Annotated in this window: 53 protein-coding genes and 2 rRNA genes (1 of these 55 cut by a window edge); 26 read left to right on the forward strand and 29 right to left on the reverse strand. The window is 55.4% G+C overall.

All coding sequences use genetic code 11. The annotated features are described in order from the left end of the window. Together BJP35_RS06765 and rrf are read left to right on the forward strand one after the other, a co-directional pair. Nucleotides 1-75, forward strand: a 23S ribosomal RNA gene (locus tag BJP35_RS06765); the annotation flags it as partial. Between the two features lie 64 nt (nucleotides 76-139). Next, nucleotides 140-255: ribosomal RNA gene (gene rrf / locus BJP35_RS06770) — 5S ribosomal RNA — on the forward strand. A 74-nt stretch (nucleotides 256-329) separates the two neighbouring features. On the opposite strand, the gene mobB is transcribed toward rrf, so the two are convergent. Beyond that, nucleotides 330-833, reverse strand: coding sequence for a molybdopterin-guanine dinucleotide biosynthesis protein MobB (gene mobB, locus BJP35_RS06775; RefSeq protein WP_032679273.1), 504 nt, complete (start codon nucleotides 831-833; stop codon nucleotides 330-332). Next, complete coding sequence (mobA, locus tag BJP35_RS06780; RefSeq protein ID WP_047742347.1) at nucleotides 830-1,414, reverse strand: molybdenum cofactor guanylyltransferase MobA; 585 nt, start codon at nucleotides 1,412-1,414, stop codon at nucleotides 830-832. Before mobA ends, mobB begins: the two co-directional genes overlap by 4 nt. A gap of 68 nt (nucleotides 1,415-1,482) precedes the next feature. Here mobA and BJP35_RS06785 point away from each other — a divergent pair, with 68 nt between their 5' ends. The 3 genes from BJP35_RS06785 to dsbA all read left to right on the forward strand — a co-directional run bounded on the left by BJP35_RS06785 (nucleotide 1,483) and on the right by dsbA (nucleotide 3,465). Beyond that, nucleotides 1,483-1,752 (forward strand): YihD family protein, encoded by a 270-nt coding sequence (locus BJP35_RS06785; RefSeq protein WP_010436801.1) that lies wholly within the window; start codon nucleotides 1,483-1,485, stop codon nucleotides 1,750-1,752. Nucleotides 1,753-1,827: 75 nt separating this feature from the next. Beyond that, a complete protein-coding gene (locus BJP35_RS06790) occupies nucleotides 1,828-2,814 on the forward strand; it encodes a serine/threonine protein kinase (RefSeq protein ID WP_020883991.1) in 987 nt (328 codons plus the stop codon). Between the two features lie 27 nt (nucleotides 2,815-2,841). After that, on the forward strand, nucleotides 2,842-3,465 hold the full coding sequence (gene dsbA / locus BJP35_RS06795; RefSeq protein WP_020883990.1) for a thiol:disulfide interchange protein DsbA: 624 nt from the start codon (nucleotides 2,842-2,844) through the stop codon (nucleotides 3,463-3,465). Nucleotides 3,466-3,489: 24 nt separating this feature from the next. On the opposite strand, the gene BJP35_RS06800 is transcribed toward dsbA, so the two are convergent. Next, a complete protein-coding gene (locus tag BJP35_RS06800; RefSeq protein ID WP_229216791.1) occupies nucleotides 3,490-4,341 on the reverse strand; it encodes an acyltransferase in 852 nt (283 codons plus the stop codon). Between BJP35_RS06800 and BJP35_RS24580 the strand changes: the two genes are divergently transcribed. After that, nucleotides 4,238-4,516, forward strand: coding sequence for a hypothetical protein (locus BJP35_RS24580; RefSeq protein WP_226864116.1), 279 nt, complete (start codon nucleotides 4,238-4,240; stop codon nucleotides 4,514-4,516). The genes BJP35_RS06800 and BJP35_RS24580 overlap by 104 nt on opposite strands. Before the next feature lie 322 nt (nucleotides 4,517-4,838). Beyond that, on the forward strand, nucleotides 4,839-7,631 hold the full coding sequence (polA, locus tag BJP35_RS06805) for a DNA polymerase I (RefSeq protein ID WP_047742346.1): 2,793 nt from the start codon (nucleotides 4,839-4,841) through the stop codon (nucleotides 7,629-7,631). Between the two features lie 312 nt (nucleotides 7,632-7,943). Here polA and yihA read toward each other — a convergent pair whose 3' ends face one another. Next, entirely contained in the window at nucleotides 7,944-8,573 is a 630-nt protein-coding gene (gene yihA, locus BJP35_RS06810) for a ribosome biogenesis GTP-binding protein YihA/YsxC (RefSeq protein WP_014172255.1), read from the reverse strand. 578 nt (nucleotides 8,574-9,151) lie between these two features. Between yihA and yihI the strand changes: the two genes are divergently transcribed. Then, nucleotides 9,152-9,667 (forward strand): Der GTPase-activating protein YihI, encoded by a 516-nt coding sequence (gene yihI / locus BJP35_RS06820; RefSeq protein WP_014172254.1) that lies wholly within the window; start codon nucleotides 9,152-9,154, stop codon nucleotides 9,665-9,667. A gap of 188 nt (nucleotides 9,668-9,855) precedes the next feature. Beyond that, on the forward strand, nucleotides 9,856-11,229 hold the full coding sequence (gene hemN / locus BJP35_RS06830; RefSeq protein WP_047742345.1) for an oxygen-independent coproporphyrinogen III oxidase: 1,374 nt from the start codon (nucleotides 9,856-9,858) through the stop codon (nucleotides 11,227-11,229). A 64-nt stretch (nucleotides 11,230-11,293) separates the two neighbouring features. Here the strand turns inward: hemN and BJP35_RS06835 are convergent, their stop codons facing one another. From BJP35_RS06835 to glnA, 4 genes are all read right to left on the reverse strand, one after another. After that, nucleotides 11,294-11,404, reverse strand: a complete 111-nt coding sequence (locus BJP35_RS06835; protein WP_032670298.1) for a YshB family small membrane protein — start codon at nucleotides 11,402-11,404, stop codon at nucleotides 11,294-11,296. Nucleotides 11,405-11,514: 110 nt separating this feature from the next. After that, nucleotides 11,515-12,927 carry a nitrogen regulation protein NR(I) gene (gene glnG / locus BJP35_RS06840; RefSeq protein ID WP_020883985.1) on the reverse strand — a complete coding sequence of 471 codons (1,413 nt, stop codon included), beginning with the start codon at nucleotides 12,925-12,927 and terminating at the stop codon, nucleotides 11,515-11,517. An 11-nt stretch (nucleotides 12,928-12,938) separates the two neighbouring features. Then, nucleotides 12,939-13,988, reverse strand: coding sequence for a nitrogen regulation protein NR(II) (glnL, locus tag BJP35_RS06845; protein ID WP_047742342.1), 1,050 nt, complete (start codon nucleotides 13,986-13,988; stop codon nucleotides 12,939-12,941). A gap of 185 nt (nucleotides 13,989-14,173) precedes the next feature. Continuing rightward, nucleotides 14,174-15,583 carry a glutamate--ammonia ligase gene (gene glnA, locus BJP35_RS06855; RefSeq protein ID WP_014172249.1) on the reverse strand — a complete coding sequence of 470 codons (1,410 nt, stop codon included), beginning with the start codon at nucleotides 15,581-15,583 and terminating at the stop codon, nucleotides 14,174-14,176. A 387-nt stretch (nucleotides 15,584-15,970) separates the two neighbouring features. Between glnA and typA the strand changes: the two genes are divergently transcribed. Beyond that, on the forward strand, nucleotides 15,971-17,794 hold the full coding sequence (gene typA, locus BJP35_RS06860; RefSeq protein WP_014172248.1) for a ribosome-dependent GTPase TypA: 1,824 nt from the start codon (nucleotides 15,971-15,973) through the stop codon (nucleotides 17,792-17,794). An 83-nt stretch (nucleotides 17,795-17,877) separates the two neighbouring features. On the opposite strand, the gene ompL is transcribed toward typA, so the two are convergent. The 7 genes from ompL to yihU form a co-directional block, all read right to left on the reverse strand. Continuing rightward, nucleotides 17,878-18,564 carry a porin OmpL gene (gene ompL, locus BJP35_RS06865; RefSeq protein WP_020883984.1) on the reverse strand — a complete coding sequence of 229 codons (687 nt, stop codon included), beginning with the start codon at nucleotides 18,562-18,564 and terminating at the stop codon, nucleotides 17,878-17,880. A gap of 74 nt (nucleotides 18,565-18,638) precedes the next feature. Further along, nucleotides 18,639-20,063, reverse strand: a complete 1,425-nt coding sequence (locus BJP35_RS06870; RefSeq protein ID WP_086462980.1) for an MFS transporter — start codon at nucleotides 20,061-20,063, stop codon at nucleotides 18,639-18,641. Nucleotides 20,064-20,106: 43 nt separating this feature from the next. Continuing rightward, complete coding sequence (locus tag BJP35_RS06875) at nucleotides 20,107-21,489, reverse strand: MFS transporter (protein ID WP_020883982.1); 1,383 nt, start codon at nucleotides 21,487-21,489, stop codon at nucleotides 20,107-20,109. 45 nt (nucleotides 21,490-21,534) lie between these two features. Next, entirely contained in the window at nucleotides 21,535-23,559 is a 2,025-nt protein-coding gene (locus tag BJP35_RS06880) for an alpha-glucosidase (protein WP_020883981.1), read from the reverse strand. Nucleotides 23,560-23,575: 16 nt separating this feature from the next. Further along, nucleotides 23,576-24,817, reverse strand: coding sequence for a sulfoquinovose isomerase (gene yihS / locus BJP35_RS06885; RefSeq protein WP_014172243.1), 1,242 nt, complete (start codon nucleotides 24,815-24,817; stop codon nucleotides 23,576-23,578). Nucleotides 24,818-24,831: 14 nt separating this feature from the next. Continuing rightward, complete coding sequence (gene yihT, locus BJP35_RS06890; protein WP_047742336.1) at nucleotides 24,832-25,707, reverse strand: sulfofructosephosphate aldolase; 876 nt, start codon at nucleotides 25,705-25,707, stop codon at nucleotides 24,832-24,834. A 17-nt stretch (nucleotides 25,708-25,724) separates the two neighbouring features. Further along, nucleotides 25,725-26,615, reverse strand: a complete 891-nt coding sequence (gene yihU, locus BJP35_RS06895; RefSeq protein ID WP_040018305.1) for a sulfolactaldehyde 3-reductase — start codon at nucleotides 26,613-26,615, stop codon at nucleotides 25,725-25,727. Nucleotides 26,616-26,770: 155 nt separating this feature from the next. Between yihU and BJP35_RS06900 the strand changes: the two genes are divergently transcribed. The 6 genes from BJP35_RS06900 to fabY all read left to right on the forward strand — a co-directional run bounded on the left by BJP35_RS06900 (nucleotide 26,771) and on the right by fabY (nucleotide 31,519). Continuing rightward, nucleotides 26,771-27,667, forward strand: a complete 897-nt coding sequence (locus BJP35_RS06900) for a sugar kinase (RefSeq protein WP_040018304.1) — start codon at nucleotides 26,771-26,773, stop codon at nucleotides 27,665-27,667. A 34-nt stretch (nucleotides 27,668-27,701) separates the two neighbouring features. Continuing rightward, entirely contained in the window at nucleotides 27,702-28,502 is an 801-nt protein-coding gene (locus BJP35_RS06905) for a DeoR/GlpR family DNA-binding transcription regulator (protein WP_020883978.1), read from the forward strand. Between the two features lie 122 nt (nucleotides 28,503-28,624). Further along, nucleotides 28,625-29,224: a glucose-1-phosphatase gene (yihX, locus tag BJP35_RS06910; RefSeq protein ID WP_014172238.1), complete on the forward strand. Its 600-nt coding sequence runs from the start codon at nucleotides 28,625-28,627 to the stop codon at nucleotides 29,222-29,224. Beyond that, nucleotides 29,218-30,099, forward strand: a complete 882-nt coding sequence (locus BJP35_RS06915; RefSeq protein WP_014172237.1) for a virulence factor BrkB family protein — start codon at nucleotides 29,218-29,220, stop codon at nucleotides 30,097-30,099. Before yihX ends, BJP35_RS06915 begins: the two co-directional genes overlap by 7 nt. Further along, nucleotides 30,096-30,533 (forward strand): D-aminoacyl-tRNA deacylase, encoded by a 438-nt coding sequence (gene dtd, locus BJP35_RS06920; protein ID WP_047742333.1) that lies wholly within the window; start codon nucleotides 30,096-30,098, stop codon nucleotides 30,531-30,533. The genes BJP35_RS06915 and dtd overlap by 4 nt, the downstream gene beginning before the upstream one ends. Nucleotides 30,534-30,577: 44 nt before the next feature. Next, nucleotides 30,578-31,519, forward strand: a complete 942-nt coding sequence (gene fabY / locus BJP35_RS06925; protein WP_020883976.1) for a fatty acid biosynthesis protein FabY — start codon at nucleotides 30,578-30,580, stop codon at nucleotides 31,517-31,519. A 28-nt stretch (nucleotides 31,520-31,547) separates the two neighbouring features. Here fabY and BJP35_RS06930 read toward each other — a convergent pair whose 3' ends face one another. The 5 genes from BJP35_RS06930 to fdnG form a co-directional block, all read right to left on the reverse strand. Next, entirely contained in the window at nucleotides 31,548-32,462 is a 915-nt protein-coding gene (locus BJP35_RS06930; protein ID WP_086462981.1) for an alpha/beta hydrolase, read from the reverse strand. Between the two features lie 265 nt (nucleotides 32,463-32,727). Beyond that, on the reverse strand, nucleotides 32,728-33,657 hold the full coding sequence (gene fdhE, locus BJP35_RS06935; RefSeq protein ID WP_086462982.1) for a formate dehydrogenase accessory protein FdhE: 930 nt from the start codon (nucleotides 33,655-33,657) through the stop codon (nucleotides 32,728-32,730). After that, on the reverse strand, nucleotides 33,654-34,289 hold the full coding sequence (fdoI, locus tag BJP35_RS06940; protein WP_014172232.1) for a formate dehydrogenase cytochrome b556 subunit: 636 nt from the start codon (nucleotides 34,287-34,289) through the stop codon (nucleotides 33,654-33,656). The genes fdhE and fdoI overlap by 4 nt, the downstream gene beginning before the upstream one ends. Then, entirely contained in the window at nucleotides 34,286-35,188 is a 903-nt protein-coding gene (gene fdxH / locus BJP35_RS06945; RefSeq protein WP_014172231.1) for a formate dehydrogenase subunit beta, read from the reverse strand. Before fdxH ends, fdoI begins: the two co-directional genes overlap by 4 nt. Before the next feature lie 12 nt (nucleotides 35,189-35,200). Beyond that, nucleotides 35,201-38,251 carry a formate dehydrogenase-N subunit alpha gene (gene fdnG / locus BJP35_RS06950; RefSeq protein ID WP_086462983.1) on the reverse strand — a complete coding sequence of 1,017 codons (3,051 nt, stop codon included), beginning with the start codon at nucleotides 38,249-38,251 and terminating at the stop codon, nucleotides 35,201-35,203. Nucleotides 38,252-38,634: 383 nt separating this feature from the next. On the opposite strand from fdnG, the gene fdhD reads away from it, so the two are divergent. Next, on the forward strand, nucleotides 38,635-39,471 hold the full coding sequence (gene fdhD, locus BJP35_RS06955; protein ID WP_047742328.1) for a formate dehydrogenase accessory sulfurtransferase FdhD: 837 nt from the start codon (nucleotides 38,635-38,637) through the stop codon (nucleotides 39,469-39,471). A gap of 114 nt (nucleotides 39,472-39,585) precedes the next feature. Next, nucleotides 39,586-39,798, forward strand: a complete 213-nt coding sequence (locus tag BJP35_RS06960) for a DUF1471 domain-containing protein (protein WP_008501827.1) — start codon at nucleotides 39,586-39,588, stop codon at nucleotides 39,796-39,798. 40 nt (nucleotides 39,799-39,838) lie between these two features. Here the strand turns inward: BJP35_RS06960 and BJP35_RS06965 are convergent, their stop codons facing one another. Together BJP35_RS06965 and BJP35_RS06970 are read right to left on the reverse strand one after the other, a co-directional pair. Next, nucleotides 39,839-40,162, reverse strand: coding sequence for an AzlD domain-containing protein (locus BJP35_RS06965; protein WP_040018299.1), 324 nt, complete (start codon nucleotides 40,160-40,162; stop codon nucleotides 39,839-39,841). Beyond that, complete coding sequence (locus BJP35_RS06970) at nucleotides 40,162-40,821, reverse strand: AzlC family ABC transporter permease (protein ID WP_014172226.1); 660 nt, start codon at nucleotides 40,819-40,821, stop codon at nucleotides 40,162-40,164. Before BJP35_RS06970 ends, BJP35_RS06965 begins: the two co-directional genes overlap by 1 nt. A gap of 104 nt (nucleotides 40,822-40,925) precedes the next feature. On the opposite strand from BJP35_RS06970, the gene BJP35_RS06975 reads away from it, so the two are divergent. The 4 genes from BJP35_RS06975 (at nucleotide 40,926) to BJP35_RS06990 (ending at nucleotide 46,025) form a co-directional block, all read left to right on the forward strand. Beyond that, a complete protein-coding gene (locus BJP35_RS06975; RefSeq protein WP_014172225.1) occupies nucleotides 40,926-41,474 on the forward strand; it encodes a helix-turn-helix domain-containing protein in 549 nt (182 codons plus the stop codon). Nucleotides 41,475-41,491: 17 nt separating this feature from the next. Further along, entirely contained in the window at nucleotides 41,492-42,487 is a 996-nt protein-coding gene (locus BJP35_RS06980; protein WP_014172224.1) for a substrate-binding domain-containing protein, read from the forward strand. A 104-nt stretch (nucleotides 42,488-42,591) separates the two neighbouring features. Next, a complete protein-coding gene (locus tag BJP35_RS06985) occupies nucleotides 42,592-44,715 on the forward strand; it encodes an alpha-galactosidase (RefSeq protein ID WP_086462984.1) in 2,124 nt (707 codons plus the stop codon). A 44-nt stretch (nucleotides 44,716-44,759) separates the two neighbouring features. Beyond that, nucleotides 44,760-46,025 carry an MFS transporter gene (locus BJP35_RS06990; protein ID WP_025202744.1) on the forward strand — a complete coding sequence of 422 codons (1,266 nt, stop codon included), beginning with the start codon at nucleotides 44,760-44,762 and terminating at the stop codon, nucleotides 46,023-46,025. 37 nt (nucleotides 46,026-46,062) lie between these two features. Here BJP35_RS06990 and rhaM read toward each other — a convergent pair whose 3' ends face one another. From rhaM to rhaB, 4 genes are all read right to left on the reverse strand, one after another. Further along, entirely contained in the window at nucleotides 46,063-46,377 is a 315-nt protein-coding gene (gene rhaM / locus BJP35_RS06995) for an L-rhamnose mutarotase (protein ID WP_032679248.1), read from the reverse strand. Between the two features lie 27 nt (nucleotides 46,378-46,404). Next, nucleotides 46,405-47,235 carry a rhamnulose-1-phosphate aldolase gene (gene rhaD, locus BJP35_RS07000; protein WP_014172220.1) on the reverse strand — a complete coding sequence of 277 codons (831 nt, stop codon included), beginning with the start codon at nucleotides 47,233-47,235 and terminating at the stop codon, nucleotides 46,405-46,407. Between the two features lie 109 nt (nucleotides 47,236-47,344). Next, nucleotides 47,345-48,604, reverse strand: a complete 1,260-nt coding sequence (gene rhaA / locus BJP35_RS07005) for an L-rhamnose isomerase (RefSeq protein WP_020883965.1) — start codon at nucleotides 48,602-48,604, stop codon at nucleotides 47,345-47,347. Beyond that, nucleotides 48,601-50,070, reverse strand: coding sequence for a rhamnulokinase (gene rhaB, locus BJP35_RS07010; protein WP_047742308.1), 1,470 nt, complete (start codon nucleotides 50,068-50,070; stop codon nucleotides 48,601-48,603). Before rhaB ends, rhaA begins: the two co-directional genes overlap by 4 nt. Before the next feature lie 301 nt (nucleotides 50,071-50,371). Between rhaB and rhaS the strand changes: the two genes are divergently transcribed. Together rhaS and rhaR are read left to right on the forward strand one after the other, a co-directional pair. Continuing rightward, complete coding sequence (gene rhaS / locus BJP35_RS07015; RefSeq protein ID WP_047742306.1) at nucleotides 50,372-51,208, forward strand: HTH-type transcriptional activator RhaS; 837 nt, start codon at nucleotides 50,372-50,374, stop codon at nucleotides 51,206-51,208. Nucleotides 51,209-51,281: 73 nt separating this feature from the next. Beyond that, a complete protein-coding gene (rhaR, locus tag BJP35_RS07020) occupies nucleotides 51,282-52,130 on the forward strand; it encodes an HTH-type transcriptional activator RhaR (RefSeq protein ID WP_014172216.1) in 849 nt (282 codons plus the stop codon). On the opposite strand, the gene rhaT is transcribed toward rhaR, so the two are convergent. After that, nucleotides 52,131-53,165, reverse strand: coding sequence for an L-rhamnose/proton symporter RhaT (rhaT, locus tag BJP35_RS07025; RefSeq protein ID WP_014172215.1), 1,035 nt, complete (start codon nucleotides 53,163-53,165; stop codon nucleotides 52,131-52,133). Nucleotides 53,166-53,454: 289 nt separating this feature from the next. Here rhaT and sodA point away from each other — a divergent pair, with 289 nt between their 5' ends. Both sodA and yiiM read left to right on the forward strand, forming a co-directional pair. Then, nucleotides 53,455-54,075, forward strand: a complete 621-nt coding sequence (gene sodA / locus BJP35_RS07030; protein ID WP_014833772.1) for a superoxide dismutase [Mn] — start codon at nucleotides 53,455-53,457, stop codon at nucleotides 54,073-54,075. Between the two features lie 70 nt (nucleotides 54,076-54,145). Further along, nucleotides 54,146-54,820, forward strand: coding sequence for a 6-hydroxyaminopurine reductase (gene yiiM / locus BJP35_RS07035; RefSeq protein WP_032679245.1), 675 nt, complete (start codon nucleotides 54,146-54,148; stop codon nucleotides 54,818-54,820). A gap of 54 nt (nucleotides 54,821-54,874) precedes the next feature. Here the strand turns inward: yiiM and cpxA are convergent, their stop codons facing one another. Beyond that, nucleotides 54,875-56,248: an envelope stress sensor histidine kinase CpxA gene (gene cpxA, locus BJP35_RS07040; RefSeq protein ID WP_010436910.1), complete on the reverse strand. Its 1,374-nt coding sequence runs from the start codon at nucleotides 56,246-56,248 to the stop codon at nucleotides 54,875-54,877. Then, nucleotides 56,245-56,863 carry the 3' portion of an envelope stress response regulator transcription factor CpxR gene (gene cpxR / locus BJP35_RS07045; RefSeq protein WP_014172213.1) on the reverse strand. Its footprint extends 80 nt past the window's final position, so only the last 619 of its 699 coding nucleotides appear in the window; its start codon lies beyond the right edge, outside the window; its stop codon occupies nucleotides 56,245-56,247. Before cpxR ends, cpxA begins: the two co-directional genes overlap by 4 nt.

Raw genomic sequence — 56,863 nt, forward strand, 5'->3', positions numbered from 1 at the left:
CGTTGATAGGTCGGGTGTGTAAGCGCAGCGATGCGTTGAGCTAACCGATACTAATGAACCGTGAGGCTTAACCTTACAACGCCGAAGATGTTTTGGCGATGAGAGACGATTTTCAGCTGATACAGATTAACAGAATTTGCCTGGCGGCTTTAGCGCGGTGGTCCCACCTGACCCCATGCCGAACTCAGAAGTGAAACGCCGTAGCGCCGATGGTAGTGTGGGGTCTCCCCATGTGAGAGTAGGGAACTGCCAGGCATCAATTAAAAGAACCCCGTACCGTATGGTGCGGGGTTTTTTGCTTTGGGTTTTTCCCGCCACCAGAGAGAGCATCAGACAGCACACCAATTCAAAATAAACGCGGCGATCTCCTCAACGTTATTCAAATCCAGTACCGGTACCTCCAGATCCAGGGCTACGTCACTGGCGACTGCAATCACATGCTCATCAAGCGTCAGCTCGTGAACATCATGCCCGGCATGGCTTCTGAACAGCAGGATCTTTGCCACCGCGTCATGCTTAAACCCCTCAACCAGCACCAGATCCAGAGTAGAGTGATCCATCCGGCTAACCAGATACATGAGATCCAGCGGCGCTTCATCCGGTGTTTCAGTCATCAATGCCCAGCGCTGATCACTCGCCACCATCGTTTGGGCAGCACCCGCCTTACGCAGCTCATAGCTGTCTTTTCCCGGCTTATCTACATCCATATTGTGATGCGTATGCTTAATTAATCCGGGGCGAACACCTTTAGCGCAAAGCGCAGGGATCAGTTTTTTCAGCAGCGTCGTTTTCCCGGTACCACTCCAGGCTGAAATGGCCAAAACAGGTATCATTTTTTCTCCTGCATCATCTGCAAATCTTCTGTGGTATTGACGTTCATAAACGCCGATTTCAGATCGCTAAAATCGACGGGATGGCCTCCTGACTGGCGCATAAAAGCCATCACCCTGCGTTCTCCTGCCGTCAGGTACTCCTGTAACGCCGGAACTAACGAACGGTGGATCAACGCAACAGCAGGGTGGTCACGCTCACCATCATGGGCCCAGACAACGGGTGCGCTACCACGAAGCCGTACCATGCGTTCGACAAGACAAGACGGAATAAACGGGGTATCACACGGACAGAAGATAAACCACTCTCCGTGCGCCTGCTGCATAACCGAAAGCATACCGGCCAGCGGCCCGGGGTAATTCTCCTGAGTATCCTCGTAAACGGGATACCCGCTACGCTGATAAACATCTCTATGCCTGTTAGCGCTGATGGCCATTGTCATGACCTGGCCCGCAAGCGTATCAGCGACATGCTGCCAGAGTGGCTTACCGTTAAGGAGCTGAAGACCTTTATCTTTCCCCCCCATTCGGGTTGCCTTGCCACCCGCCAGAACAACGCCGATTATTTGCTGGCCATGATTCATGAATATCGCCTCTTTTATTGTGGGATTGACCCTGCTAACGTGTCACTCTCAATGAAAGGAGCACCACCATGAAATGTAAACGTCTGAATGAAGTCATTGAACTCCTCCAGCCGGCCTGGCAAAAAGAGCCAGAGCTTAATCTGATGCAATTTTTACAGAAACTGGCGAAAGAGTCAGGTTTTGACGGCGAACTGACAGACCTTTCTGACGATATCCTGATCTACCATCTCAAAATGCGCGACTCTGCCAAAGACGCTGTTATTCCTGGTATTCAGAAAGATTATGAGGAAGATTTTAAAACCGCGTTGCTGCGCGCACGTGGCGTAATTAAAGAGTAAAAGCTTGTAAGCGGCGGCACCGAAATCGCCACAAGATGATATCCTGAATCATTCGTATAATTTCCGGATGATCGGATGAACGACCAGGCTTTTACTTTCCAGACATTACACCCGGATACCATTATGGATGCGCTGTTTGAACAGGGTATTCGGGTGGATTCCGGGCTAACCCCCTTAAATAGCTACGAAAACCGCGTCTATCAGTTTCAGGACGAGGATCGTCAGCGCTTCGTCGTAAAGTTCTATCGCCCTCAACGTTGGTCCGCAGAACAAATTCAGGAAGAGCACCAGTTTGCTCACGATCTGCTGGATGATGATGTTCCCGTTGCCGCGCCGCTTAAATTTAATAACCAAACGCTGCTCACCCACGAAGGGTTTTACTACGCCGTATTCCCAAGCCTGGGGGGCCGCCAGTTTGAAGCGGATAATATCGATCAGATGGAGTGGGTTGCCCGATATCTGGGACGCATTCACCAGACGGGACGCAAAGAAGACTTTATTGCCCGTCCGACAATCGGTATTCAGGAATACCTGCTGGAACCTCGTCAGGTATTTGAAACCTCGGCGCTAATCCCCAAAGCGCTTAAGGATAATTTCCTCAACGCGACCGATAAACTTATTGATGCGGTGAAAACTTGCTGGCGCGATGATATTTCCGTTCTGCGTCTGCACGGCGATTGTCACGCTGGTAATATTCTCTGGCGTGATGGCCCGCTGTTCGTCGATCTCGATGATGCACGTATGGGGCCTGCGGTTCAGGACCTGTGGATGCTGCTCAATGGCGATAAAGCTGAGCAACGGATGCAGCTTGAAACGATTATTGAGGCCTATGAAGAGTTTAGCCCTTTTAATTCAGACGAAATTGTCCTGATTGAACCTTTACGCGCGATGCGTTTTGTTTATTATCTCGCATGGTTAATCAGGCGTTGGGACGATCCTGCATTTCCCCGTAATTTCCCGTGGCTTACCGGAGAGGATTACTGGCGCAGCCAGATATCCACATTTACTGAGCAGGTTAAGGTTCTTAAGGAGCCCCCTCTGCAATTAACGCCGATGTATTAATTGGACACACCCAGGAGAGAGTTAATCATGAAAAAAATTTGGCTGGCGCTGGCAGGTATGATTCTGGCATTTAGCGCTTCTGCTGCGCAGTTTACCGACGGCAAACAGTATACGACGCTGGAAAAACCAGTCGCTGGCGAGCCACAGGTTTTGGAGTTCTTCTCGTTCTATTGCCCACATTGCTATCAGTTCGAGCAGGTGCTGCATGTTTCCGATAACGTGAAGAAAAAGCTGCCAGAAGGCACCAAAATGACCAAGTATCACGTTGAGTTCCTGGGCCCATTGGGTAAAGACCTGACTCAGGCGTGGGCGGTAGCTATCGCGCTGGGCGTGGAAGATAAGATCACTGCACCAATGTTTGAAGCAGTCCAGAAAACCCAGACAGTTCAGACGACTGCAGATATCCGTAAAGTCTTCGTGGATGCCGGTGTGAAAGGTGAAGAATACGACGCGGCATGGAACAGCTTTGTGGTGAAATCTCTGGTAGCCCAGCAGGAAAAAGCCGCCGCAGACCTTCAGCTGCAGGGCGTTCCGGCGATGTATGTTAACGGCAAATATCAGCTGAACACGCAGGGCATGGACACCAGCAGCATGGATATCTTCGTACAGCAGTACGCGGATACCGTGAAATATCTGGTCGAGAAGAAGTAAGATCAATAAAGAAAAAAACGCCGGTCACTGACCGGCGTTTTTGTATGAAGATTTAATCTTTTCTATCTGTTCATCTTTCTCATTCCAGAGCGTATTCAGCCAACGCTGGAAAAGACGTTTGAAATTCTTATCGTTAACGTAATCCCCGTGCAACCCGTCATCAACCGGCACCAGCTCGATGCGTACAACGATCCGCGTCAGCTTGCCGCTGAGCATATCGAAGAACGGTGTCCTGTCGTTTTCCGGATAGCAGAGCGTGACGTTGAGTAATTTATCGAACTGCGCGCCCAACACGTTAAGCGCCATCGCAATGCCCGCAGCCTTGGGCGGCAGCAGGTGCTGATAAGGAGAGCGAGTTTGTTGACGCTTCTCTTCCGTAAAGCGCGAGCCTTCCACGAAGTTCACAATGGTTGTCGGATGCGCGCGAAATTTTTCGCAGGAGCGGCGGGTGGTTTCTACATCTTTACCACGACGCTCCGGATGACGAAGCAAATAGCTGCGCGAATAGCGTTTCATAAACGGCATATCGAGCGCCCAGCAGGCCAGACCTATAAAAGGCACCCAGGCGAGCTGCTGTTTCAGGAAGTATTTGTTCATCGGGATATGTTTGCGGAAAAGCACGCATAACACCACGATGTCTGCCCAGCTGTGGTGGTTGCAGATAAGCAGGTACCAGTTCTTTTTGTTGAGGCCTTCAAGCCCTTCCACATCCCACTTCAGGTGTGGGTTCAGGTACAACAGGAACGCCAGTCCTTCACACCAGCAGTACATCATGAAATTACAAAATGCGGATACGGCTCGCCATACCACGGGCACGGGCAGCAGCAACTTAATGATGCCGGCAACAATGATCGGCACAGAACAGGCGACAGTCACCAGAATAGTTAAAATGATGCTTAAAGGTAATGTTATTGCTGCGAGCAATCTCGACATGATGAGCTTTTTCAGATGGTTAGCTGTAAGTGAGCGGCCGGCTATCCGGTGCAGGGCGCTGATTTTATCAGAAATCAGACAAAATAAGGGTGCTTTCATGCCAGGCGTTGCGGGATAACGCCCGGGAGCAGAAGATTTCGCTATAACGGCATGCGGCCCTGGGCTTATATCCACATAGACTAAATTGTCATCAATTGGCCATAAAGATCAAATGAAACATAATAACTCTATGATATATAGCATCTATTTATTATGAGGTATGTACTTTTAGCGTCTGTTATTCCTATGACGTAAAAGTATGCACAAACTTATCCACAGATTTATTTTTGCGAGCGATCCTCACGATCGCAAAATCTTTTCCTGTATCTGGCGCTAATAACTGATGTTTTCATCCTTCTGTGGCATCCTTTACGCATAAATTGATTAAAGGCACGGACATTATGGTTCAGATCCCAGAAAACCCTCTTATTCTCGTCGACGGCTCTTCTTACCTGTATCGGGCGTACCATGCGTTTCCTCCTCTGACCAATAGCGCAGGGGAACCTACCGGCGCAATGTACGGCGTGCTAAACATGCTGCGCAGCCTGATCCTTCAGTACCAGCCAACCCATGCGGCAGTGGTGTTTGATGCGAAAGGTAAAACCTTCCGCGACGAGCTTTTTGAGCATTACAAATCTCACCGTCCGCCAATGCCTGACGATCTGCGTGCGCAGATTGAACCGCTGCACGCGATGGTAAAAGCGATGGGCTTGCCGCTGCTGGCCGTCTCTGGGGTCGAAGCCGATGACGTAATAGGTACGCTGGCACGTGAAGCAGAAAAAATGGGTCGTCCGGTACTGATCAGTACAGGGGATAAAGATATGGCGCAGCTGGTAACGCCGGGTATCACCCTGATTAACACCATGACCAACACCATTCTGGGGCCTGAAGAGGTGGTCACAAAATATGGCGTGCCGCCAGAGCTGATTATCGACTTCCTCGCGCTGATGGGCGACTCCTCGGATAACATCCCTGGTGTACCTGGCGTGGGTGAAAAGACCGCCCAGGCGCTGCTTCAGGGATTGGGCGGGCTGGATACACTGTACGCGGAGCCGGAAAAAATCGCCGGGCTCTCCTTCCGTGGTGCAAAAACCATGGCCGGAAAGCTGGAAGAGAACAAAGAGGTGGCTTATCTCTCCTATAAGCTGGCAACCATTAAAACCGATGTTGAACTGGAACTGGGTTGTGAGCAGCTTGAAGTGCAGCAGCCTTCCGCAGACGAACTGCTAAGCCTGTTTAAGAAATACGAATTCAAGCGCTGGACCACTGACGTGGAAGCCGGTAAATGGTTGCAGGCAAAAGGGGCCAAACCGGCTGCTAAGCCAAAGGAGACGATTGTCGTTGATGCCGAAGAGCTGGCAGAAGAAGAGGCCATCGCGCTCTCTTTCGACAACTACGAAACCCTCCTTGAAGAGTCACATCTTGTGGCGTGGATTGAGAAACTCAAAAAAGCGCCGTTCTTTGCCTTCGACACGGAAACCGACAGCCTCGATAACATCTCCGCCAATATGGTCGGCCTGTCATTTGCGACGGAGCCGGGAATGGCGGCCTATGTGCCCGTTGCACATGATTACCTTGATGCGCCTGATCAGATCCCGCGTGAGCGTGTGCTGGAGCTGCTGAAGCCGATTCTGGAAGATGACAAGGCGCTTAAGGTTGGGCAAAACCTCAAATATGATCGCGGCATTCTGCAAAACTATGGCATTGAGCTGCGCGGCATTGCGTTCGATACCATGCTGGAATCTTACATTCTCGACAGCGTGGCGGGTCGTCACGATATGGACTCCTTATCCGACCGTTGGCTCAAGCATAAGACCATTACTTTTGAAGAGATTGCCGGAAAAGGTAAAAACCAGCTCACCTTCAATCAGATTGCCCTGGAAGAAGCGGGTCGCTACGCGGCCGAAGACGCCGATGTCACGCTGCAACTGCACCTGAAGATGTGGCCAAAACTGCAGAAGCACGAAGGTCCGCTGAACGTGTTCCAGCACATTGAGATGCCGCTGGTACCTGTGCTCTCGCGCATTGAGCGCAACGGCGTAAAAATTGATCCGACGGTGCTGCATAACCACTCTGGAGAACTGGCGCAGCGGTTGACCGAGCTTGAGCAGAAGGCGCATGAGCTTGCCGGCGAACCGTTTAACCTTTCGTCTCCGAAACAGCTTCAGACCATCCTGTTTGAAAAACAGGGAATTAAGCCGCTGAAGAAAACCCCTGGCGGCGCGCCATCAACGTCTGAAGAAGTGCTTGAGGAACTGGCGCTGGATTACCCGCTGCCAAAAGTGATTCTCCAGTACCGTGGTCTGGCGAAGCTGAAGTCTACCTATACCGATAAACTTCCGCTGATGATCAACCCTAAAACGGGCCGCGTGCATACCTCGTATCATCAGGCTGTGGCGGCGACCGGTCGTCTCTCCTCGACCGATCCAAACCTGCAGAACATCCCGGTACGCAATGAAGAAGGCCGTCGTATCCGTCAGGCGTTTATCGCGCCAGACGACTACCTGATCGTCTCGGCCGACTACTCGCAAATTGAGCTGCGTATTATGGCGCACCTGTCACGCGACAAGGGGCTGCTGACGGCCTTTGCGGAAGGAAAGGATATCCACCGTGCAACGGCGGCTGAAGTCTTTGGGCTGCCGCTGGACAGCGTGACTCACGAGCAACGTCGCAGTGCGAAGGCGATCAACTTCGGTCTGATCTACGGCATGAGCGCCTTTGGCCTTTCGCGCCAGCTCAACATTCCGCGTAAAGAGTCGCAGAAGTATATGGATCTCTACTTCGAGCGTTATCCGGGCGTGCTGGAATATATGGAACGCACCCGCGCACAGGCGAAGGAGAAAGGCTACGTCGAAACCCTGGATGGCCGTCGCCTTTATCTGCCGGACATCAAATCAAGCAACGCCGCGCGTCGTGCCGGTGCAGAACGTGCTGCCATCAACGCCCCGATGCAGGGGACGGCGGCAGACATTATTAAGCGCGCGATGATTGCGGTTGATGCCTGGCTGGAAAAAGAGAAGCCACGCGTGAAGATGATCATGCAGGTACACGATGAACTGGTATTCGAAGTCCACAAAGATGATCTGGACACCGTGTCGAAGAAGATCCACGAACTGATGGAAAGCAGCATGACGCTTGACGTGCCGTTGCTGGTGGAAGTGGGCAGCGGTGAAAACTGGGATCAAGCTCACTAAGGGTTCTGCCAATAACGCGCTTTTTATGTAAGTTAGCAACATAACAAAGTGCGTTTTGTGACGATCATTAGAATTCCCTATGTAAAGAATGAAAAAAAACTACAAAAAGTGCTTTTTCTACAGCAAAAAAAGGGGTAGAGTTATTCGCGTAGGGTACAGAGGTAAGATGTTCTATCTTTCAGACCTTTTACTTCACGTAATCGGATTTGGCTGAATATTTTAGCCGCCCCAGTCAGTAATGACTGGGGCGTTTTTTATTGCGGCAAAGAAAAATCCAGGCAAAAAAAAGCGCGGACATCGCCGCGCTCAGTATTACTCTTCTTCCGCTTCCGTCGCGGGTTCCAGCTCGTTGAACCAGCTATCGAGCTTCTGACGCAGCTTGTCGACACCCTGCTTTTTCAGCGAGGAGAACGGCTCTACCTGTACGTCGCCGTTAAAAGCCAGCACCGCTTCGCGAACCATATTCACCTGCGCTTTACGCGCGCCGCTCGCCAGTTTATCCGCTTTAGTCAGCAGTACCAGCACGGCTATCTCACTTGAGACAGCCCAGTCGATCATCTGCTGATCAAGATCTTTCAGGGGATGGCGGATATCCATCAGCACCACCAGACCTTTCAGGCACTGGCGTTTTTCCAGGTATTCACCCAGCGCGCGCTGCCATTTGATCTTCATCTCTTCCGGTACTTGCGCGTAACCATATCCCGGTAAGTCGACCAGGCGTTTGCCTTCTGCCACTTCAAACAGGTTAATCAGCTGAGTACGGCCAGGTGTTTTTGAGGTACGCGCCAGGCTCTTCTGATTGGTCAGCGTATTCAGGGCGCTGGATTTCCCCGCGTTAGAGCGGCCAGCAAAAGCCACTTCAATGCCAGTATCAGAAGGAAGGTGGCGGATATCGGGCGCACTGGTGACAAAATGCGTCTGTTGGTAGTTCCAGGTAGTCACGTGGTCGTCTCCAAAATCGTAATCTGAGGGGGATTATACCTGAATGCCGGCAAAAGACTTTTTTGATTGCACAGTGCCTGTAGGTTAAAACCCTGGCGGTTGTGAGAGATTGGCTATGAATACTATGGGAGATTTCAGAGAATTCGCAGGCGTTAAAAAAGCCAAATTGTTTTAAATCATAATCTTATTCTCGGGTAATTATCTGAAAATCCGTTTTTGTGCCGTTTCGTTGCTTGTCAGTTTAACTGAACAGGGTAAAGTGTGCGTCAGGGCGAGGAAGCCAACAGGAAATAGACTTAAGGATTAGGGTCAGGAGCGCCAGGAGGCGAAGACGCAGGATTGTCAGGATGACCAACGCCTGGAGGCGTTTTAACAGGAAACGGAACCGTATCACGGACGGTATTAGCCAAGGGATAAACAGGGTTTGTTGTTGGCAAACACGGAATGTCTGACCCGTTAAGGGTTGTGAGTCAGGAAAAAAGGCGACAGATTGCTCTGTCGCCTTTTTTCTTTGCTTGCTTTCTGCTAGATTTCGCCGCAATTCTATACTGAAGAAAACGACTTAAAGATAAAACATCATGAAAAAACCGACCTCCGCTGCGGGCGCTAAACGCCCTGCAAAAGCACACCGCAAAACGCGCGAAGAACTGAACCAGGAATCGCGCGATCGCAAACGCGATAAAAAACATCGCGGTCATGCTGCGGGTAGCCGTGCAAACGGTGGTGATGCTTCTGGCGCTTCTGCGAAAAACAAGCAGCAGAAAGACCCACGTATTGGCAGTAAAACACCTGTTCCACTGGGCGTGACAGACACCCCGGTCACTAAGCAGCACAAACCAAAGAGCGAGAAACCTATGCTTTCACCGCAGGCTGAGCTGGATTTGCTGGAGAACGATGAGCGCCTGGACGCGCTGCTGGAACGTCTTGAAGAGGGTGAAACCCTAACCGCCGAAGAGCAGTCATGGGTTGATGCCAAACTGGACCGCATTGATGAGCTGATGCAGAAGCTGGGTCTGTCTTACGACGATGACGAAGACGAAGAAGAAGACGAAAAGCAGGAAGATATGATGCGTCTTCTGAAGGGTGGAAACTAACATTTGCATCCGGCAGGGACGATAGTCCTGCTAATAACCCTTCCGGTTATATGTTATCTGGTGTGGTTATTCGTTAAACTACGGCGGTTGTCGCAGCGACAGAAGTGGCTGCGCACCCGAGTGATGGCCCGCGATGGGGCCAGAACGGGCCGCCGTATGCGAACGCGACACCAACGGAAGGAGTGAGCATGTCTGTACCAACTATCGACTGGGATTTGGCCCTAATCCAGAAATATAACTATTCCGGGCCGCGTTATACGTCATACCCCACCGCGCTGGAGTTCTCCGATAGTTTCGGCGAGGCGGCGTTTCAGCAGGCTGTCGCGCGCTACCCCGAGCGACCGCTGTCGCTCTATGTCCATATTCCATTCTGCCACAAGCTTTGCTACTTCTGCGGCTGCAATAAAATCGTTACCCGTCAGCAACATAAAGCCGATCAGTATCTGGATGCGCTGGAGCAGGAGATTCTGCACCGTGCCCCGCTGTTTACCGGCCGTCACGTCAGCCAGCTTCACTGGGGTGGGGGGACGCCAACGTATCTGAATAAAGCGCAGATCAGCCGTTTAATGACGCTCCTGCGCAACCACTTCCGTTTTAACGACGATGCTGAAATCTCGATCGAGGTCGATCCGCGCGAAATTGAGCTGGATGTACTGGATCACTTACGCGCTGAAGGTTTCAATCGCCTGAGCATGGGCGTGCAGGACTTCAACAAAGAGGTGCAGCGGCTGGTGAACCGTGAGCAGGATGAAGAGTTTATCTTTGCCTTACTCAACCACGCCCGCGATATCGGCTTTACGTCGACCAATATCGACCTGATTTACGGCCTGCCTAAGCAAACGCCGGAGAGCTTCGCCTTCACGCTGAAACGCGTGGCCGAACTCAACCCGGACCGCCTGAGCGTCTTTAACTATGCGCATCTGCCGACGCTGTTTGCCGCTCAGCGCAAAATCAAAGATGCCGACCTGCCTTCTGCCCAACAGAAGCTGGATATTCTGCAGGAAACCATCGCCTCGCTGACCGAAGCCGGTTATCAGTTCATCGGCATGGATCACTTTGCTCGTCCGGATGACGAGCTGGCTATTGCCCAGCGCGAAGGCGTACTGCACCGAAATTTCCAGGGCTACACCACCCAGGGCGACACTGATTTGCTGGGGATGGGCGTCTCCGCCATCAGCATGATCGGTGACTGCTACGCGCAGAACCAGAAAGAGCTGAAGCTTTACTATCAGCAGGTAGATGACGCGGGCAACGCGCTGTGGCGCGGTATCGCGTTAACGCGCGATGACTGCATCCGTCGTGACGTGATTAAGGCGCTCATCTGTAACTTCCGTCTTGATTTCAGCGAGGTGGAAGCGCAATGGGATCTGCATTTCAGCGATTACTTTGCTGATGACCTGAAGCTGTTAGCGCCTCTGGCAAAAGATGGGCTGGTGGATGTTTCAGAACGTGCAATTGACGTGACACCCAAAGGGCGCCTGTTGATTCGTAATATCTGCATGTGCTTCGACGCCTATCTGCGTCAGAAAGCGCGTCTGCAGCAGTTCTCACGCGTCATTTAAGACGTGCCAACATATTTGGCCGGGTAAGGCGAAGCCGCTACCCGGCTTTTTTGTTAGCGACTCTCTAGCTAAACAGTCCAACCAGCGCCGCGCACAGCACAGCAGCAACGGCTGTTTGTGGCGTGTGGCTTTCAGCTGCTCCACTTGAGAGCATATTCACTAATGTTTCCAGCATGATGATCACCCTCACTTTCCGGGCACGATCATACAAAAATCATTGATACAGTAAAGCGCAAAATAGCAGCAATTTGCGCTCAATTAATAACCTTTACACAAGGGTAAAGATCACTCCATGCCCAGCTCTTTCAGCTTACGCGTCAGGGTATTACGTCCCCATCCCAGCAGGCGTGCCGCTTCCTGCTTATGGCCTTGTGTATGGCGGAGTGCGGTGGTCAACAGCGTGCGCTCCATCTCGGGCTGGGCTTCAGACAGTAAGTTTTGATGACCGGAACGCAGCGCGCGATCGGCCCACTGTGCCAGCAGTGTCGCCCAGCTGTCCGGCAATGCATGTCCGGTGCTGCTTTCTGGCGCAGTCGCTTCAAACAGTTCAGCCGGTAAATCCTGAATCAGGACTTCCTGTCCGGCGGCCATTACGGTCAACCAGCGACAGGTGTTTTCCAGCTGACGCACGTTGCCCGGCCACGCCAGACGGGTGAGGGCGGCATCGGTTTCCGGATGCAGCTGCTTGGCTTCCACGCCCAGCTCGCGGGCAGCGACCTGCAGAAAATGGCGCGCCAGGCGGGGAATATCTTCACGGCGTTCACGTAGCGGTGGCAAATGAACGCGGATCACGTTCAGGCGATGGAATAAATCCTCACGGAATTTACCTTCCTGGACGCGCTGCTCCAGATTCTGGTGCGTCGCGGCAATAATGCGTACATCGACCTTCACCGGCGCATAGCCACCTACGCGATAAAACTGTCCGTCGGCCAACACGCGCAGCAGACGGGTCTGGACATCCAGCGGCATATCGCCGATTTCATCCAGGAAGAGTGTTCCACCGTCAGCCTGCTCGAAGCGACCCTGGCGAATGGTATTCGCGCCGGTAAAAGCCCCTTTCTCATGGCCAAACAGTTCGGATTCAATTAAATCCTTTGGGATGGCGGCCATATTCAGGGCGATAAACGGTGCTTTTGCCCGCGGGCTGTGGCGATGTAAGGCATGCGCTACCAGCTCTTTACCGGTTCCCGATTCGCCATTAATCAGTACGCTGATGGACGAGCGTGACAGACGGCCAATGATACGAAACACATCCTGCATGGCCGGCGCTTCGCCAATGATGTCCGTCGTGGGCCCGAAGTCAGGCGTGTGACGAGGTTGCTGCTGCTCCTGGTAGTGGCTGATCGCGCGCTCAACCAGGGCGACCGCTTCGTCGATATCAAACGGTTTGGGCAGGTAATCGAACGCCCCTTGCTGATAGGCGCTCACCGCGGCGTCCAGGTCGGAATGCGCCGTCATTATGATGACCGGAAGCATAGGATGGCGTTGTTTGATCTGCTTTAAAAGCGCCAGCCCGTCCATTCCCGGCATGCGAATATCCGAAAGCAGCACATCCGGCGTTTTGGTGGTGAGTGCGTCGAGCACTTCGCTGCCGCTCTCAAACGTCGTGCAGCTTAATCCTGCCCCTGTGAGCGCGCGTTCAAGCACCCAACGGATGGAGCTATCGTCATCGACTACCCAGACTATCCCTCGTTGCATAAACGTCACCTTTATTTTTTAATCGGCAGGAAAACCGAAAACTCGGTATGTCCCGGCCAACTGGTAAATTCAATTTTTCCAGAGTGTTGATCGATCAAACTACGGGCAATGGATAACCCCAGGCCGGTACCGCCTTCGCGACCGCTGACCATCGGGTAGAACAGGGTGTCCTGAAGATGCGACGGAATACCCGGCCCGTTGTCCTCAACGTCGATGCGAGCAGCCAGACGATAGCGCACGCCGTGCAGTGTGAGCTGGAACGCGGTGCGGGTGCGCAAAATAATTTCGCCCCCTTCCGTCCCCAGCGCCTGCAGGGCATTACGCACAATATTCAGCAAGACCTGCTCAATCTGATCCGGGTCATGCGCCAGTTCCGGCAGGCTTGGGTCGTAATCACGGACCAGCGTGACGTTCTCCGGCAGCTCCATTGAGACGAGTTTCACAACCCGCTCAGCCACTTTATGAATACTTTCTGAGACATGCATGCCGGGCTGTTGCGGCCCGAGCAGACGGTCAACCAGGTTACGCAGGCGGTCTGCCTGCTCAATGATGACGTTGGTGTACTCCGCCAGCGCAGGGTCGGGCAGCGCTTTGGTCAGGAGTTGTGCCGCACCGCGTAAGCCACCCAGCGGGTTCTTGATTTCATGCGCCAGGCCTCGCACCAGGTCACGGGCGGCAATTTGCTGAGCATGCTGAAGTTGTTCCTGGCTCAGGCGGCGCTGATTATCCATCGGCGCCATTTCAAGCAGGATCAGTCCTTCAGGAAGCCGTTGTGCGGTAAGCGATAAAATATGTGAGCGCCCGTCGATCACCAGCGTGACTTCGTTATCGGTAAAGCCCTGACCGGCCTGCAGACTTTCCTGCATCAGGCCAATATTCAGCGAGAAATAGCTCAATAATTCCGGAAGCGGGGTGCCAAACAGTTTGCGTGAGCTCTGGGCGAGCAGCTGCTGCGCCGCCGGGTTGGCGTAATGTACGGCCAGCTCGTCGTCGACCAGCAAAATACTGTTAATCAAAGAATTGAGGATCTGCCCAGCATCGGGCAGCGTGCCAGTTGCCATTCAGCAGTCTCCTGGTGTTGGTTGCACTAATTTAGTGCAGTATAGCTTTTTCGTCGTAAAAAGCGCGTGAGATCAGTTTGTTGGTGGAGAAAAAAGCCCATCCGGAGATGGGCTGAAAGTTTCCACGGCAACAAATAAAAGCTTGTGAGATCGCGCGTAAAAGGGCGCGCGAAACTCATTGAAACTTAAACGCTGTAGTACAGTTCGAACTCAACCGGGTGTGGCGTCATACGCACACGGTCGTTCTCTTCAGTACGCAGGGCGATGTAAGCATCGATAGCGTCGTCAGTGAACACGCCACCCGCAGTCAGGAACTCGCGGTCTGCGTCCAGCGCCTGCAGGGCTTCTTCCAGAGAGCCTGCAACCTGTGGGATCTCTTTCGCTTCTTCTGGCGGCAGGTCGTACAGGTTTTTGTCCATGGCTTCGCCTGGGTGGATCTTGTTCTTGATACCGTCCAGACCCGCCATCAGCAGCGCTGCGAAGCACAGGTATGGGTTAGCAGCTGGATCCGGGAAGCGAACTTCGATACGACGCGCTTTAGGAGACGCTACCACAGGGATACGGATAGAAGCAGAACGGTTACGCGCAGAGTATGCCAGCATGACCGGTGCTTCGTAGCCTGGGACCAGACGCTTGTAGGAGTTAGTGGTTGGGTTCGCCAGGGCGTTGATCGCTTTAGCGTGTTTGATTACGCCGCCAATGTAATACAGAGCCTGCTCAGACAGACCGGCATATTTGTCGCCAGAGAACAGGTTGGTTCCGTTCTTGGACAGAGACATGTGGCAGTGCATACCGGAACCGTTATCGCCAAACATTGGTTTTGGCATGAAGGTCGCGGTTTTACCGAAACGGTGCGCAACGTTGTGCACAACGTATTTGTAGATCTGAATTTCGTCTGCTTTTTTGGTCATGGTGTTGAAGCGGGTTGCCACTTCGTTCTGACCCGCAGTCGCCACTTCGTGGTGGTGAGCTTCAACCACCAGACCCATCTCTTCCATCACCAGACACATGGTGGAACGGATGTCCTGAGCGGAGTCGACCGGAGGAACCGGGAAGTAACCGCCTTTAACGCCAGGACGGTGACCTTTGTTACCACCTTCGTATTTGGTGGAGGAGTTCCATGCACCTTCGATATCGTCGATGGCAACGTGGGAGCCAGAAATAGAGGCACCGAAACGGATGTCATCAAACAGGAAGAATTCTGGCTCTGGCCCGAACAGTACGGTGTCTGCGATACCGGTTGAACGCAGGTACTCTTCAGCGCGTTTCGCGATGGAGCGTGGGTCGCGGTCGTAGCCCTGCAGTGTGCCTGGCTCGAGGATGTCGCAACGGATGATCAGGGTTGGTTCTTCGAAGAACGGATCAATGACCGCAGTGGAAGCGTCAGGCATCAGAACCATGTCAGATTCGTTGATACCTTTCCAGCCGCCAATGGAGGAGCCGTCAAACATTTTGCCTTCTTCAAAGAATTCGGCGTTTACCTGATGAGCAGGAATAGTGACGTGCTGTTCTTTACCTTTGGTATCGGTGAAGCGCAGATCAACAAACTTCACTTCATGTTCGTTCAGCATCGTCAAAACGTGTTCAGCGGACATACTTAACTCTCCAGATTGGTCATTGTCGTCGTGGTAACGAGGTCTTCAATTTCTGTCTTGGGCTGGCTGTGTGCCATTTTTTTGCCGTATTTTTATAAAGCGAAATCTGTGCCAACTTTTAAAACACCCCAAAAAGGCGTTATCATGCGCACCATAGTGCAAAAGTGCTGCACCACAATGGTTATGTTGCACCAGTATAGTGCTTCAGTGTGAACACTGAGCACCATATTGGTGCAATTTTCGTTAAAGTGCCCTTTTTACGCTCCGTGAAAGCGATCACAAAGCATCTCTGCAATACTTGTTTGCGGGGGATGTTTGTGATCCTGTTTTGTAGTGCGATTAATCCGTGTACAATAACGCGCTATTTCTAATGCCTGAGGCAAAGTTGTGATCGAAAATTTGCGTAACATCGCCATCATCGCGCACGTCGACCATGGTAAAACCACCCTGGTTGATAAGCTGCTGCAGCAGTCCGGTACGTTTGATGCTCGTGCCGAAACTCAAGAGCGTGTGATGGACTCCAACGATTTGGAGAAAGAGCGTGGGATTACTATCCTCGCGAAAAACACCGCTATCAAATGGAATGACTACCGTATCAACATCGTTGATACCCCAGGGCACGCCGACTTCGGTGGTGAAGTTGAGCGCGTGATGTCCATGGTGGATTCCGTGCTGCTGGTGGTTGACGCATTTGACGGCCCAATGCCGCAAACGCGCTTCGTGACCAAAAAAGCATTTGCCCATGGCCTGAAACCTATTGTTGTTATCAACAAGGTTGACCGTCCGGGCGCGCGTCCTGACTGGGTTGTTGATCAGGTGTTCGACCTGTTCGTTAACCTCGACGCGACCGACGAGCAGCTGGACTTCCCTATCATTTACGCTTCGGCGCTGAATGGTATCGCGGGTCTGGATCACGAAAATATGGCGGAAGACATGACTCCGCTGTATCAGGCGATTGTCGATCACGTACCGGCTCCGGATGTTGATCTTGATGGTCCGCTGCAGATGCAGATCTCCCAGCTGGACTACAACAACTACGTTGGCGTTATCGGTATCGGCCGCATCAAACGCGGTAAAGTGAAGCCGAACCAGCAGGTTACTATCATCGATAGCGAAGGCAAAACCCGTAACGGTAAAGTGGGCAAAGTGCTGACTCACCTGGGTCTGGAGCGTATCGACAGCGAACTGGCTGAAGCGGGCGACATCATCGCGATTACCGGTCTGGGCGAGCTGAACATCTCTGACACCATCTGCGACCCGCAGAATGTGGAAGCGCTGCCAGCCCTGTCCGTTGATGAACCAACGGTAACCATGTTCTTCAACGTCAACACCTCTCCGTTCTGTGGCAAAGAAGGTAAATTCGTTACCTCTCGTCAGATCCTTGACCGCCTGAACAAAGAGCTGGTGCACAACGTTGCGCTGCGCGTTGAAGAAACTCAGGATGCTGACGCATTCCGCGTTTCTGGTCGTGGTGAGCTGCACCTGTCTGTTCTGATCGAAAACATGCGTCGTGAAGGTTTCGAAATGGCGGTTTCCCGTCCGAAAGTTATCTTCCGCGAAATCGACGGCCGTAAACAAGAGCCGTTCGAGAACGTAACGCTGGACGTTGAAGAGCAGCATCAGGGTTCTGTTATGCAGGCTCTGGGTGAGCGTAAAGGCGACCTGAAAAACATGAATCCAGATGGCAAAGGCCGCGTACGTCTCGACTACGTGATCCCAAGCCGTGGTCTGATCGGTTTCCGTTCAGAGTTCATGACCATGACGTCCGGTACCGGTCTGCTGTACTCCACCTTCAGCCACTACGACGACGTGCGTCCGGGTGAAGTTGGTCAGCGTAACAACGGCGTTCTGATCTCCAACGGTCAGGGTAAAGCGGTTGCGTTTGCGCTGTTCGGTCTGCAGGATCGCGGTAAGCTGTTCCTGGGTCACGGTGCTGAAGTTTATGAAGGCCAGATCATCGGTATTCACAGTCGTTCTAACGACCTGACTGTAAACTGCCTGACCGGTAAGAAACTGACCAACATGCGTGCGTCCGGTACTGACGAAGCAACGGTTCTGGTTCCACCGATCAAGATGACCCTGGAGCAAGCTCTGGAGTTCATCGATGACGACGAACTGGTAGAAGTGACCCCACTGTCTATCCGTATCCGTAAACGTCACCTGACCGAGAACGATCGTAAACGTGCAATGCGCGGTGCGAAAGAAGAGTAATACGGTCAATCCGTAGGCCGGGTAAGCGCATGCGCCACCCGGCACGTAAAAAGCCGCTGAGCGATCAGCGGCTTTTTTTATTATCAGAACGAATACCTTAACCCCAGGCGGATACGGTACTGCTCGCGGTTGTAATCATTCCATCTGTCCAGCCACTGAAGCTCAAGATAGGGCAGCCAGTTTTTATCGATTTTATAGCTAAATTTGTGAGTGATTTCCCAGTGATGGTCTTTGCCATTTTTGCTGTGGTAATCGTTCACGCGCTGGAAAAAATGCGGTTCAAAGGTATAGAAAAACGCATCCGTGACTTTGAAATTCCAGTAGTTAGCGAATTCGTGGGTGTCGTTTTTATCCATCTGGCCGTTGTAGTCCGGCGTATCGTAATTGTTGTGGTTATAGCGATAACGGAAGGTCAGGTTAAACCAGTCGAGAAATTTATAATTGGTATCCAGATAGATAGCGCCTCCGGACCCGGCGCTGCTGTCATTCAGTAAACCGCCAGGCTGAAAGGTGAGTTTATCGGTCGGTTTAAAAAGCGGATACCACCCTTCAATTTCGTTATAGCTGTGCTTAAGCTCGTCCCATTTGCCCACGTTATAGGCGTTAGTGAACATCAGCCCCGCGCCCTTATCGAAGTTATAGCCGGCACGCAGGATCACTTCGTGCAGTTCAGAGGCCGTATTATAGGCTTCGCGCGTTTCGACATAGGCGCCGGCAACTGCCGAGCAGGACACAGACGACACAACCAGTGCAGTAACGATTCTTTTCATAATCAGTCCATGTATGAGGTACAGAAAGGCCCCCCTCCTGTTACACAGGAAGGGAATCAGGGCCGGATTTATTGTTATAAAGTGACTGCTGACGCTTTATTGTTGGTGGTTAACTCAGGGGGTTTTGCGGGTTGTTTTTTCCGTTTTCCAATCTCCTCAATAATAAAGGCGAAGCGTGCTTCGTTGAGTTTATAAAAGAGTCCCATGGTTATCGCGGCAACGATCGCCAGGCCGCACGGCCAGAGAAAAATTAGCTGACGGAGCCCCAGTAGCGTGCCCGCACTCTGCACGGCGTGTGGAATGTAGCCAATCTGCGTCAACATAATGCCCGGCAGGAAACCGGCGAGGGCGGCGGAGATTTTGCGCGAGAAGGTATAACCGGTATAAACCGATCCTTCGGCGCGAATGCCTGTTTTCCACTCGCCATAATCCACGGTATCGGGCACCAGCGCCCAGTTGAGGCTGTTTACGAATGCCGTACCGAAAAAGGCCATGCAGGAAAAGAGCACAAAGAGCAGGGAGCTGGTTCCCCAGAGGAAGTTCATTACGTCGCCCACGGCCCACAGCGTCAGCCCGCCAAGGTAGACCGGCTTCTTGCCGAAGCGCTTAACCGCGCCAGGCACCAGAAACACGCCAACCAGAATGCAGCCCATACTGAAAAAACCCATCCACGACAGCAGATGCAGATCGTTTAGCACGTACTGGGTGTAGTAGACCTGAATCGCCAGTTTGATATTAAACGCGGCGAGGGTGCAGAGGTTGGCGATACACAACACCAGCAACGGCGGGTTGCGGAAAATGGCACAGAAGGATTTCAGGATGCCAGGCTTATGATGATCGGGCGTAACCTCCACATAGCGCTCTTTCACAGCGCTGTAGCACCACCACATGCAGAACAGACCGCCGGTGACGAACACCAGTGCGGCCACCAGATAGCCGAGAGAGGGCTGGCTGACAAACAACGCCTGAATTGGCATAAACCCCACGGTGCAGAGCAATAACCCAACCGTTGCGCCGCCCTGGCGCCAGGCCGCAAGCTGTGCCCGCTCGTTCGGATTTTTAGTGATGGCGGGAACCATCGCGCCGTAAGAGCAGTTCATCAGGCTATAACAGAGGCCAAACATCATGAAGAGCAGGGTGGCAATAGCGGTTTTCACCGTCAGGCTAAAATCGGTGGCCACAAACTGCGCCGTGGCCACCAGGGCAACCGGCACCGAGGCATAAAGAATAAACGGCCTGAATTTGCCTCTGGCACCGATGTTACGCCGCGAATCCAGCAACACCCCGGTCAGCATATCGGTGAATGCGGTAAAGAACTTCGCCACCAGGAAAATAATGCCGCCATAAAAAGCGGGCATGCCCAGTTCATCAGTATAAAACTTCAGCAGATACAGCGTGCCAATACAGAGCATCAGGTTAGAGCCAAAATCGCCCATCCCGTAGGCGCACTTTTCGCGCAGGCTCAGCTTCAGGGTTAACGGATCACTCTTGTGTGTCATGGTCGATCCTCACAGCGCCCCGCAGGGCGCTCTCTCAAGTCAGTTATGCTGTACGTTTGCGCAGTTCAATTTCTTCCACGATGCGCACATACATCTTCTCGTTGAGGTTGTAGAAACAGCCCATCGCCACGATGGTGATGACGGCCAGCAGACTGGGGTAGATAAATATCAGCTGCCGCAGCCCTTCAACCGTTCCGGCGGATTGCACCACGTTTGGCACATAGCCGATTTGCGTGAGCATGATGCCGGGGAAGAAGCCGGCCAGCGCCTGTGAGACCTTCCGGAAGAAGGTAAAGCCGGTATAGACCGTCCCTTCGGATCGCACGCCGGTGCGCCACTCGCCGTACTCCACGGTATCGGACACCAGCGCCCAGTTGAGGCTGTTCACGAAGGCTGAGCCGAAGAAGGCCAGACAGGAGAACGCCACAAAGCTCACCGAACCACCGCCAAAGAAGTAGTTGAGCAGGTCGCCTGCCACCCAAATCAGCAGCCCGCTGATATAGACCTTTTTCTTGCCGAAGCGACGCACCGCGCCGGGCATCATAAAGACGCCGATAAAAATGCAGCCCATGCTGAAAAAGCCCATGTAGGACAACAGAATAGGGTCGTTCAGCACGTACTGCGTGTAATAAACCTGAATGGCGAGCTTAACGTTGAAGGCCCCCAGCGTGCACAGGTTGGCGATGCAGAGAATAAACAGCGGTCGGTTACCGGCGATGGCGCGAAACGACTGCAGCAGGCCGGGCTTCTGGGCTGGATTGGCGGGCTGCATTTCAACGTAACGCTCGGTCACGCCCTTATAGCACCACCACATAAAGAACAGCCCGAACAGCGAGAAGAGGGTCGCGGCAAAGATATACCCAAGCTGGTCATTGCCTTCAATCAGGTTCATTACCGGCACAAACCCGACGGTACAGAGCAGCAGGCCAAGCGTGGCGCCACCCTGACGCCAGGCGGCCAGCGAAGCGCGCTCGTCCGGGTTTTTGGTAATGGCCGGCACCATCGCACCGTAGGAGCAGTTCATCATGCTGAAGAACAGGCCGTAAAGCATGAACAGCACGGTCGCCATCACTGTTTTGCCGGTGATTTCAAACGGCGTGCCGACAAAGTTTGCGATGGCCAGTAACGTCACCGGGAACGCCGCATACAGCACGAACGGGCGGAATTTGCCCTTAGGACCGATCTTGCGTCGGGAATCGAGCATGATACCCGTGCCCATATCGGTGAAGGCGGTGAAGAACTTGGCAATAAGGAAGATGATCCCGCCGTAGGTACCAGGCAGGCCAAGAACGTCGGTGTAGAACTTCAGCAGATACAACGTGCCGATATCCAGAAGGATGTTAGAGCCGAGATCGCCCATCCCGTAGGCGAGTTTCTCTTTAAACGGCAGGCGTAGCGTTGCCGGATCGGAAGCGTGTTGACGCATTATTGTTCTCCATCTGCCCGCAGGCTTCCCTGCGGGCGAGCCTTATCAGATATGACGTAAGGTGCTAAACAGGTCTGCCCATTCGCTTTGCTGGCGATAAAACACCGGCGGTTTGCCGAGCGGAGCGTCAACGGTGATGTCACCGCCCTCATGCGTTTCACCCGTCCAGGCATTCACCCAGGTGTCCTCAGGCAAATAGAGCGTCCAGTCACGACGGCCTTCTTCATGGACCGGTGCCACCAGCAGATCGCGGCCAAACAGATACTGGTATTTCAGCGTGTAGCTGCGCGCATCGTTTTCGTAATGCAGGAACAGCGGACGCATCACCGGCAGGCCGCTTTTCGCGTTCTGCGCAACGGCGGCTTTGATGTAGGGCTTCAGGGTAGTGAAGACGGTCGTCATACGCGCAAAGTGGGCGATGGTTTCGCCGTCGCCATCAAACTGCCAGTTATCGCCAGGGCGGTTGCCCTCGTGGGTACGCATCATCGGTGTGAAGGCGCTGAAGTCGCACCAGCGCAGCAGCAGCTCTTTGCTGCGTTTCATCTCAAACAGCGTGGTATAACCGCCGATGTCGCTGTGATGCAGCCCGTGCCCGGTCATTGCCAGTGAGAGTGCCGCAGGAACCACTGACGCCAGACCGTCGTCCAGGCTCCAGTCGACGTTCTGATCGCCGGCCCACATCATCACCGAGTGTTTCTGGCTGCCGGTATAACCCGCGCGCATAAAGAACAGGATCTCGCCGAGCTTGCCGGTCTCTTCCAGCGCCTCGTAGTTACATTTCGCCCATAGCGCAGGCCAGGCGTTGTGCATGATTTCCGCGCTCACGCCGTTGTGCAGGAAGGTATCAGTCGGCAAATATTCACCAAAATCAGCCATCCAGCCGCCACAGCCCAGCGCTATCAGGTTCTTTTTGATGACCTCTTTGTACCAGTCGTAGGCTTCCGGATTCGTCAGGTCGATAACGCCCGCATAGAACTCGCCGAACTCGACGTGATAGTCCTGCCCGTCGGCGTTTTTGGTCAGATAACCGCGTTTCGCCGCCTCTTCACAGAGGTCTCTGTCGCTGGCCACGTAAGGGTTGATATAGGAGAGGAACTGCACGCCCTCTTGCTTCCACTGCGGGATACGTGTATCCAGCTGCGGATACAGATCGCTGTTCCACTTCCAGTTCCACATCACGCGTTTGCCAAAGGAGGTCATCCGGATGCCGGACCAGTCCTGCGCCCAGATACCGTTCACCTTCACACCGCCGTTGCGCATGGTGTCGAGCTTTTGCTGGCACACGTCGGTGCCGCCCTGAACGCCCAGCGTTACCCCGTCGTAAACCCAGTCCGGCAGTTCGGGCTGACGGCCCAGTAACCCGGTCAGTTTTTCCAGCAGATCGACATACGTTTGCGCACATTCGAAGCGCAGCGTGGCGTTATCTTCCCAGAAGGCCAGCTCGTGGAACCCCGGCGCGCTGAAGTCGAAATTCATATAACAGCTGTTATCCACGTGGCAGTAGTACTTCTGGGTACTCACAAAGGTGGGTTGCGGGAAGAAGGTCCAGTAGTAATCGCCGCCCGCGTTCTCTTTGCAGTCTGCCTGCCAGGTGACGTAGGTCTGCTTATTACGGCCCACGCCCTGCTCGCTAGTCCACAACGGGAACGGCTTGCCGCGCAGGTCGAAGTAGGAGAACTGCTCTCCGCAACCATAGATATGATCCTCGGGCTGGGCCGCCAGCCGCAGCCAGATGCGGTTATGGCAGGTGGCATCATTTTTGAGTTTCAGCTCCAGGCGTCCTTCGGCATCCACACCCACCAGTAGCGTGGCGCTGACGGCGTCACCCCGGGTAAAGCGAATCGCCCAGCCCGCATTTTGCGGCGCGACGGTGGCCTCGGTCAGGGCAATTTTTTCGTTGAGTTTGTCTTTGATGCTGAAGTTGCCGCGAAACATCTCGATATCGGCTTCACCTGCGCCGATCCACAGGCACGGGGTGTCGGCGGTGTGGGACAGAATCAGACGATCCTGCCAGCTCAGGGTGAAACCATGTTCACTGCTTTTAAGAATAATATTGTGTAGGGTACGCATAAGATCTCCGTTTTTATTATTTGGCCTGGCTATCCAGTAATCCGGCGGCAACGGCCGGGGCTAACCCTGGCGCCAGCGGTAAGCGAGGGATCACCAGGCAATGCAGCAGATGATAAATATCCTGCTTGCCGTCCCAGACTTTGGTAGTCACTTCGTTATGGATATCCAGCTCCTGCCACCATGAACCGTTCTCGTAGTCGATCAGGTATTTGATGCAGTAATCCCACCATTTCTGATACCAGGCTTCGTACTGCGCCTCGCCGGTGACGGTATAGAGCGCATAGGCCGTTCCCATCGCTTCGACAATCGGCCAGCGCACGCGCTCGCGAACGATGGGTTTACCGTCCCAGCCAACGGAATAGACAAAACCGTCGGCACCATCGGGTGCCCAGGCGTCACGGATTGTGGCGTGGAACAACCCTTTTGCATCTTCCAGCAGCCATGCGGGTGGTGTTTCAAAACGCGCTTCCAGCGCAGCGCGCAGGTGCAGCATCAGGCGGCCCCACTCGATCCAGTGGCCTGGCGTACCGCCGTAGGCGCGAAAACGGTGAGCGGGGTTATCAATGTTGTAATCGCGGATGGGGTTCCATTGCGTATCGAAATGCTCATTAACCCGGTACTCGCCCTTGCGTGCCACGTCGTGAATGATCACCGAAGCAATGCGCAGGGCGCGGTCGAGCCATTTACGGTCATGCGTCACGTCATACACAATCAGGAAGGCTTCGACAGCGTGCATATTGGCGTTGCCGCCACGGTACTCTTCGGTTTTGCTGAAGGCCTCATCCCAGGATTCCAGGCACATCTGTTCCTGTTCGCTCCAGAAATAACGCTCAATCACCTCGATGGCATCGTCCAGTAACTTGCGAGCCTGTGGATGGCCCGTGGTGACGGCGCTGGCCGCGCCCAGCAAAACAAAGAAGTGCTGATAGCCCTGCTTGGAGGCATCCATAACGCCTTCATCGTTAATACAGGCGTACCAGCCGCCATATTGCGGGTCACGCAGCGGACCATTCAGGGCGTTGATGCCATGCTCCACCAGGGCATATGCGCCGGGACGCCCCATGTTTGCCGCCACGGCATAAACGTGCAGCATACGGGCGGTGATCCACAGATGCGTGCCCATATCGCTGCGCACCTGACCGTTATTGCCCAGCCATCCAAAACCGGTCGGCACGGCGGCGTTTTTACCGAAATCGAGAATGCGGTCAGTCTCTTGTTCAAGCCAGCGGTTATGGCTCAGGGTGTTAAACCATTTCATGTTCGGGTCCTTTCTTAACGGCGAGCCATCATTTCGTCGACGATCTCACCCAAACGCTGCAGTTTCGGCACAGAAATATCACGGAGCATCAGTTCCGTGTCCGGCAGGCCAATCACTGATGACCAGACGGCGCGGCCGGCTAAAAAGCCGGATGCCCCCGCCTGCATCGCAACACTCACCGCCCTTGGGAACAACTTATCGTCCACGCCGGATGAGAGGATCACCCACGGCATGGCGATGTTCTCGTTCAGTTTTTGCGAGGCAGTCAGCAATTCCTGCTGACTGCCTTTGCCGAACAGGGGCATCTCCACTTTGTAGAGGTCAGCTCCGCTGTCTCCCAGCTCTTTTGCCGCGTCGATAATGGCCTGTTCACGATTAAACGTCGCGCCGCGACGCGGCGGGCGGACTACCGGCTCAATAATGCTAAGTAGTCCATTGTTATGGCACAGCTGATTGAACGCCTTCACCATCTCCAGACGCTGCTGTGGATCTTCGTCGCTACGCCACAGCACCAGTAGCTTCAGTGCTTTGCCGCCATCGCGCCTGACCGCCTGAACATCAACGTTTTTATCGATGACGACGCTGTCAACGGGGATCCCGTTCCCCGGAATAAATTCGTCTGCTGCCACAATCATCGCGCAGCTTTTGGCAACGGCCTGTTGCTCAACGATCTGCTGGTAGCAAAACTGCTGATCGACAAGAATGGCGGAGGCATACGGCGACAGAATTTTGGCCGCGTTGACCTTAAAGTCGGTGAGATGCCGATCGGTGACCGGCACCGGAGCGCCCGCCGCAGCAAACATCAGGCGCATCGCTTCGCGCTGGTCAACGGCCAGCATTGCAAAACCGCCGGAAGGTCGGGTGATATCTTTCAGGGTGTACATCGTCATTCCTCAGTCCTTTCGTATCAGTGTGTTTTTTTCAGCCCGGCGGATGCGCGAACCTGTTCAAGAATGGCTGTCCAGTCTTCGCGCCCGCGTCCGGCGGCCCGCGCCTGGTTGTAGACTTCACGGGAGGCGGCGCCCAGCGGCATCGGGACGTGGAGCTGGTTTGCCACGTCCAGCGCGATCCCCAGATCTTTATGCGCGAGGTCGATCATAAAGGCCGGTGTAAGATCGCCTTTGAGCACCTTGTTAGGCCATGAGGTGGTGAAGTGGCCTTTGCCTGCTGGCGTACCGCTCATGACGCTGAGCGCCACATCGAAAGAGAGGCCGAGGGCTTCACACAGCACGGCGGCTTCAGCGGACAGCGCGTTCAGGGCAATGCTCATGTAGTTGTTAATAAGCTTCACGCGGATACCCATGCCTGGCCCACCTGCGTTTATCAGTTCATTGCCCATCGCCATCAACACCGGCGTGGCTCGTTCAACCTGCTGCGCGGTGCCGCCAGCCAGAAGGAGTAATGTTCCGGCGACGGCATGGTCCGATGTGCGTCCGACAGGCACATCCATCATGCTGAAACCACGTTCAGCCATGTCGTGGATCAGGGCATCGGTCTGTAGCGGGTGAATGGTGGACATATCAATGACCAGCGCTTCGCGGGATAACCCTTCGCAGACGCCCTGCTCACCAAACAAGACTGTGCGAACCAGGTCTCCGTTTGGCAGCATGGTGATGACAAATTCGGCCTCCTTTACTGCCTGTGCAGGCGTGGCTGCAGCCAGGGCTCCACGCGCCACCAGGGCCTGTATCGCCTGTGGGTTTACATCAAAAACGTGAAGCTGGTGGCCCTGTTTAAGCAGATTCGTTGCCATAGGCGCACCCATCTGTCCTAACCCGATAAAGGCAATTGCTGACATGCTTCTCTCCTGTCACATCGTGTCAATTATTGAGCGTTTGTGTTGTCTGTTTTTGATCGTATTTGTAATTTATAGTCAAAAAATTGACAGGGGTCACTTTTTAAACATTTCGTGAAATTAAAATGAGAGCATCAGAAAACGCAGAAGGAATCACCATGACTCGCATCGTTTGTGTCGGCATTACCGTGCTGGATCGCATCTGGTATCTCGATGATTTACCGAAAGAAGGTGGCAAATATGTCGCAAAAGACTATACGGAGGTGGGCGGCGGTCCTGCGGCGACTGCGGCGGTGGCGGCAGCGAAACTGGGGGCTGAGGTGGACTTTATTGGCCGGGTGGGTGATGACGATACCGGCAGAAGACTGCTCGCGGAGCTGGAGTCCCTGGGGGTAAACACGCGCTATACGCGGAGGGTGAAAGGAGCCCGTTCATCGCAATCGGCCGTGCTGGTGGATGGTCACGGGGAGCGTGTCATTGCTAACTACCCCAGCCCCGATCTCCCGGCTACGGCGGCATGGCTGCAGGATATCGACTTTTCGCAATGGGATATCGTATTAGCCGACGTGCGCTGGCACGAAGGGGCTAAACAGGCGTTCACCCTTGCCCGCCAGCAGGGCGTCAGCACGCTGCTTGATGCCGATGTCACCCCGCAGGACATTGCTGAGCTGGTCGCCTTAAGCGATCACGCGGCCTTCTCCGCGCCGGGTTTGCGGCGTTTAAGCCAGCTGGACGACACGGAAAGCGCGCTGAGAAAAGCACAAACGCTCACAAATGGACATGTCTACGTCACGCAAGGGCGTGAAGGGTGTTACTGGCTGGAGCAGGGCGCGCTTCGTCATCAGCCGGGATTTGCGGTCGACGTGGTGGATACCACAGGTGCAGGGGACGTCTTTCACGGCGCGCTGGCGGTGAGTCTGGCGCAGCAGGGGGCTTCACCAGACGCGGTACGTTTCGCGAGTGCGGTTGCGGCACTGAAATGTACCCGGCCCGGAGGACGGGCGGGTATACCTGACTGTGATCAAACCCGCTCTTTTTTGTCACTTTTTGTATAAAATGCGGGGCGTGATGGTTTTCAGAGGACAGCCCATGAGCCTTACCGAACTGACCGGCAACCCGCGGCACGATCAACTGCTTACGTTGATTGCTGACCGCGGCTATATGAACATTGATGAACTGGCGCAACTGCTGGACGTCTCAACGCAAACCGTGCGCCGGGATATCCGCAAGCTGAGTGAGCAGGGGCTGATCACGCGTCATCATGGCGGCGCGGGCAGGGCATCCAGCGTGGTGAACACCGCGTTTGAGCAACGTGAAGTCTCCTTGACCGAAGAGAAGCGGGCCATTGCCGAAGCGATTGCCGACTACATTCCCGATGGTTCAACCATCTTCATTACTATCGGGACGACGGTGGAGCACGTTGCCCGGGCGCTGCTCAACCATAATCATCTGCGCATCATCACCAACAGCCTGCGGGTGGCGCATATTCTGTATAAGAACCCGCGCTTTGAAGTGATGGTGCCTGGCGGTACGCTGCGTCCGCATAACGGAGGCATTATCGGGCCTGCGGCGACGGCGTTCGTGTCAGGCTTCCGTGCCGATTACCTGGTGACCAGCGTCGGAGCAATTGAACACGACGGCGCGATGATGGAGTTTGACGTTAATGAAGCCAGCGTGGTGAAAACCATGATGGCCCACGCGCGACATATTTTACTGGCGGCCGATCATACGAAATACCACGCCTCTGCTGCCGTTGAAATTGGTAACGTCTCGCAGGCAACCGCGCTCTTCACCGATGAGCTACCGGGATCTGCACTGCAAAATCATCTCAAATCCAGCAAGGTTGAAGTCGTTGAGGTGAATTCAGGCGACGAACAGCAGGCAGGCTAGCCCTTCTTAATGGCCCGATATTCAGGCTCGGGCCTTTCCTTTCTGTAAGCTGAATCTGGCGCATAGCCAAACCTTATCTTTCCCGCTACAGTTACTTTTCCACGGCGAGCAGGAGATAAAAAATGCTTTATATCTTTGACTTAGGAAATGTAATCGTCGATATCGATTTTAATCGGGTGCTGGGCGCATGGAGCGACTTTAGCCGTGTCCCGCTGGCGACGTTAAAGCAGAGTTTCGCCATGGGCGAGACCTTCCATCAGCACGAGCGCGGCGAAATTAGCGATGAAGAATTTGCTGAACGTCTGTGTCATGAAATGGATGTGCCGTTAAGTTACGAGCAGTTTTCCCATGGCTGGCAGGCAGTGTTCGTCGCGATCCGCCCGGACGTGATCGCCATTATGCATAAACTCCGCGAGCAGGGGCATCGGGTTGTGGTGCTGTCGAATACTAACCGTCTGCATACCACGTTCTGGCCTGACGAGTATCCTGAGGTGCAGGCGGCGGCCGATAAAATCTACCTCTCCCAGGAGATGGGTATGCGTAAACCCGAAGCGCGTATCTATCAGGCGGTTCTGCAGGCGGAAGGATTCACCGCGGCCGATGCGGTCTTTTTCGACGACAATGCCGATAATATAGAGGGAGCTAACCAGTTGGGTATCACGTCAATTCTGGTGACCGGAAAGGAGACGATACCAAACTATTTTGCGAAGCAGTTATGCTAAAAACCGTTCATCAAAAAGCCACGCATCATACTCGTCCGCTCAGGGCGTGGCTGAAACTGCTCTGGCATCGCATTGATGAGGACAACATGACCACGCTGGCGGGTAACCTCGCCTACGTGTCACTGCTCTCGCTTGTGCCGCTGGTGGCCGTCATTTTTGCGCTATTTTCCGCTTTTCCGATGTTTGCAGATGTCAGCCTGCAGCTTCGCCACTTTGTCTTTGCGAATTTTATTCCCGCCACCGGGGATGTCATACAGAACTACATTGAACAGTTTGTCGCTAACTCCAGCAAAATGACGGCGGTCGGGGCGTGCGGCCTGATCGTCACGGCGCTGTTATTGATGTACGCCATAGATAACGCGCTGAATGCCATCTGGCGGAGTAAAAAGGCGCGGCCCAAGGTTTATTCCTTTGCGGTGTACTGGATGATCTTAACGCTGGGGCCCTTGCTGGCCGGTGCGAGTCTGGCTATCAGTTCGTATCTGCTTTCGCTGCGCTGGGCCAGCGATCTCAACGGCGTTATCGATAACCTGTTGCGTATCTTCCCGCTGATTTTATCGTGGCTCTCTTTCTGGCTGCTGTACAGCGTGGTACCGACCACGCGCGTGCCTAACCGCGATGCGGTCGTGGGCGCGCTGGTCGCGGCATTGCTCTTTGAACTGGGCAAAAAAGGGTTTGCCCTTTACATCACCATGTTCCCGTCTTATCAGCTGATTTACGGCGTGCTGGCGGTGATCCCCATTTTATTTGTCTGGGTCTACTGGACCTGGTGTATCGTCTTGCTTGGTGCCGAAATAACTGTCACTCTCGGCGTATACCGCGAACTTAAAAAAGCAGCAGAAGCTGAAAAACAACAAGAAGCAGACCAACCATGATTGCATTGATACAGCGCGTAACCCGTGCCAGCGTCACCGTGGAGGGAGAGGTGACGGGTGAAATTGGCCCAGGACTTTTAGTGTTGTTGGGTGTCGAAAAGGATGATGACGAACAGAAAGCCAACCGCTTGTGCGAGCGCGTGCTGGGCTACCGCATTTTCAGCGATGCGGAAGGTAAGATGAACCTGAACGTTCAGCAGGCGGGTGGCAGCGTGCTGGTGGTCTCCCAGTTTACGCTGGCGGCCGATACCGAGCGCGGCATGCGCCCGGGTTTCTCTAAAGGTGCCGCACCAGAACGTGCCGAAGCCCTTTACGAGTACTTTGTGGCGCGTTGTCGTCAACAGGAAATGAATACGCAAACCGGACGATTCGCTGCAGATATGCAGGTATCGCTGGTGAACGATGGCCCCGTCACATTCTGGCTCCAGGTATGAGCCAACTGGCGGCATGGCCGCGGGTAACAAGAGAGAGTACAGCTATGTATCACCTTCGAGTACCGCAAACGGAAGAAGAGTTAGAAGCCTATTACCAGTTCCGCTGGGAAATGTTACGCAAGCCATTACATCAGCCAAAAGGGTCTGAGCGCGACGCCTGGGATGCGATGGCCCATCACCAGATGGTGATGGACGAAGAGGGTAACCTCGTCGCCGTCGGGCGTTTGTACATCAATGCCGATAACGAAGCTTCAATCCGCTTTATGGCGGTTCATCCTTCCGTGCAGGATAAAGGCCTCGGCACCTTGATGGCGATGACTCTTGAGTCCGTCGCCCGTCAGGAAGGGGTTAAGCGCGTCACCTGTAGCGCCCGCGAAGACGCCGTCGAATTCTTCGCCAAACTCGGTTTTGTTAACCAGGGGGAAATCACCGCCCCGCAAACCACGCCGATTCGTCACTTTTTGATGATCAAACCCATCGCTACGCTGGATGATATTCTCCATCGCGCCGACTGGTGTGGGCAGCTCCAGCAGGCCTGGTATCAGCACATTCCCCTGAGTGAAAAAATGGGCGTGCGTATTCAGCAGTACACCGGGCAAAAATTCATTACCACCATGCCGGAAATCGGCAATCAGAACCCCCATCACACCCTGTTTGCCGGCAGCCTGTTTTCACTCGCCACGCTGACCGGCTGGGGGCTTATCTGGCTGATGCTCCGCGAACGCCATCTTGGCGGCACCATTATTCTGGCCGATGCCCATATTCGTTACAGCGCGCCGATCAGTGGTAAGCCGAGCGCCGTTGCCGATCTTGGCGCACTCGGGGGCGATCTCGACCGCCTGGCGCGCGGGCGTAAAGCGCGCGTACAGATGCGCGTTGAGCTGTTCGGCGATGAAACGCCGGGTGCCGTCTTTGAAGGTACCTACATCGTTCTTCCTGCGAAGCCGTTTGGCGCGTTTGAAGAGGGTGGAAACGAAGAAGAGTAGGCTCCGGCGTCCCGGCATGATTGCCGGGCTAATTCCCCGCGCCGATCCGTCTGGCAATATCCCTCAGAAGATCGCGCGCAGACGGGCTGACCCCGCCAAGCTGGAAAAATCCATGGATAACCCCCAGCCACCGCTGAGCCGTACACGTGACGCCTTGCTCAGTCAGGCGCTGATATAGCGCCTCACCTTCGTCGCAAAGCGGATCAAACTCGGCAGTAATGATGTGCACGGGAGGCAGGCCGCTAAAATCCTTTCGCCAGAGCGGGCTCGCTTCAGGATGCTGGCGTTCCGTGTTGGCCAGATAGAGCTCATATCCGCTCAGCAGCGTATCGCGGGTGATGACGTAATCCGCGCCGTTACGGGTATAACTTTCAAAATAGGCCGTGGCATCCAGCATCGGGTAGATAAGAATGAGCTGCGCAGGCTGCCAGAGTCCGGAAGACGTGAGCCGCAGGGCCGTCACCAGTGCCAGATGGCCTCCTGCGCTGTCCCCGCACAGGGTGATACGGTTTTTATCCACGCCAAACATATCCGCGTATTGCCAGACCAGATGTGCGCCTCTTTCTGCATCATCATGGGCGGCAGGGTAGGTATGTTCAGGAGCAAGTCTGTACTGGATCGCAATGACGCGGCAGTTGCCATAAAACGCTAACTGGCGCAGTTGATTATCGTGAGTATCGAAGCCGCCGCTGATAAAGCATCCCCCGTGGTAGTAGATAACGGTCGGCAGCTTTTCAGCAGCATCTGGCGGAGAGAAGACGCGATATGTGATGCCTTCGAGGTTCAGCGTTTCTACGTCAACGCGCGTTTCTGTCTCACCGGCAAGCGCCGTGCTGGCAATATAGCCTGCTCTCCGGTCATCAATACTTTGGCTACGCGCAGAAGGGCGTCCTGCTGCGATGAACGCCTTAACCAGCGTATCAATCCCTTTTTCGAGTGCCATGTGGGTCCCTTTAATCTGTATGAATATACAGTGTTATAACTCAGTTTGTTGTCGAGTGAAACAGGGAAAATGAGGCTGAAAACGATTCTGGAAAGCGGCTCGCAAAAGTAAACATGAATGTTAAATTTGGCTTTAGTCCTGAATAACGCACGTGTAGTTTGCCTGCACAGTGATGCTGGAAGATATGCGAGAGGAAGGCGAGGATGTTTCAGTCAACCAGATACAGGCCGGGCAAACCAACGTTGCCCGGCACTGTGAGTGGGGATTACTCCCCTTCACCCGGGAACAGGAACGGGTTAATAGAGCTGCGGGCAAAGCCCTCTTGCTCCATTTTGGCGTCCAGAATCAGCGAGGCGAGATCGTCGGCGACAGCTTCGACTTTCGGTTCTTTTTCCTGATAAAGGATCTTCAGGTAGGTACCGCAGTCGCCGCAGCTTTCAGCTTTGACCGCCGCGTCTTCATTTTCCAGCGACCAGTAGTTGAGATCGCGCGTCTGTTCGCAGTTGCTGCATTTAATGCGCACCACGTGCCACTCGGTTTCACACAGGTTGCAGTGCAGATAACGCAGCCCCTGAGTGGTACCGATCTGCACCATGCTGGACACCGGCATTGAGCCGCATACCGGGCAGTATTGACGCGCTTCACCGTATTCGGCGCGGGCTTTACCCGGGATCAGGCTGGCCATTTGCGCCCAGTAAAGCGACAACGCCGCCCAGATGAACGGCGCTTTATCGCTGCTGACCAGGGAGAAATCGGACGCAAACAGCGCGCTCGCCATCTCTTCCAGCTCCTGATCGGAGGCTTTTTCCAGATTCTCAATGACCGCCAGCGCGGTACCGCTCATCTCGGGTTTCAGCTCGGCAATCAGGGAGTGCAGCAGCGTATGCCAGTGCTTATCGCGCGGCAGAACGTGGATATCCAGCGGAGGCTTACCCTGCTCGCTGGCCTCTTTGATGCGCGCGGTCAGGTCAATTTGCAGCGGGTGGTCGTACAGCACCACTTCCTGCGCATGGGCAACCAGCGCGGCAAAACGCAGAAAATCGCCCAGTGGGTTGTTCTCTGCCAGCTCGCGCAGACGCTCTGCGCGGCGGTTATAGAGGTTCTTGAGTCTGGGGAATAACAACGGCGGAATATAATCCGCCGTGCGTTTCTCGCTCGAACCCAGCTCATCTTGCGGGATTATGCGAATACTCATTCAGATGACTTTTCCTGTTTCTGGCGGACCTCTCGGTACCAGCGCGGGTGATGTTTCTTCGCCCACGTACTGGTTACCCAGCCTTCCACCATCGCGGTAATGGTGCCTTTCACCCAAAGGGCGGCGTAAATATGCACCATGATAACCACAATTAACGCCACTGCGGCAAATGAATGCAGCATCAGCGCGAATCGGATCACCGGGATTGAGAAAGCAGGCGCAAAATACGGACGCCAGATGATCACGCCGCTCACCAGCAACAGGACCAGGAAGATAATCGCCGCCCAGAATACGCACTTCTGGCCGAAGTTATAACGCCCGGTATCACCCACTTCCTCGTTGACGACGATCTTACGAATATTCTTCGCCCAAAAGATATCATCCCGATTGATTAGGTTATGGTGCCAGTATCGGAAAAACATGATGATGAACGACGCGAACATGATGACGCCAACAAACGGGTGCAGTATACGCGCCAGCTGTGGTGTCCCCATGATCTGCATCAGCCAGTTGAAGGAGGGGAAGAAGAACCCCAGCCCGCTTATCGCCGCCAGCATGAAGCAGAAGGCGGTGACCCAGTGGTTAATGCGTTCCGGCGCGGTATAGCGCACGATGGTGTCACGTTTTTTCATTTGCGCACCTCGTCTTTCTCTTCATGCAGGTTGTCGTCTTCCTCTTCCGCGCGGTTCGGACCAACACCGACATAGTGGAAGATGCTCGCTGCGAAGGTGGCAGCAAAACCCACCGCTGCCAGCGGTTTCCAGATGCCTTTCCAGAACTTCACGGTCGCGCTGATTTCCGGGTTCTCCGGCAGGCCGTGATACAGATTCGGCTTGTCTGCGTGGTGCAGCACATACATCACGTGCGTGCCGCCCACGCCGGCCGGATCGTACAGGCCTGCGTTGTCGTAGCCACGGGTTTTCAGTTCGCCCACGCGTTCAGCCGCCAGCGTTTTCATATCCTCTTTGGAACCAAAGTGGATAGCGCCCGTCGGACAGGTTTTCACGCACGCAGGCTCCTGGCCGACGTTTACGCGGTCTACGCACAGCGTGCATTTGTAGACGCGGTTGTCTTCCGGGTTCATGCGAGGGACATCGAACGGGCAGCCCGCTATGCAGTAGCCGCAGCCAATGCACTGCTCGGACTGGAAGTCGACGATACCGTTAGCATACTGAATGATAGCCCCTTCTGACGGACATGCCTTCAGACAGCCCGGATCCGCACAGTGCATACAGCCATCTTTGCGGATAAGCCATTCCAGTTTGTCGTTCTGTTCCACTTCCGAGAAACGCATCACCGTCCAGGACTTGGCGGTCAGGTCAGCCGGGTTGTCGTACACCCCGACGTTGTGACCCACTTCATCACGGAGGTCGTTCCACTCAGAACAGGCCACCTGGCAGGCTTTACAGCCGATACAGGTGGTCACGTCGATAAGCTTCGCCACTTCCTGCTGGTGGTCCCGCGCCTGAGGCGCGGGCGTGAAACCGTTAGTCGCGGAACGACGGATAATGTCTTGAGATTGATAAGCCATAAGTCGTCTCCGTTACACCTTTTCCACGTTCACGAGGAAGGCCTTAAACTCCGGCGTCTGCGTGTTCGCATCACCGACGAACGGCGTCAGGGTGTTCGCAATGAACCCTTTCTTCGCCACGCCCTCATAACCCCAGTGAATCGGAATACCGATGGTATCCACCTGCTGACCGTGAACGTTCAGCGTGCGAATACGCTTGGTCACCACCGCCTTGGCCTTGATGTAGCCACGGTTAGAAGAGACCTTCACGGTATCGCCATGGGCAATATCGAGCTTGTTCGCCAGCTTCTCGCCGATCTCCACAAACTGTTCCGGCTGCGCGATAGCGTTAAGCAGCGCGTGCTTGGTCCAGTAGTGGAAGTGTTCGGTCAGACGGTAAGTGGTGCCCACATACGGAAACTTGTCTTTTTTACCCAGCGCGTCGAAATCGCCCTTAAAGATGCGGGCTGCCGGGTTAGAGACCACGTTCGGGTGCAGCGGGTTGGTGCCCAGCGGCGTCTCAAACGGCTCGTAGTGTTCCGGGAATGGCCCTTCCGCCATCTTATCGATAGCAAACAGGCGTCCCATCCCTTCAGGCTGCATGATAAACGGCCCGACATCGCTGCCTGGAGGGGCAGTACTGTAGTCCGGAATATCCACACCGCCCCATTTCGCGCCGTCCCATTTCAGCAACTGACGCTTCGGATCCCACGGATTACCCTGCGGGTCAGCGGAAGCACGGTTGTAGAGAATGCGGCGGTTCAGCGGCCATGCCCAGGCCCAGCCCAGCGTATTGCCGAGGCCTGACGGGTCAGCGTTATCGCGGTTAGCCATCTGGTTACCTTTCGGCGTCCAGCTACCGGCAAAGATCCAGCAGCCACTGGCGGTCGTGCCGTCATCACGCAGGTGCGCGAAGGTACTGAGCTGATCGCCTTTCTTCGCCAGCACCGTCCCGGTGGCCGGGTCGATAACATCTGCCAGCGCTTTACCGTTGCTCTCCATCGCCACTTCTTCCGGCGCTGGGTTTTCCGGCGTCGAGTAGTTCCAGGTCATGTTCAGCACCGGTTCCGGGTTCGCACCGCCTTCTGCCGCATACATCTTACGCAGGCGTAAGAAGATACCGGCCAGGATCTCGCCGTCGTTCATGGCGATGCCAGGGGCGTCCGCACCTTTCCAGTGCCACTGCAGCCAGCGGCCAGAGTTCACGATGGAACCGTTCTCTTCCGCGAAGCAGGTAGAAGGCAGACGGAACACTTCAGTCTGAATCTTCGATGGGTCAACATCATTCGACTCACCGTGGTTCTGCCAGAAGGTCGACGTCTCGGTGTTGAGTGGGTCAATCGTCACCAGGAACTTCAGTTTCGACAGCGATTCAACCACCTTGTTCTTGTTCGGGAAAGAGGCGACCGGGTTAAAGCCCTGGCACAGATAGCCATTCACCTTGCCCTGATGCATCATCTCGAAGTACTGCAGAACGTCGTAACCTTTGTCCCACTTCGGCAGCCAGTCAAAGCCCCAGCTGTTTTCCGCTGTCGCTTTGTCACCGAAGAAGGCTTTCATCATCGAGACGAAGAACTTCGGATAGTTGCCCCAGTAGTTCACCTGACCTTCGAGCAGCGGTTTAGGCGTACTGGCTGTGAGGTAGGTTTGCAGGTCGGTCTGTTTTTCGCTTGGCAGGTTCATGTAACCTGGCAGGCTTTGAGACAGCAGACCAAGGTCGGTCAGACCCTGAATGTTGGAGTGACCACGCAGGGCGTTCACGCCGCCGCCAGCCATCCCCATGTTGCCGAGCAGCAGCTGAACCATCGCCATGGTACGGATGTTCTGCGCGCCGACAGAGTGTTGGGTCCAGCCGAGCGCGTAGAGGAACGACGCCGTTTTGTCTTTCGCGCTGGTTTCGGCGATAAGCTCGCACACCTTCAGGAAGTCTTCCTTCGGCGTACCACAGATGTTTTCGACAACGTCCGGCGTGTAGCGGGAAACGTGCTCTTTCAGCAGGTTCCACACGCAGCGCGGATGCTGCAGCGTCGTATCACGCTTCGCAAAGCCTTTCTCGTCCAGCTCATAGTTCCAGCTGGTCTTGTCGTATTTGCGTTTTTCGGCGTCATAACCGCTGAACAGTCCATCTTCGAAGTGGTAATCCTCACGCACGATCAGGCTGGCGTTGGTATAGGCTTCGGTGTATTCGCGGTTATATTTTTCGTTGGTCATCAGGTACAGCAATACGCCTGACAGGAAAGTGATGTCAGTACCTGAACGAATAGGGGTGTAGAAATCCGCCACTGACGCAGTACGCGTAAAGCGGGGATCGATCACAATCAGTTTCGCACCGTTGTGGATTTTGGCTTCCATCGCCCAGCGGAACCCGACAGGGTGCGCTTCAGCGGCGTTACCGCCCATCACCACAATAAGGTTGGCGTTCTTGATGTCGACCCAGTGGTTGGTCATCGCACCGCGACCAAATGTTGGAGCAAGACTTGCTACCGTTGGTCCGTGTCAGACACGCGCCTGGTTGTCGACCGCGAGCATGCCGAGTGCACGCGTAAATTTCTGGGTTAAATAGCCGGTTTCGTTACTGGAAGCAGACGCACACAGCATCCCGGTGGAGAGCCAGCGGTTGACGGTGACGCCTTCAGCGTTCTTCGCAATAAAGTTGGCATCGCGGTCTTCTTTAATCAGTTTAGCGATGCGGTCAAATGCGTCTTCCCAGCTGATTTGCTGCCATTTATCGGAACCTGGCGCACGATATTCAGGGAATTTCAGGCGGCTTTCGGAGTGGATAAAGTCAACCAGGCCGGCACCTTTCGGGCACAGCGCGCCGCGGTTGACCGGATGGTCCGGGTCACCTTCGATATGGAAGATAGACGCTTTGGCGTTTTTAGCACCGTCGCCGAGGCTATACATCAACAGCCCGCAACCGACAGAGCAGTACGTACAGGTATTACGGGTTTCACGGGTGCGCAGCAGTTTATATTGCCGCGTCTCCGCCAGCGCTACACCGGGTGCAAAACCCAGTGCCGCCGCCGTGGTGCCTGCCATACCGCCAGCGCAGATCTTAAAGAACTGCCTTCTGCTGACCTGCATGGGTCACTCCTTGTTTCGACATTGCTTACATATGTAGTTTTGACTTCGCGGTTGAACGGTGACCGCAAAGGAGAAAAATTTGCGTTAATCCCTCAGTTCTACGAGGGATATCATCAGAATACCACAATGTCGGTACGCCTGTTCCAATGGCGTTAATACAAAGTGAACGTATTATCACTGTGTTGATTATAAAGTGTGACACGAGTCACATTATTGCCCCGGCATGTTAAAGGGCTGTATCACCGCCTCGGTTGCGCCTCTCCCAAATGAGTAGGTAAACTTGATGAGGATGGGTGCTGAAAAGTTGATCCATACTATGCGTATGGCCTGCGGTTTGTGATGCAATAGCAGGCTCACCTCCGTGGTTGTTCAGGAATACCGCTGTGTCTAAACAAAACCGTGTTACCCACTCGTCGCCACTGCCTGCCGGTATCGTGGAACTGTCGGTACACAGACCGCCCCACATTACCCACGCCACGCCTGATTTTCTGGCGGAGGAAGTGCCCGTTGCTCTGGTTTACAACGGTATTTCCCATGTGGTGATGATGGTCTCGCCGAAAGATCTGGAGCTGTTCGCGATTGGTTTTTCCCTTTCGGAAGGCATCATTGAGCACCCGCAAGAGATTTACGGCATGGATGTGGTGAAGGCCTGCAACGGCCTTGAAGTGCAAATCGAACTCTCAAGCCGCCGCTTTATGGGGCTCAAAGAGCGGCGACGCGCGCTGGCCGGGCGTACCGGATGCGGGGTTTGCGGGGTAGAGCAGCTCAATGATATCGGTAAGCCTGTCGCACCTCTGCCGTTTACCCAGACCTTCAATCTGGCCCATCTCGACCATGCCCTTGAACATCTGAATGACGTGCAACCTGTCGGCCAGCTGAGCGGATGCACGCATGCGGCGGCATGGGTTCTGCCATCGGGCGATATTGCCGGGGGGCATGAGGATGTCGGCCGCCATGTGGCGCTGGATAAACTGATGGGCCGCCGGGCGCGCGAAAGCGACCTCTGGCAGCAGGGGGCGGCACTGGTCTCCAGCCGCGCCAGCTACGAGATGGTGCAAAAGTCGGCGATGTGCGGCGTTGAAATCCTTTTTGCCGTATCGGCCGCGACCACGCTGGCGGTGGAAGTGGCGGAGCGCTGTAATCTGACGCTGGTGGGGTTCTGTAAGCCGGGAAGGGCGACGATTTATACCCATCCGCAGCGTTTAATAGTTAATCAGTAAATTTGAAAAAGAATAGCAAATCCTTCCGCTTTTAGTTGTTCATGATGAGGTCTACTATTTATCTCATCAAGGCACGGTGCCTTAAACAAACAACTAATTGAAAGGGTTTATATCATGAAAAGCATCAAAACTTTTGTCGCAGTAATCGCTCTGGCTACGTCTTTCGGTTCTTTCGCTGCACAGACTGTGACCGCAACCGCCTCTACCATTGATGGCGCAGAAGCGAAAATTGCTGCACAGGCTCAGGAAGCGGGCGCGTCATCTTACAAAATTACGCAGGCGTTTACGGGTAACCGCGTACACATGACCGCTGAACTGAACAAATAAGCTGCCACACCGTCGAAAGAGCGCCCCAGGGGCGCTTTTTTTATTGGATACCCGCCAGGCGCAGCATTGCAGTCACGACCGCTGCCGCCACGATCACCACAATTAACGGCATTTTTCGCCATGCCAGAAACACTGCAAACGCCACGCCCAGTACGCGCGCCATACCGGCAAAATGCTCACCTTCATAGAAGGTGGTCGCCAGCGCGACGGAAAACAGCAAAACCGTTGCCGCATCTGAAAGCAGAGCCTGAGAGCGGTCTGACAGCGCCAGTCGGTTGCCGAGTTTTGCCCCGCCGAGACGCATTAAATAGGTTCCCACGGAAAGCACGGCGATACCGAGAATAAAGACCGTCATATTCCCCATTATTTTTTCCTCGCAGCAAGACCCAGTAAAGAGAGCAGAACCGGTAAACCCACCGGGGCAAACGGCACGGCGGCCAGTGACAATGCAGCACCGCTGCAGGCGCGGATCAGGGTAGTGCGATTTTTAAAAGCCGGCACCACTAACGCCAGTAAAATCGCCGGGAATACCGCATCCAGCCCGATGGTTTCAAGGTCCGGCAACAGTTTGCCAACCATGGTGCCCAGCAATGTACCCAGCGGCCAGACGATCGCCACGCCTAAACCGCATAACCAGTATGCCGCCTTACGCTGTTCGGGCGTTTTTTGCGACAACCCGAACACCACGCTTTCGTCGTTCATAATGTGGCAACCCAGAAAACTCAGGCCACGTTTACCCACCAGTTCACGCACCGTCACTCCAAACGGTACATGACGTGCATTAACCAGTAATCCGGCAGCCGCCGCTGCCAGAGGGTTACCGCCGCTTGCCACAATGCCGATAAACATAAATTCAGAGGCACCCGCCAGCACGGTAATGGAGAGTAAAAACGGGACCCAGACCGGGAAACCGTAGGCCATTGCCAGCGAACCATAGGACATCCCGACGACGCCTACCGCGAGACACACCAGGATGATTGCTTTTATCGTGTCGCCTTTCAGGGTGGAGAGATGATGCTTCATACTATTTTAGCCATATCGAACGTATTTCCATTATAATGAACGCATCAGAACCGTTTTTCAAGGCGAACGATTCGTTCGGTTTATAGAACAAAGGGGCCGTTTTTATGACGCAGCCAATCAGCGTGATCGCTAAAAGTCTGGTGCGAGAACGCCTGCGAACCGGACTTTCATTGGCGGAAATCGCGCGCCGTGCCGGGATCGCTAAATCCACGCTGTCGCAGCTGGAGTCCGGCAACGGGAATCCCAGCCTGGAGACGCTCTGGTCACTCTGTGTGGCGCTGGACATTCCTTTTGCCCGTTTGCTTGAACCGCAGCAGCCGACCACTCAGGTGATCCGCCGTGGAGAAGGAACGAAGGTGGTTGCCGGACAGGCCAATTATGAAGCCATTTTGCTGGCGGCGTGCCCGCCGGGCGCGCGTCGTGACATCTACCTGTTACTCACCCAGCCGGGTGCCGACCGCATTTCTCAGCCACATCCGGCAGGCTCAGTGGAGCATATTATTGTGACGCAGGGTAGAGCGCTGGTTGGTCTGATCGACGCGGCGGAAGAGCTTGGCCCGGGGGATTACATTTGCTATCCCGCTGACCAGCCGCATATCTTTAAGGCCCTGGAGCCGGATACGCACGCGCTTCTGGTGGCTGAACAAAATTAACGCAGATACGGAAAATCATGTCGCTTAAAGCCATTGCCAAAGAACTGGGGCTGTCTGTTACCACCGTCAGCCGCGCCCTTAACGGGTATGACGATGTCTCCCGCGAGACGCGCGCCCGCGTCGAAGCGGAGGCTCAGCGCCGTGGCTACCGGCCAAACACCTTTGCGCGTCGCCTGAAGATGGGCAAAATCGACGCCGTGGGTCTGGTTTTTCCGGTGCATCCTGTTCCGCTCAATAACAGCGTCTTTATGGACATGGTCGGCGAAATTAGCCACGAACTGGCGCGACATGAAATCGATCTCCTGCTGATTGCCGATGACGATCTGGCGGACAAGCACAGCTATATGCGTATGGTGCAAAGTCGTCGCGTGGATGCGCTGATTGTGGCGCACACGCTGGATCATGACCCGCGGCTGGAACAGCTTCAGGCCGCCGGTTTTCCCTTTCTCGCGCTCGGGCGCAGCCAGCTACCGCAGCCCTATGCGTGGTTTGATTTTGACAACTATGCCGGCACGTATAATGCCACCCGCTGGCTGATTGAAAAGGGACATCGCCGCATCGCCTTGCTGGGTGAAAGCAACAATCAGGCCTTCATCACCCAGCGCCGCCAGGGTTATCTGGATGCGCTACGCGAAGCCGGGTTATCCAGCGAATGGCTGCGCGCCATGCCGCCTTCGCGCCGCGTGGGTTACGCCACGACGAATGAACTTCTCTCGCTGCCGCAGCCCCCCACGGCCATCATTACCGACTGCAACACTCACGGCGACGGCGCGGCCATGGCGCTGGCGCAGCGGGGTCTTCTCTGCGGTGAAAACGCCGTTTCGCTGGTGGTTTACGACGGCTTACCGCAGGACAGCATTGTCGATGTTGATGTGGCGGCGGTTATTCAGTCCACCCGCCAGGGCGTCGGGAAACAGATCGCTGACATGGTGCGTCAGTTGATTAACGGCGACGATATCGCTCAGCTTCAGGTGCTCTGGCAGCCAGAGTTCTTCCCGGGCCAGACGGCCTAAACACAGCAAAATTCCAAAGCCGATCACAGATCCGAAACGTTTTGGTTTGTACCCGAAACGTTTCGGATCAACACTCAGATCATCCCGATGACAGGAGAGGTCTGATGCACGATTCCATTTTTCGACTCGAAAGTAAGGCGGTTGACCTGGTGATAACCACGCACCCGTTCGCCGAAATTCTCTACTGGGGGCCGCACCTTCACCACTTTTCACCGCAAGATGTGGTAAGTCTGTCTCGTCCTGTGGCGAACGGCAGGCTCGACGTTGACGCCCCGGTGACGCTGATGGCGGAGCTGGGACACGGTCTGTTTGGTTCGCCCGGTATCGAAGGGCACCGCCAGGGGCTGGACGGGTCGCCTGTCTTTAAAACCACCCATGTGCAGCACCAGGGACAAACCCTGACGTTAACGGCGGAAGATGAACATGCCGGGTTGCGTCTGACCAGCGAGCTGGCACTGGATGCAAGCGGGGTACTGGTGGTGCGTCACGGTTTAACTAACCTGCGGGCGCAGGCGTGGCAGGTTGATCGTTTCGCCGTGACGCTACCGGTCGCTGAACGCGCGCAGGACGTGATGGCGTTCCACGGACGCTGGATCCGTGAGTTCCAGCCGCATCGCGTGAAGCTTGAACACGACAGCGTTGTGATTGAAAACCGCCGCGGCAGGACCTCTCACGAACACTTCCCGGCGCTGATCGCCGGTACGTCCTCATTTAACGAAATGCACGGCGACGTCTGGGGCGTGCATCTGGGCTGGAGCGGCAACCACCGCCTGCGTGCGGAAGTCAAAACCGACGGACGCCGCTATCTGCAGGCCGAAGCCCTCTACCTGCCGGGAGAAATGGCGATTGAAGAGGGGGAAACGCTCTGGACACCACGCCTGTATGCGAGCTACTCCGCACGGGGTCTGAACGGCATGAGCCAGTCGTTCCACCGGTATCTGCGCGAGAACGTTATCCGCTTCCCTGAAAACAAACCGCGCCCGGTACATCTCAATACCTGGGAGGGGATCTACTTCAGCCATGACCCGGCGTACATCATGCGCATGGCCGATGAGGCTGCGGCGCTGGGCGTGGAGCGTTTTATCATCGACGACGGCTGGTTCAAAGGCCGTAACGATGACCACGCGGCGCTGGGTGACTGGTACCTGGACGAGAAAAAATACCCGGACGGGCTGACGCCGGTGATTAACCATGTGAAAAAGCGCGGCATGGAATTTGGTATCTGGATTGAGCCGGAGATGATTAACCCGGACTCGGATCTGTATCGTGCCCATCCCGACTGGGTGCTGGCGCTGCCGGGCTACACCCAGGCAACGGGCCGTCATCAACTGGTGCTCAACCTGAATATTCCGCAGGCTTTTGATTATCTGGTCGAGCGCATGAGCTGGCTGCTGGGCGAACATGCCATCGACTACGTTAAGTGGGATATGAACCGCGAACTGGTACAGCCCGGGCACCACGGCAAAGCCGCCGCGGATGCGCAGACGCGGCAGTTTTATCGTCTGTTAGACGTGCTGGGCGAGCGTTTCCCGCACATTGAATTTGAGTCCTGCTCCTCGGGCGGCGGGCGAATCGACTATGAAGTCCTGACCCGCAGCCACCGCTTCTGGGCCTCTGATAATAACGACGCGCTGGAGCGCAATACCATCCAGCGTGGCATGAGCTACTTCTTCCCGCCGGAAGTGATGGGCGCGCATATCGGTCATCATAAATGTCACGCCACCTTCCGCCAGCACAGCATTGCTTTCCGCGGCCTGACAGCACTGTTTGGCCACATGGGACTGGAGCTTGATCCGCTCACCGTCGATGCTCAGGAGCGTGAAGGCTATCGCCATTACGCCGCGCTGCACAAGCAGTGGCGGGAAGTCATCCATCACGGTACCCAGTGGCGCGTGGATATGCCGGATGCCAGCACGCTGGCGCAGGGTATAGTGAGCGAAGATAAAACGCAGGGGTTGTTTATGGTCAGCCAACTGGCCATGCCGGATTACACGCTCATGATGCCGCTGCGCATGCCGGGGCTCGACGCGCAGGCGCAGTACCGCATCACGCTGCTCGACCACCCCAACATTCGACTCACCGGTGAGGGCGGGCACACGATGCGCAAGCTGCCGGCGTGGATGGAAACGTCCCAGACGGCCAGCGGTGAGTGGCTGATGCAGGCGGGGATCGCACTGCCGATTCTGGACCCGGAAACCGCCATTCTGATTGGCGTTGAACGCGTGTAAGGGTGATGGGCCGGGAGACTGGCCCTCCGTTGAGGATAAAAATAATGAACACAACAACCTGTACCCACAAAGACAACCCTAACTTCTGGATCTTCGGGCTGTTCTTCTTTCTCTACTTCTTCATTATGGCCACCTGCTTTCCGTTTCTGCCGATCTGGCTGTCGGATGTCATTGGCCTGAACAAAACCCATACCGGGATCGTATTCTCCTGTATCTCGCTTTCGGCCATCGCCTTCCAGCCCGTACTTGGGGTCATTTCGGATAAGCTGGGGCTGAAAAAACACCTGCTGTGGATTATCACGGTGCTGCTGTTTCTGTTCGCGCCGTTCTTCCTGTATGTCTTTGCGCCACTGCTGAAAACCAGTATCTGGCTGGGGGCGCTGAGCGGCGGTCTGTACATCGGTTTTGTCTTCTCCGCAGGTTCAGGCGCAATTGAGGCCTACATTGAACGCGTGAGCCGTAACAGCTTGTTTGAATACGGCAAGGCGCGCATGTTCGGCTGTCTCGGCTGGGGGCTGTGCGCTTCAACGGGCGGTATTCTGTTTGGCATCGACCCGTCGTATGTCTTCTGGATGGGGTCAGCGGCTGCGCTGCTGCTGATGCTGTTGCTGGTGGTTGCGAAACCGAAGCCAAACCAGACTGCGCAGGTGATGAATGCGCTGGGGGCCAACCAGCCGCAGATCACCGCCAGGACGGTCTTTAACCTGTTCCGTCAGCGCAGAATGTGGATGTTCATTCTGTACGTCATCGGTGTGGCCTGCGTGTATGACGTTTTTGACCAGCAGTTTGCCACCTTCTTTAAAACCTTCTTCGCAACGCCGCAGGAGGGAACGCGAGCCTTTGGTTTTGCCACCACGGCGGGGGAAATTTGCAACGCGATCATCATGTTCTGCTCGCCGTGGATCATCAACCGTATCGGCGCGAAGAATACGCTGCTGATTGCCGGGCTGATTATGGCGACGCGCATTATCGGCTCGTCGTTCGCCACCACCGCGGTGGAGGTCATTGCCCTGAAGATGCTGCACGCGCTGGAGGTTCCGTTCCTGCTGGTGGGGGCGTTCAAATACATCACCGGCGTGTTCGATACCCGTCTGTCGGCCACTATCTATCTGATTGGCTTCCAGTTTGCCAAACAGTCGGCGGCGATTTTCCTCTCTGCTTTTGCCGGGAATATGTATGACCGGATCGGTTTCCAGGAGACCTACCTGATGCTGGGCTGTTTTGTACTGGCGATTACGGTGGTCTCGGCCTTTACGCTGAGCAGTAAGCAGGAGATTGCGGCGCGCCGCGCTGCGGTTGAGGCAAACTAACGCAGGACGCTGCCGCGGATGCGGCAGCGTTAACGCTTTAGGGCAGGTAAAACACCGCTTTCAGTTCGGCACTCACCGGGCTGTTGTCGGGGTTCGAGGGCATTACCTCACCCATGTATTTCCACCAGCGCTGACAAACGTCGGTCTTTGCCACCGCGTTCCAGCGCGCTTCCGATTCAATCTCAACGCTCGCAAACAGCAGGTTACGCGCCTCATCGAGATAGATAGCGTAGTGGTGCGCACCGTGGTCTTTTAATACCGCCTCCAGCTCTGGCCAGATGGGGTTATGGCGACGCGCGTACTCGTCGTGCGCGTCAGGGTTCACCTGCATCACAAATGCTTTGCGGATCATCATGCCTCCAGCCGCTTTCGCGGGCCGCTATGGGTACAAATCCAGTGCCGACTGCATCGGCGTGACGCCAAAGCGTTTACCGAGTGCAATCAGCTCTTCCCGGGTGATGGTCTGCTTCATGCCGCCCATCGACAGGACCTTCACCAGCACCTCGGCGGACTTCTCGGCGGTATCAATCAGACCAAACGTTTCGTCGAGCGTCGGCCCGCTGCCGAATACCCCGTGGAACGGCCACAGCACCAGGGAGTGTGACTGCATTTCGATGGCGGTGGCCTGGCCGATTTCGTCGGTACCCGGCACCATCCACGGCAGAATGCCGACCCCGTCGGGGAAAACCACCAGACATTCGGTGCTGCCTTCCCACAGCTTCCGCGTGAGGTAGTCGCTACTGTTTTCCAGCACGTAGGTCAGGGCGATCAGGTTGGTGGCGTGACAGTGCATGATCACCCGGTCTTTGCCGTGGGTTGCCTTGATACGCTCACAGTGAGAGAGGAAGTGCGCCGGGAGTTCAGACGTGGGCACTGCATCGTCCGTCAGCCCCCAGAGGATGTGATAGCCTGCGCCGTCGCTGTCCACTCTCACCACACCGAGGTTGGCCTGCGGGTCGAGCTGCACGTTACGGAAGAATTTACCGGAACCGGTAACGATAAACGGCGTGCTGGCGAGCTGCGGCATTGGCTGGCTCAGGGCGATATAGCGCGGCTTCTGATGGAACTCGGCGGCGAACGGTTCAATGTCGGCATCATCCAGGCGCAGCGTCAGGTTACCGCCATTGCGCTCGTCCCAGCCTTTCAGCCAGGCGTCGGAGGTGGCTTTAATCATGCCCTGGACGAACCAGGCGTTAGTGATGGTCTGCATAGTGTTTCATTTCCCGTGATCGTGGTGAGCGTTTCCCTCACCCCGGCCCTCTCCCACAGGGAGAGGGGGTAAAAGTGGTCTCTTCCACAGGAAGAGGGTGAGGGCATATTTATCCGCGCTGACTCAGCACGTCTTTCTCATACATCCGCACGTTATCCAGCCACTGACTGCCCGCTGGGGTGTCGTTACGCTGGCAGTACATCTCCCACACCGCCTGCCACGGCAGGGTTTTCTGCTCTTCCAGCAGCACCAGGCGCGCGGTGTAATCGCCGTTCTCTTCCAGCTGCTTCAGGGCGCTGGTGGGCTCCAGCAGCGCACGCAGCAGGGCTTTTTTCATGTTGCGGGTGCCAATCACCCATGCCGCGATGCGGTTGATGGAGGCATCAAAGAAGTCGAGGCCAATGTGCACGCGGTCAAACAGGTCGTGGCGAATGATTTCGCTGGCAATGGCCTGGGTTTCGTCATCCAGCAGCACCACGTGGTCGCTGTCCCAGCGTACGGGACGGCTCACGTGCAGCAGCAGGCGGGGTACGTAGAGCATGGCGGCGGAGATTTTGTCGGAGATCACCTCCGTCGGGTGGAAGTGGCCGGCATCCAGGCACAGCGCGGTCTGGCGGCTGGTGGCGTAACCCATGTAAAACTCGTTCGAGCCCACGGTGTAGCTCTCCGCACCAATACCGAACAGCTTGCTCTCTACGGCGTCGATGTGGTGCGCCGGGTTCAGTTTTTCGCTGATGGCTTCATCCAGCGCCGCCAGCAGGCGCTGACGCGGGGCCAGACGGTCAACGGTGATGTCTTTCATGCCGTCCGGGATCCAGATGTTCATCACCGACGGCGTGCCGAGCTGCTCGCCAAAGTACGCGGAGACGCGGCGGCTGGCTTTTACGTGGTCAATCCAGAACTGGCGGATGTCGTCGTTCGCGTGGGCAAGGGTAAAACCGTCGGCGCTCAGCGGGTGTGAGAAGCAGGATGGGTTGAAATCCAGGCCCAGCTGGTTGGCTTTCGCCCACGCCACCCAGTTTTTAAAGTGCGCAGGTTTGATCTCGTTACGCGCGACCGGCGTGTCAGATTCCAGATAGATAGCATGCAGGTTCAGCCGCTTAGGCCCCGGGATCAGGCTCAGCGCCAGCTCCAGGTCGGCGCGCAGCTCGGTGGCGTTACGCGCTTTGCCCGGATAGTTGCCGGTGGCCTGAATGCCCCCCGTCAGCGAGCCGCCCGGGTTTTCAAAACCGGCAACGTCGTCGCCCTGCCAGCAGTGCATGGAGACCGGCAGACGATCGAGCTGGCGCAGCGCCTCATCGACATCCACGCCGACGGCGGCGTAACGCTGTTTAGCCAGGTCCCAGGCTTGTTCAAGTTGAGTGGTCATGCGCAAAGCTCCTTAGTCAGTCGGTTTTGCTGAAACTGCGCCCGATAGCGGGCAATTTCATGGCAGGGATTGGGGATGAACGTGGTCAGCGTGGCGTTCGCCGAGACCACCGTGCGGAAATCGTCCACGCTGGCAAGTTCGTCCAGGGTCATGAGCTGAATGCCAATATTGCCGAGCGTCGACGCTTCAATCGGGCCCGCCACCACAGTGATCCCGCAGGCATCGGCGCAGAGCTGGTTCAGAAGCTGGTTCTGGCAGCCGCCGCCGACAATATGCAGCTGAGTGAACGGCCGGCCACGAAGGTCGGCCAGCTCGCTCAGGATCTCGGCATACAGCAGGGCGAGGCTGTCGAAAATACAGCGTGCCAGTTCTGCCGGTTTCGATGGCACGGGCTGCCCGGCGTCGACGCAGGCGGCCTGGATTTCGGCGCTCATGTCCGCCGGGTTGATAAAGCGGTCATCATTGGGATTGATCAGGAAACTGCAGGCTTTCAGTCTTTCGGTGTCGGCAATAAGCGCGGGCAGGTCGGTAATGTTCTGCTCTTTAAGCACGCGCTGGAGCAGCCACAGACCCATGATGTTCTTCAGCACGCGGTAGCGCCCCTCGGCACCGCCTTCGTTGGTGATGTTCGCGGCCAGCGCGGCATCGCTGGTGTAGGGAGTTTTGCTCTCAAAGCCCATCAGCGACCAGGTCCCGGAAGAGAGGTAGGCCGCGTCGTTACCGGCAAGCGGTGACGCAATGACGGCGCTGGCGGTATCGTGACTCGCAACCGCCACCACCGGGATCGCATTACCCTGCGGGCACATCCATTGACCGATCACATTGCCAGGATGCGTCGGCGTGCCGAACCAGGAGGGGGAAGCCCCGGTCCAGGCCAGCAGGTGTTCATCCCAGTTATCGGAGTTGATGTTCACCAGTTGCGTGGTGGTGGCGTTGGTGTATTCCCAGTTCATGTTGCCGGTCAGGCGGTAGCTGAAGTAGTCCGGGATCAGCAGTGCATGCGCCACGCGGGGAACCAGCGCCGGCTGCTGTTCGACCAGCGCGCGCAGTTGATAGAGCGTATTGAATGGCAGGAACTGAATGCCGCTGCGGCCATAAATATTTTCTTTGCCAAGCCGGGCAATCGCACGCGCCATCAGGCCGTCGGTGCGGCTGTCGCGATAGGCTATCGGCAAACCAACGCGTTTACCGTTGCTGTCCAGCAGTACGTAATCGACGCCCCAGGTATCGATGCCGATACTGTCGATACGGATCCCCGCATCGCAGACCTTCTGCAGTCCGGTACGGATCGCTGCCTCAAGGCTGTCGATATCCCACACCTCACAGCCGTCCTGCTTTTGCAGGCAGTTAACAAAGCGGTGCATCTCGCGAAGCGAAAGCGTCTGCCGCTTGCCGTCATAAGTGGCCAGCATTACACGGCCGCTGGATGCGCCTAGATCGACAGCCACGCAATGGCGAAAAGTCATGGTTGTGTCCTTCTTAAAGTCATTAGCGGTGAGTGTAAAAAAAGGAACCCATGACCACCTTCTCGCCAGTGACAGCGGTTTTCCGGGGCTGGCAAGAAAGCAAAGGTGAACGTGAGGGAGTTCACAGTTTCCAGGCGTGACGGGGTTTGCAGGCAGTGTGACGCTTACCGCATTTCCTGATCTTTCAGCCTGTTTCTTGAAAAACGGACAGTTTTTGCGAGGTTTACGGTCGAAAATTTAAGGTGAGGGGGCGGGGCCTTAATTACTATTTTGAGAACATTTCTCATTGGTGGGGGCCGTTATGACCGTACTGCACAGCGTGGATTTTTTTCCTTCGGGTGGGTCGTCTGTCGCGATTGAACCGCGACTCCCTCAGGTGGCGTTTCCTGAGCATCATCATGATTTTCACGAAATAGTGATTGTTGAACACGGAACGGGGATCCATGTGTTTAACGGCCAGCCGTATACCATCAGTGGTGGGACGGTCTGCTTTGTGCGCGATCATGACCGGCACTTATATGAACATACCGACAACCTGTGCCTGACTAACGTGCTCTACCGTTCGCCCGATGCGTTCCAGTTCCTGTCCGGGCTGAACCATCTCCTGCCGCAGGAGAAGGACGGCATCTATCCTTCACACTGGCGGGTGAATCAGTCCACGCTGCAGCAGGTGCACCAGCTGGTGAGCCAGATGGAACAGTGTGACGAGGGACAGGAGACCCACGTCATCGCCACGCGTGAGCTGCTGTTTATGCAGCTGCTGGTGCTGCTGCGGCGCAGTAGCATGGTGGCCGGGCTGGGGAATAACGATGCGCGTTTGACTCAACTGATGGCCTGGCTGGAGGACCATTTCGCCGAGGATGTCTGCTGGGAAACGCTGGCGGATGATTTTTCGCTGTCGCTCCGGACCTTGCATCGTCAGCTGAAGCAGCAAACCGGGCTGACGCCCCAGCGCTATCTGAACCGTCTGCGCCTGATTAAAGCGCGTCATCTGCTGCGTCATACCGATGAGAGCGTCACGGATATCGCCTATCGTTGCGGTTTCGGCGACAGTAACCACTTTTCGACCCTGTTTCGCCGGGAATTTAGCTGGTCACCGCGCGATATTCGCCAGGGAAAGGACGCGTCACTGCAGTAACGCGAGGGTTGTCACCGTTTCCCGTGGGCAAAAACGCTAATAATGTCAGGTTATTTGCTGTCGAGGTGGTGTCGTGGTTGCTCAGCTAATGCTTCGCAAAGTGGATTTTTTTGCCTCCGCCGGCCAGGCCGTCGCGGTGGCGGATCGCTATCCGCAAAACGTCTTTGCCGAGCACACTCATGAGTTCTGCGAGCTGGTGCTGGTGTGGCGGGGCAATGGCTTGCATATCCTCAACGACCGGCCCTACCGCATTACGCGTGGGGATCTGTTTTACATCCGTGCTGAAGACAAACACGCCTACGCTTCGGTCAACGACCTGGTCCTGCAGAACGTGATTTACTGCCCCGACAGGCTGAAACTCAACGTCGACTGGGCGGCTTACATTCCGGGTTTTAATGATACGAAGTGCGCGGCGCACTGGCGACTGAGCAGTAACGGCATGACGCAGGTGCGACAGGTGATTTCTCAGCTGGAGCAGGAGAGCCAGAAAAGCGATCCTGAGGCTCACCAGATGGCAGAACTGCTTTTCGCCCAGCTGGTCATGACGTTGACGCGCCATCGCTACGCCATTGATAACCCGTCGGCTACCGCGCAGGAAGCCCTGCTTGATAAGCTCATCACCACCCTGGCGGGCAGCCTTAACAAAAGCTTTGTGCTGGAGAAATTCTGCGAGCAGGCGCAGTGCAGCGAGCGCGCGTTGCGCCAGCAATTCCGCACCCAGACCGGGATGACGGTGAACCACTATCTGCGCCAGCTGCGCATCTGCCATGCCCAGTACCTGCTTCAGCATACGGAACTGATGGTCAGCGATGTGGCGATGCGCTGCGGCTTTGAGGACAGTAACTATTTTTCGGTGGTCTTTAACCGCGAGGTGGGGATGACGCCGGTTCAGTGGCGTCATCGCAGTCGTAACGCGGCGTAATCAGTTCGCCATGCCGAGGCCCACAATGTTGGCCGCAATAATGATCACCACGCACCCCAGACTCAGCACGCCCACCGGGCGACGCCCGGCGTTGTTCCACTCTTTCAGAAGCAGACCCACCAGCCCACCGCACAGCACGTAGAAGCTCATGTGCAGCATCCAGCTCATATAGTCATACTGCGCCGGAATACTGGCGTGACCCCACGCGTAGAAGAAGAACTGGAGATACCACATCAGCCCGCCGAGCGCCGAGAGCAGCACGTTCCCGATAATCATCTTTTTAGCCAGCGAGAAGTCGGCTTTCAGTGACAAGGTCTTCACGTTTGCCAGACGGAAAAAACAGAAACCGAGGTTAACCACCGCTCCGCCACCCATGATCACCACATAGCTTGGCAGTGCCACGTACAGCGGGTCGACGCCCAGTGCGGCAGCGGCTTCATGCATCGGTTTGGCGGCGTTCATCGCGAATGACATGCCTGCGGAGAAGATCCCGCACATCACCGCCAGCAGCAGGCCTTTCTTCAGGTTGAACTCTTCGGCTCTGATGCCCATTTTGCGCTCTTTCAGCTGCCCTGCGCGGGTGACAATGCCCACGCCAATGACGGCCACCAGCACGCCCAGCAGCGTCATCTGGCCGCCTTTGGTGTTGATCAGCACGTCGACGTTACCGTTGAGGATCGGCGTCATCAGAGTGCCAACAATCAGCGTAATACCAATCGCGATGCCAATGCCCATCGACATGCCGAGGTAGCGCATGGTGAGGCCATAGTTAATGTTACCGACGCCCCACATGGCGCCAAAGAGAAAGACCGGCAGCAGGGTGGAGGCGTTAAAGGAGGAGAAGTAGCCCCAGAAATCCGGGAGCAGCATGGCGCTGATGGTCCAGGGAAGAATTATCCACGAGACCACACCGCCGACGGACCACATGGTTTCCCATGACCACTGTTTGACCTGTTTAAACGGGGCATAGAAACAGGCTGCACTGGCCGCGCCTATCAGATGCCAGAAAATACCCATCGTAATCGCATGATTCATGTTTACATCCTCATCGTTTTTATATGCCGGTGGCTTCCCACCGACTCGATGAGTGTAAAAATTAAGCAGTCGGGTAACCTTCGGAAGGTTGCCGCACTTTGGTTTTGAATGGCAATCAACGCGTTAACCGGGTGAGCAGACTCACAATTTCAGCAATAACCGAAAACCAAATAACCTTATAAAAACTACGGCATTGATAATCATTTTCAATATCATTTAATTAACTATAATGAACCAACTGCTTACGCGGCATTAACAGCTGTGCCGCCCGACAATAATGGAGAGGATTATGAGTTATACACTGCCATCCCTGCCGTATGCCTACGACGCACTGGAACCGCATTTCGACAAGCAGACGATGGAAATCCATCACACTAAACACCACCAGACCTATGTGAACAACGCGAACGCCGCGCTGGAAAGCCTGCCAGAGTTCGCTAGCCTGCCTGTTGAAGAGCTGATCACCAAACTGGACCAGCTGCCAGCTGACAAGAAAACCGTTCTGCGTAACAACGCAGGTGGTCACGCTAACCACAGCCTGTTCTGGAAAGGCCTGAAAACCGGTACCACCCTGCAGGGCGACCTGAAAGCGGCTATCGAGCGCGATTTCGGTTCTGTAGACAACTTCAAAGCGGAATTCGAAAAAGCCGCTGCGACCCGTTTCGGCTCTGGCTGGGCGTGGCTGGTTCTGAAAGGTGACAAACTGGCGGTTGTTTCAACGGCTAACCAGGACTCCCCGCTGATGGGTGAAGCAATCTCTGGCGCATCCGGTTTCCCTATTCTGGGTCTGGACGTGTGGGAACACGCTTACTACCTGAAATTCCAGAACCGTCGCCCGGACTACATCAAAGCCTTCTGGGACGTGGTGAACTGGGACGAAGCAGCAGCGCGTTTCGCCGCGAAAAAATAAGGTTGCATTGACGCCTGTGAGAAGCGAGTCTGATGACTCGCTTTTTTTGTATCTGCAGAAAGGAGCAGCGATGCATTTTCCGGTGAATGTCTTTACAGGCAAGGTAAGGGAGTACGACGGCAGCCGCCCGAGCGCCATCGCCAAAATTCAGGTCGACGGCGAGTTGACGTTAACCGACCTCGGGCTGGTGGGCGATGAGCAGGCCGAAAAGAAAATCCATGGCGGGCCTGACCGCGCGCTGTGCCACTATCCGCGGGAACATTATCAGCACTGGATAACCGAGTTTCCCGAACAGGCGGATATGTTTGTCGCGCCAGCGTTTGGTGAGAATCTCTCAACGGAAGGGCTGACCGAGAAAAACGTCTTTATCGGCGATATCTACCGCTGGGGCGATGCCCTGATTCAGGTGACGCAGCCGCGCTCGCCGTGCTTCAAACTAAACTATCATTTCGGCATCAGTGACATGTCTGCCCGGCTGCAGAGCGCGGGTAAAACGGGCTGGTTATATCGGGTGGTGCTGGCAGGTCAGGTATCGGCAGATGCGCCGCTGGTGCTGGCATCGCGCCTGAGTGATGTCTCGGTATATGACGCCTGCGCGATTGCCTGGCATATGCCGTTTGATGACGACCAGTACCATCGGCTTTTGTCCGCTGCGGGGCTGTCCACGAGCTGGACCCGAACGATGCAGAAACGCCGTTTAAGTAGCAAGATCGAAGATAATTCGCGGAGATTGTGGGGGAAATAGTTTCCCTGCAGGAGAGGCAAGCCGGGTCAGCGATACCGCTGCCCGGCTAAACGACTACGAACGTTTATACAACGGCAGCCACAGCGTTAACCGCAACCCACCCAGCGGGCTGTCGTCGGCCTTCACCCAGCCGCGATGCTGCTGCATGGCGGTTTCAACAATCGCCAGACCCAACCCTGTGCCGCCAGATTCACGGTCACGCGCCTCGTCGGTACGGTAGAACGGACGGAAAATCTGTTCGCGGTCTTCCGGGCTTACCCCAGGACCATCGTCATCAACGATGATGGTGATCCCGTCTTTATCCACCGAGAAGGCTACCTCAATCTTCGTGTGCGAATAGCGCAGGGCGTTACGCACGATGTTCTCCAGCGCGCTTTCCAGCGTGTTGGGGTTACCGTACAGCGGCCATGGCCCCGGCGGGAAGTTGACGGTAAAGGATTTCCCCATCTGCTCCGCTTCGAACGCCGCGTTATCCAGCACTTCATGCCACAGGTGGTTGGCTTTCACCGTTTCGCTCACCAGCGCGTTTTTCTGCTGATTGCGCGACATGACCAGCAGGTCGTTAATCATGCTGTCCAGACGATGCGCTTCCGTTTCAATACGTTCCAGCTCTTTGCTCTCACCGCTACGGCGACGCAGCAGCGCGGTGCCGAGCTGTAAGCGCGTGAGCGGCGTGCGCAGCTCGTGCGAGATATCCGACAGCAGGCGTTGCTGTGCCGTCATCATGCGGTCGAGGGCGCTCACCATCTGGTTAAAACTGGTCCCGGCGGCAAGGAACTCCTGTGGACCGGCTTCCAGTTCAGGGTGTTGTCGCAGGTTACCCTGCGCCACTTCGTCCGCCGCGTTTTTCAGCTTACGCGCCGGTTTCGCCAGACTCCACGCCAGCCACAGCAGCAGCGGTGAACTGACCAGCATGGTGACAATCAGCAGCAGAAGCGGGCGGTCAAACAGCAGGTTGATAAAATCGGACTGGGAGTTGCTCGCCGGGCGGATCAGGTAAAGCTGGTAATTATCCTCGCCATCTCTGACGGAGAAGGGGCCCACCATCTCAACCCGACCGTATTTTTTCTTCTGAGGATGGTCGGCGTTATCCGCCTGACCAATGAAGTTACGGATGATCTGCATTTCATTGCGATCGGCGCCAATCACGCGCCCTTCGCTGGTCACCAGCAACAGGCGCTGGCCTGGCGGTGCCCATTTGTCGATAGCGCGAAACAGCCTGCGCCACCACATTAAATCGTTCGGCGGGTCGTTTGCCAGCTCGGCTTCCACGTGCTGCTCGATCATCACGCCCTGACGTTGCTCGCTGTCGAGAAGCTCCGTCATCTGGCGTGAGTCGAGTTTTGGCAACATCAAAACGAGCATTAAAACCAGTGCCAGCGTCAGCCAGAAAATGGCGAAGATGCGGGCTGTTAAGCTTCCTATCATGAAGCGGAAACCATCAGATAACCGCGACCACGCAGGGTTTTAAACCACGGGTGCCCGTCCTTGCGTTCCGGCAGCTTGCGGCGCAGGTTCGAGATATGCATATCGATGGCGCGATCAAACGGGGTGAGGCGTTTGCCAAGCACTTCCTGGCTCAAATGTTCACGCGATACCACCTGGCCGAGGTGCTGGGCCAGCAGATACAGCAGGGTGAACTCGGTGCCAGTCAGTTCCAGCGTTTCACCGTCAAAACTCGCTTCCTGACGGCCCGGATTCAGGCTCAGGGAGTCGACTTCCAGCGTCGGTGAACTGTTGTCGCTGTTCTGCTGCTGTTCGCTCCAGTGAGAGCGACGCAGGATAGCGCGAATACGGGCAACCAGTTCACGGTCGTTAAACGGCTTTGGTAAATAGTCATCCGCGCCCAGCTCAAGGCCAAGTACACGGTCAAGTTCGCTGCCGCGAGCGGTCAGCATAATTACGGGCGTCTGGTGTGTCTGGCGAAGCTCTTTCAACGTATCAATGCCGTTTTTCTTCGGCATCATAACGTCGAGCAAAAGTAAATCGATGCTGTCGTCAAGGAGACTCAGCGCCTGCTCGCCATCATGGGCAACCAGAACG

This window comes from Enterobacter sp. J49 (genome assembly GCF_002148625.1).
Classification (GTDB): domain Bacteria; phylum Pseudomonadota; class Gammaproteobacteria; order Enterobacterales; family Enterobacteriaceae; genus Enterobacter; species Enterobacter ludwigii.

What these genes read in the sequence shown, in the direction of transcription:
- mobB (WP_032679273.1), bottom strand. Translation starts at nt 833, where the DNA reads ATGATACCTGTTTTGGCCATTTCAGCCTGGAGTGGTACCGGGAAAACG.
- mobA (WP_047742347.1), bottom strand. Translation starts at nt 1,414, where the DNA reads ATGAATCATGGCCAGCAAATAATCGGCGTTGTTCTGGCGGGTGGCAAG.
- BJP35_RS06785 (WP_010436801.1), top strand. Translation starts at nt 1,483, where the DNA reads ATGAAATGTAAACGTCTGAATGAAGTCATTGAACTCCTCCAGCCGGCC.
- BJP35_RS06790 (WP_020883991.1), top strand. Translation starts at nt 1,828, where the DNA reads ATGAACGACCAGGCTTTTACTTTCCAGACATTACACCCGGATACCATT.
- dsbA (WP_020883990.1), top strand. Translation starts at nt 2,842, where the DNA reads ATGAAAAAAATTTGGCTGGCGCTGGCAGGTATGATTCTGGCATTTAGC.
- BJP35_RS24580 (WP_226864116.1), top strand. Translation starts at nt 4,238, where the DNA reads ATGAAATTACAAAATGCGGATACGGCTCGCCATACCACGGGCACGGGC.
- polA (WP_047742346.1), top strand. Translation starts at nt 4,839, where the DNA reads ATGGTTCAGATCCCAGAAAACCCTCTTATTCTCGTCGACGGCTCTTCT.
- yihI (WP_014172254.1), top strand. Translation starts at nt 9,152, where the DNA reads ATGAAAAAACCGACCTCCGCTGCGGGCGCTAAACGCCCTGCAAAAGCA.
- hemN (WP_047742345.1), top strand. Translation starts at nt 9,856, where the DNA reads ATGTCTGTACCAACTATCGACTGGGATTTGGCCCTAATCCAGAAATAT.
- BJP35_RS06835 (WP_032670298.1), bottom strand. Translation starts at nt 11,404, where the DNA reads ATGCTGGAAACATTAGTGAATATGCTCTCAAGTGGAGCAGCTGAAAGC.
- glnG (WP_020883985.1), bottom strand. Translation starts at nt 12,927, where the DNA reads ATGCAACGAGGGATAGTCTGGGTAGTCGATGACGATAGCTCCATCCGT.
- glnL (WP_047742342.1), bottom strand. Translation starts at nt 13,988, where the DNA reads ATGGCAACTGGCACGCTGCCCGATGCTGGGCAGATCCTCAATTCTTTG.
- glnA (WP_014172249.1), bottom strand. Translation starts at nt 15,583, where the DNA reads ATGTCCGCTGAACACGTTTTGACGATGCTGAACGAACATGAAGTGAAG.
- ompL (WP_020883984.1), bottom strand. Translation starts at nt 18,564, where the DNA reads ATGAAAAGAATCGTTACTGCACTGGTTGTGTCGTCTGTGTCCTGCTCG.
- BJP35_RS06870 (WP_086462980.1), bottom strand. Translation starts at nt 20,063, where the DNA reads ATGACACACAAGAGTGATCCGTTAACCCTGAAGCTGAGCCTGCGCGAA.
- BJP35_RS06875 (WP_020883982.1), bottom strand. Translation starts at nt 21,489, where the DNA reads ATGCGTCAACACGCTTCCGATCCGGCAACGCTACGCCTGCCGTTTAAA.
- BJP35_RS06880 (WP_020883981.1), bottom strand. Translation starts at nt 23,559, where the DNA reads ATGCGTACCCTACACAATATTATTCTTAAAAGCAGTGAACATGGTTTC.
- yihS (WP_014172243.1), bottom strand. Translation starts at nt 24,817, where the DNA reads ATGAAATGGTTTAACACCCTGAGCCATAACCGCTGGCTTGAACAAGAG.
- yihT (WP_047742336.1), bottom strand. Translation starts at nt 25,707, where the DNA reads ATGACGATGTACACCCTGAAAGATATCACCCGACCTTCCGGCGGTTTT.
- yihU (WP_040018305.1), bottom strand. Translation starts at nt 26,615, where the DNA reads ATGTCAGCAATTGCCTTTATCGGGTTAGGACAGATGGGTGCGCCTATG.
- BJP35_RS06900 (WP_040018304.1), top strand. Translation starts at nt 26,771, where the DNA reads ATGACTCGCATCGTTTGTGTCGGCATTACCGTGCTGGATCGCATCTGG.
- BJP35_RS06905 (WP_020883978.1), top strand. Translation starts at nt 27,702, where the DNA reads ATGAGCCTTACCGAACTGACCGGCAACCCGCGGCACGATCAACTGCTT.
- yihX (WP_014172238.1), top strand. Translation starts at nt 28,625, where the DNA reads ATGCTTTATATCTTTGACTTAGGAAATGTAATCGTCGATATCGATTTT.
- BJP35_RS06915 (WP_014172237.1), top strand. Translation starts at nt 29,218, where the DNA reads ATGCTAAAAACCGTTCATCAAAAAGCCACGCATCATACTCGTCCGCTC.
- dtd (WP_047742333.1), top strand. Translation starts at nt 30,096, where the DNA reads ATGATTGCATTGATACAGCGCGTAACCCGTGCCAGCGTCACCGTGGAG.
- fabY (WP_020883976.1), top strand. Translation starts at nt 30,578, where the DNA reads ATGTATCACCTTCGAGTACCGCAAACGGAAGAAGAGTTAGAAGCCTAT.
- BJP35_RS06930 (WP_086462981.1), bottom strand. Translation starts at nt 32,462, where the DNA reads ATGGCACTCGAAAAAGGGATTGATACGCTGGTTAAGGCGTTCATCGCA.
- fdhE (WP_086462982.1), bottom strand. Translation starts at nt 33,657, where the DNA reads ATGAGTATTCGCATAATCCCGCAAGATGAGCTGGGTTCGAGCGAGAAA.
- fdoI (WP_014172232.1), bottom strand. Translation starts at nt 34,289, where the DNA reads ATGAAAAAACGTGACACCATCGTGCGCTATACCGCGCCGGAACGCATT.
- fdxH (WP_014172231.1), bottom strand. Translation starts at nt 35,188, where the DNA reads ATGGCTTATCAATCTCAAGACATTATCCGTCGTTCCGCGACTAACGGT.
- BJP35_RS06960 (WP_008501827.1), top strand. Translation starts at nt 39,586, where the DNA reads ATGAAAAGCATCAAAACTTTTGTCGCAGTAATCGCTCTGGCTACGTCT.
- BJP35_RS06965 (WP_040018299.1), bottom strand. Translation starts at nt 40,162, where the DNA reads ATGGGGAATATGACGGTCTTTATTCTCGGTATCGCCGTGCTTTCCGTG.
- BJP35_RS06970 (WP_014172226.1), bottom strand. Translation starts at nt 40,821, where the DNA reads ATGAAGCATCATCTCTCCACCCTGAAAGGCGACACGATAAAAGCAATC.
- BJP35_RS06975 (WP_014172225.1), top strand. Translation starts at nt 40,926, where the DNA reads ATGACGCAGCCAATCAGCGTGATCGCTAAAAGTCTGGTGCGAGAACGC.
- BJP35_RS06980 (WP_014172224.1), top strand. Translation starts at nt 41,492, where the DNA reads ATGTCGCTTAAAGCCATTGCCAAAGAACTGGGGCTGTCTGTTACCACC.
- BJP35_RS06985 (WP_086462984.1), top strand. Translation starts at nt 42,592, where the DNA reads ATGCACGATTCCATTTTTCGACTCGAAAGTAAGGCGGTTGACCTGGTG.
- BJP35_RS06990 (WP_025202744.1), top strand. Translation starts at nt 44,760, where the DNA reads ATGAACACAACAACCTGTACCCACAAAGACAACCCTAACTTCTGGATC.
- rhaM (WP_032679248.1), bottom strand. Translation starts at nt 46,377, where the DNA reads ATGATCCGCAAAGCATTTGTGATGCAGGTGAACCCTGACGCGCACGAC.
- rhaD (WP_014172220.1), bottom strand. Translation starts at nt 47,235, where the DNA reads ATGCAGACCATCACTAACGCCTGGTTCGTCCAGGGCATGATTAAAGCC.
- rhaA (WP_020883965.1), bottom strand. Translation starts at nt 48,604, where the DNA reads ATGACCACTCAACTTGAACAAGCCTGGGACCTGGCTAAACAGCGTTAC.
- rhaB (WP_047742308.1), bottom strand. Translation starts at nt 50,070, where the DNA reads ATGACTTTTCGCCATTGCGTGGCTGTCGATCTAGGCGCATCCAGCGGC.
- rhaS (WP_047742306.1), top strand. Translation starts at nt 50,372, where the DNA reads ATGACCGTACTGCACAGCGTGGATTTTTTTCCTTCGGGTGGGTCGTCT.
- rhaT (WP_014172215.1), bottom strand. Translation starts at nt 53,165, where the DNA reads ATGAATCATGCGATTACGATGGGTATTTTCTGGCATCTGATAGGCGCG.
- sodA (WP_014833772.1), top strand. Translation starts at nt 53,455, where the DNA reads ATGAGTTATACACTGCCATCCCTGCCGTATGCCTACGACGCACTGGAA.
- yiiM (WP_032679245.1), top strand. Translation starts at nt 54,146, where the DNA reads ATGCATTTTCCGGTGAATGTCTTTACAGGCAAGGTAAGGGAGTACGAC.
- cpxA (WP_010436910.1), bottom strand. Translation starts at nt 56,248, where the DNA reads ATGATAGGAAGCTTAACAGCCCGCATCTTCGCCATTTTCTGGCTGACG.